Origin of the sequence: Microbulbifer sp. (assembly GCF_036563125.1) — a bacterium.
GTDB lineage: Bacteria > Pseudomonadota > Gammaproteobacteria > Pseudomonadales > Cellvibrionaceae > Microbulbifer.
In genome coordinates this window covers 1-57,671 of the sequence record NZ_DATCMV010000006.1, presented here as the reverse complement: position 1 = coordinate 57,671, position 57,671 = coordinate 1, and the positions used below count along the sequence as shown (strand labels likewise).

General features: G+C 59.0%; 46 protein-coding genes and 1 riboswitch (1 of these 47 running past the window's edge). Of the genes, 23 read left to right on the top strand and 23 right to left on the bottom strand.

Annotated features, from left to right (window positions below):
- From safD to VIL80_RS00385, 8 genes are all read left to right on the top strand, one after another.
- A protein-coding gene (safD, locus tag VIL80_RS00420) for a sulfoacetaldehyde dehydrogenase SafD (RefSeq protein WP_332034189.1) crosses the window boundary here: on the top strand, nucleotides 1-771 show its 3' portion. 597 nt of this gene lie to the left of the window's left edge; the window shows 771 of its 1,368 coding nt (coding positions 598-1,368); the start codon falls outside the window, past its left edge; the stop codon is at nucleotides 769-771.
- Nucleotides 772-1,001: 230 nt separating this feature from the next.
- A riboswitch (TPP riboswitch) is annotated at nucleotides 1,002-1,100 on the top strand.
- Between the two features lie 132 nt (nucleotides 1,101-1,232).
- Nucleotides 1,233-3,155 (top strand): phosphomethylpyrimidine synthase ThiC, encoded by a 1,923-nt coding sequence (gene thiC / locus VIL80_RS00415; protein WP_332034188.1) that lies wholly within the window; start codon nucleotides 1,233-1,235, stop codon nucleotides 3,153-3,155.
- Between the two features lie 186 nt (nucleotides 3,156-3,341).
- Nucleotides 3,342-4,421, top strand: coding sequence for a glycine oxidase ThiO (gene thiO / locus VIL80_RS00410; protein ID WP_332034187.1), 1,080 nt, complete (start codon nucleotides 3,342-3,344; stop codon nucleotides 4,419-4,421).
- A complete protein-coding gene (gene thiS / locus VIL80_RS00405) occupies nucleotides 4,421-4,624 on the top strand; it encodes a sulfur carrier protein ThiS (RefSeq protein ID WP_332034186.1) in 204 nt (67 codons plus the stop codon). The genes thiO and thiS overlap by 1 nt, the downstream gene beginning before the upstream one ends.
- 2 nt (nucleotides 4,625-4,626) lie before the next feature.
- Entirely contained in the window at nucleotides 4,627-5,436 is an 810-nt protein-coding gene (locus tag VIL80_RS00400; protein WP_332034185.1) for a thiazole synthase, read from the top strand.
- Nucleotides 5,433-6,992, top strand: a complete 1,560-nt coding sequence (gene thiE, locus VIL80_RS00395; protein WP_332034184.1) for a thiamine phosphate synthase — start codon at nucleotides 5,433-5,435, stop codon at nucleotides 6,990-6,992. Before VIL80_RS00400 ends, thiE begins: the two co-directional genes overlap by 4 nt.
- Before the next feature lie 22 nt (nucleotides 6,993-7,014).
- On the top strand, nucleotides 7,015-7,779 hold the full coding sequence (locus VIL80_RS00390) for a HesA/MoeB/ThiF family protein (protein ID WP_332034183.1): 765 nt from the start codon (nucleotides 7,015-7,017) through the stop codon (nucleotides 7,777-7,779).
- A gap of 54 nt (nucleotides 7,780-7,833) precedes the next feature.
- Nucleotides 7,834-8,265 (top strand): c-type cytochrome, encoded by a 432-nt coding sequence (locus VIL80_RS00385; RefSeq protein ID WP_332034182.1) that lies wholly within the window; start codon nucleotides 7,834-7,836, stop codon nucleotides 8,263-8,265.
- Between the two features lie 110 nt (nucleotides 8,266-8,375).
- Here VIL80_RS00385 and VIL80_RS00380 read toward each other — a convergent pair whose 3' ends face one another.
- From VIL80_RS00380 to purM, 8 genes are all read right to left on the bottom strand, one after another.
- The gene (locus VIL80_RS00380; RefSeq protein WP_332034181.1) at nucleotides 8,376-9,620 is read right to left on the bottom strand and encodes an alginate export family protein; all 1,245 of its coding nucleotides are present in this window, start codon (nucleotides 9,618-9,620) and stop codon (nucleotides 8,376-8,378) included.
- A gap of 21 nt (nucleotides 9,621-9,641) precedes the next feature.
- Nucleotides 9,642-10,448, bottom strand: coding sequence for an ABC transporter ATP-binding protein (locus tag VIL80_RS00375; protein WP_332034180.1), 807 nt, complete (start codon nucleotides 10,446-10,448; stop codon nucleotides 9,642-9,644).
- Between the two features lie 33 nt (nucleotides 10,449-10,481).
- Nucleotides 10,482-11,474: an ABC transporter permease gene (locus VIL80_RS00370; RefSeq protein WP_332034179.1), complete on the bottom strand. Its 993-nt coding sequence runs from the start codon at nucleotides 11,472-11,474 to the stop codon at nucleotides 10,482-10,484.
- A gap of 36 nt (nucleotides 11,475-11,510) precedes the next feature.
- Entirely contained in the window at nucleotides 11,511-12,893 is a 1,383-nt protein-coding gene (locus VIL80_RS00365; RefSeq protein WP_414684505.1) for a CmpA/NrtA family ABC transporter substrate-binding protein, read from the bottom strand.
- A gap of 650 nt (nucleotides 12,894-13,543) precedes the next feature.
- Nucleotides 13,544-15,022 carry an OmpP1/FadL family transporter gene (locus VIL80_RS00360; protein ID WP_332034178.1) on the bottom strand — a complete coding sequence of 493 codons (1,479 nt, stop codon included), beginning with the start codon at nucleotides 15,020-15,022 and terminating at the stop codon, nucleotides 13,544-13,546.
- Nucleotides 15,023-15,252: 230 nt separating this feature from the next.
- Entirely contained in the window at nucleotides 15,253-16,119 is an 867-nt protein-coding gene (locus VIL80_RS00355) for a DUF3108 domain-containing protein (RefSeq protein ID WP_332034204.1), read from the bottom strand.
- Entirely contained in the window at nucleotides 16,079-16,756 is a 678-nt protein-coding gene (gene purN / locus VIL80_RS00350; RefSeq protein ID WP_332034177.1) for a phosphoribosylglycinamide formyltransferase, read from the bottom strand. Before purN ends, VIL80_RS00355 begins: the two co-directional genes overlap by 41 nt.
- Before the next feature lie 6 nt (nucleotides 16,757-16,762).
- On the bottom strand, nucleotides 16,763-17,815 hold the full coding sequence (gene purM / locus VIL80_RS00345) for a phosphoribosylformylglycinamidine cyclo-ligase (protein WP_332034176.1): 1,053 nt from the start codon (nucleotides 17,813-17,815) through the stop codon (nucleotides 16,763-16,765).
- Nucleotides 17,816-18,033: 218 nt separating this feature from the next.
- Between purM and VIL80_RS00340 the strand changes: the two genes are divergently transcribed.
- The 3 genes from VIL80_RS00340 to sodC all read left to right on the top strand — a co-directional run bounded on the left by VIL80_RS00340 (nucleotide 18,034) and on the right by sodC (nucleotide 20,565).
- Complete coding sequence (locus tag VIL80_RS00340) at nucleotides 18,034-19,131, top strand: DUF2066 domain-containing protein (RefSeq protein WP_332034175.1); 1,098 nt, start codon at nucleotides 18,034-18,036, stop codon at nucleotides 19,129-19,131.
- A gap of 2 nt (nucleotides 19,132-19,133) precedes the next feature.
- On the top strand, nucleotides 19,134-19,886 hold the full coding sequence (hda, locus tag VIL80_RS00335; RefSeq protein WP_332034174.1) for a DnaA regulatory inactivator Hda: 753 nt from the start codon (nucleotides 19,134-19,136) through the stop codon (nucleotides 19,884-19,886).
- A 130-nt stretch (nucleotides 19,887-20,016) separates the two neighbouring features.
- Complete coding sequence (gene sodC, locus VIL80_RS00330) at nucleotides 20,017-20,565, top strand: superoxide dismutase [Cu-Zn] SodC (protein ID WP_332034173.1); 549 nt, start codon at nucleotides 20,017-20,019, stop codon at nucleotides 20,563-20,565.
- Here sodC and VIL80_RS00325 read toward each other — a convergent pair.
- The 4 genes from VIL80_RS00325 to VIL80_RS00310 all read right to left on the bottom strand — a co-directional run bounded on the left by VIL80_RS00325 (nucleotide 20,559) and on the right by VIL80_RS00310 (nucleotide 26,757).
- On the bottom strand, nucleotides 20,559-21,899 hold the full coding sequence (locus tag VIL80_RS00325) for a catalase family protein (protein ID WP_332034172.1): 1,341 nt from the start codon (nucleotides 21,897-21,899) through the stop codon (nucleotides 20,559-20,561). The two genes, sodC and VIL80_RS00325, sit on opposite strands and share 7 nt — an antisense overlap.
- Entirely contained in the window at nucleotides 21,889-23,943 is a 2,055-nt protein-coding gene (locus VIL80_RS00320; RefSeq protein WP_332034171.1) for a di-heme-cytochrome C peroxidase, read from the bottom strand. The genes VIL80_RS00325 and VIL80_RS00320 overlap by 11 nt, the downstream gene beginning before the upstream one ends.
- A gap of 136 nt (nucleotides 23,944-24,079) precedes the next feature.
- On the bottom strand, nucleotides 24,080-25,984 hold the full coding sequence (locus VIL80_RS00315) for a DUF885 domain-containing protein (RefSeq protein ID WP_332034170.1): 1,905 nt from the start codon (nucleotides 25,982-25,984) through the stop codon (nucleotides 24,080-24,082).
- Between the two features lie 191 nt (nucleotides 25,985-26,175).
- Nucleotides 26,176-26,757 carry a superoxide dismutase gene (locus VIL80_RS00310; protein WP_318953581.1) on the bottom strand — a complete coding sequence of 194 codons (582 nt, stop codon included), beginning with the start codon at nucleotides 26,755-26,757 and terminating at the stop codon, nucleotides 26,176-26,178.
- 330 nt (nucleotides 26,758-27,087) lie between these two features.
- On the opposite strand from VIL80_RS00310, the gene VIL80_RS00305 reads away from it, so the two are divergent.
- The 3 genes from VIL80_RS00305 to VIL80_RS00295 all read left to right on the top strand — a co-directional run bounded on the left by VIL80_RS00305 (nucleotide 27,088) and on the right by VIL80_RS00295 (nucleotide 32,251).
- Nucleotides 27,088-27,846 carry a hypothetical protein gene (locus VIL80_RS00305; RefSeq protein WP_332034169.1) on the top strand — a complete coding sequence of 253 codons (759 nt, stop codon included), beginning with the start codon at nucleotides 27,088-27,090 and terminating at the stop codon, nucleotides 27,844-27,846.
- A gap of 257 nt (nucleotides 27,847-28,103) precedes the next feature.
- Complete coding sequence (locus VIL80_RS00300; protein ID WP_332034168.1) at nucleotides 28,104-30,566, top strand: plasma-membrane proton-efflux P-type ATPase; 2,463 nt, start codon at nucleotides 28,104-28,106, stop codon at nucleotides 30,564-30,566.
- Between the two features lie 176 nt (nucleotides 30,567-30,742).
- Nucleotides 30,743-32,251 (top strand): fumarate hydratase, encoded by a 1,509-nt coding sequence (locus VIL80_RS00295; RefSeq protein ID WP_332034167.1) that lies wholly within the window; start codon nucleotides 30,743-30,745, stop codon nucleotides 32,249-32,251.
- Nucleotides 32,252-32,319: 68 nt separating this feature from the next.
- Here the strand turns inward: VIL80_RS00295 and VIL80_RS00290 are convergent, their stop codons facing one another.
- Complete coding sequence (locus tag VIL80_RS00290) at nucleotides 32,320-34,173, bottom strand: DUF885 domain-containing protein (RefSeq protein WP_332034166.1); 1,854 nt, start codon at nucleotides 34,171-34,173, stop codon at nucleotides 32,320-32,322.
- Between the two features lie 202 nt (nucleotides 34,174-34,375).
- Here VIL80_RS00290 and VIL80_RS00285 point away from each other — a divergent pair, with 202 nt between their 5' ends.
- Both VIL80_RS00285 and VIL80_RS00280 read left to right on the top strand, forming a co-directional pair.
- Nucleotides 34,376-34,720: a 4a-hydroxytetrahydrobiopterin dehydratase gene (locus VIL80_RS00285; protein WP_105103724.1), complete on the top strand. Its 345-nt coding sequence runs from the start codon at nucleotides 34,376-34,378 to the stop codon at nucleotides 34,718-34,720.
- Nucleotides 34,721-34,852: 132 nt separating this feature from the next.
- Nucleotides 34,853-35,083: a DUF1272 domain-containing protein gene (locus tag VIL80_RS00280; RefSeq protein ID WP_332034165.1), complete on the top strand. Its 231-nt coding sequence runs from the start codon at nucleotides 34,853-34,855 to the stop codon at nucleotides 35,081-35,083.
- A gap of 33 nt (nucleotides 35,084-35,116) precedes the next feature.
- On the opposite strand, the gene VIL80_RS00275 is transcribed toward VIL80_RS00280, so the two are convergent.
- The gene (locus VIL80_RS00275) at nucleotides 35,117-35,875 is read right to left on the bottom strand and encodes a TlyA family RNA methyltransferase (protein ID WP_332034164.1); all 759 of its coding nucleotides are present in this window, start codon (nucleotides 35,873-35,875) and stop codon (nucleotides 35,117-35,119) included.
- A 227-nt stretch (nucleotides 35,876-36,102) separates the two neighbouring features.
- On the opposite strand from VIL80_RS00275, the gene nhaA reads away from it, so the two are divergent.
- Entirely contained in the window at nucleotides 36,103-37,545 is a 1,443-nt protein-coding gene (gene nhaA / locus VIL80_RS00270; RefSeq protein ID WP_332034163.1) for a Na+/H+ antiporter NhaA, read from the top strand.
- Between the two features lie 36 nt (nucleotides 37,546-37,581).
- On the opposite strand, the gene VIL80_RS00265 is transcribed toward nhaA, so the two are convergent.
- From VIL80_RS00265 to cydP, 5 genes are read right to left on the bottom strand one after another with little or no spacing between them, the layout of a single operon-like run.
- Nucleotides 37,582-37,899 (bottom strand): cyd operon YbgE family protein, encoded by a 318-nt coding sequence (locus VIL80_RS00265; protein ID WP_332034162.1) that lies wholly within the window; start codon nucleotides 37,897-37,899, stop codon nucleotides 37,582-37,584.
- Nucleotides 37,877-37,996, bottom strand: coding sequence for a cytochrome bd-I oxidase subunit CydX (gene cydX, locus VIL80_RS00260; RefSeq protein ID WP_318953589.1), 120 nt, complete (start codon nucleotides 37,994-37,996; stop codon nucleotides 37,877-37,879). Before cydX ends, VIL80_RS00265 begins: the two co-directional genes overlap by 23 nt.
- An 11-nt stretch (nucleotides 37,997-38,007) precedes the next feature.
- A complete protein-coding gene (gene cydB, locus VIL80_RS00255) occupies nucleotides 38,008-39,141 on the bottom strand; it encodes a cytochrome d ubiquinol oxidase subunit II (protein WP_332034161.1) in 1,134 nt (377 codons plus the stop codon).
- A gap of 18 nt (nucleotides 39,142-39,159) precedes the next feature.
- Complete coding sequence (locus tag VIL80_RS00250) at nucleotides 39,160-40,734, bottom strand: cytochrome ubiquinol oxidase subunit I (RefSeq protein WP_332034160.1); 1,575 nt, start codon at nucleotides 40,732-40,734, stop codon at nucleotides 39,160-39,162.
- On the bottom strand, nucleotides 40,735-40,938 hold the full coding sequence (gene cydP, locus VIL80_RS00245; protein WP_332034159.1) for a cytochrome oxidase putative small subunit CydP: 204 nt from the start codon (nucleotides 40,936-40,938) through the stop codon (nucleotides 40,735-40,737). It lies immediately after the preceding gene.
- Nucleotides 40,939-41,183: 245 nt separating this feature from the next.
- Between cydP and VIL80_RS00240 the strand changes: the two genes are divergently transcribed.
- From VIL80_RS00240 to VIL80_RS00230, 3 genes are all read left to right on the top strand, one after another.
- Nucleotides 41,184-42,239, top strand: a complete 1,056-nt coding sequence (locus tag VIL80_RS00240; RefSeq protein WP_332034158.1) for an alpha/beta hydrolase fold domain-containing protein — start codon at nucleotides 41,184-41,186, stop codon at nucleotides 42,237-42,239.
- Nucleotides 42,240-42,314: 75 nt separating this feature from the next.
- Complete coding sequence (locus VIL80_RS00235; RefSeq protein WP_332034157.1) at nucleotides 42,315-43,370, top strand: peptidase M42; 1,056 nt, start codon at nucleotides 42,315-42,317, stop codon at nucleotides 43,368-43,370.
- Nucleotides 43,371-43,672: 302 nt separating this feature from the next.
- A complete protein-coding gene (locus VIL80_RS00230; protein WP_332034156.1) occupies nucleotides 43,673-45,100 on the top strand; it encodes an ATP-binding protein in 1,428 nt (475 codons plus the stop codon).
- A 92-nt stretch (nucleotides 45,101-45,192) separates the two neighbouring features.
- On the opposite strand, the gene VIL80_RS00225 is transcribed toward VIL80_RS00230, so the two are convergent.
- A complete protein-coding gene (locus tag VIL80_RS00225) occupies nucleotides 45,193-45,624 on the bottom strand; it encodes a hypothetical protein (RefSeq protein ID WP_332034155.1) in 432 nt (143 codons plus the stop codon).
- 209 nt (nucleotides 45,625-45,833) lie between these two features.
- Between VIL80_RS00225 and VIL80_RS00220 the strand changes: the two genes are divergently transcribed.
- Both VIL80_RS00220 and VIL80_RS00215 read left to right on the top strand, forming a co-directional pair.
- Nucleotides 45,834-48,197 carry a M1 family metallopeptidase gene (locus VIL80_RS00220; protein WP_332034154.1) on the top strand — a complete coding sequence of 788 codons (2,364 nt, stop codon included), beginning with the start codon at nucleotides 45,834-45,836 and terminating at the stop codon, nucleotides 48,195-48,197.
- 122 nt (nucleotides 48,198-48,319) lie between these two features.
- Nucleotides 48,320-48,817 carry a DUF6702 family protein gene (locus tag VIL80_RS00215; protein WP_332034153.1) on the top strand — a complete coding sequence of 166 codons (498 nt, stop codon included), beginning with the start codon at nucleotides 48,320-48,322 and terminating at the stop codon, nucleotides 48,815-48,817.
- 17 nt (nucleotides 48,818-48,834) lie between these two features.
- Here VIL80_RS00215 and dld read toward each other — a convergent pair whose 3' ends face one another.
- The 3 genes from dld to mltF form a co-directional block, all read right to left on the bottom strand.
- Nucleotides 48,835-50,565: a D-lactate dehydrogenase gene (dld, locus tag VIL80_RS00210; RefSeq protein ID WP_332034203.1), complete on the bottom strand. Its 1,731-nt coding sequence runs from the start codon at nucleotides 50,563-50,565 to the stop codon at nucleotides 48,835-48,837.
- Between the two features lie 38 nt (nucleotides 50,566-50,603).
- Nucleotides 50,604-51,113 carry a hypothetical protein gene (locus tag VIL80_RS00205; RefSeq protein ID WP_332034152.1) on the bottom strand — a complete coding sequence of 170 codons (510 nt, stop codon included), beginning with the start codon at nucleotides 51,111-51,113 and terminating at the stop codon, nucleotides 50,604-50,606.
- A gap of 149 nt (nucleotides 51,114-51,262) precedes the next feature.
- Nucleotides 51,263-52,741, bottom strand: a complete 1,479-nt coding sequence (gene mltF / locus VIL80_RS00200; RefSeq protein WP_332034151.1) for a membrane-bound lytic murein transglycosylase MltF — start codon at nucleotides 52,739-52,741, stop codon at nucleotides 51,263-51,265.
- Between the two features lie 556 nt (nucleotides 52,742-53,297).
- Between mltF and purL the strand changes: the two genes are divergently transcribed.
- On the top strand, nucleotides 53,298-57,176 hold the full coding sequence (purL, locus tag VIL80_RS00195; RefSeq protein WP_332034150.1) for a phosphoribosylformylglycinamidine synthase: 3,879 nt from the start codon (nucleotides 53,298-53,300) through the stop codon (nucleotides 57,174-57,176).
- Nucleotides 57,177-57,671: the final 495 nt, after the last annotated feature.

Here is a 57,671-nt window from a genome sequence, read left to right as displayed (position 1 = left end):
GTTGCCCACCCGCAAGTCCAGGCCATCAACTTCACCGGTGGCACCGCCGCGGCAAATGCCATCGCCGCCAATGCCGGCTACAAGAAAATGCTGTTCGAACTGGGCGGCAATGATCCATTGATCGTCATGCCTGACGCCGACCTCGACGCCGCCGTCACCGCCACCATCAACCAGCGCTTCGCCACCGCCGGTCAACGCTGCACCGCCGCAAAGCGCCTGTTTGTACACAGTGAAGTTTTCGATGCCTTTGCCGAAAAACTCGTTACCGCCACGGCAAAACTGAAAGTGGGTAACCCCGCCGAAGATGACACCTTTATCGGCCCGCTGATCCACACCAACGCCGCCAACGAAGTGGAAGGCCGCATCCAGTCAGCGGTAGCCGCCGGCGCCCGCGTACTGTTCGGACACCGTCGCGACGGCAACATCCTGTGGCCGACCATCCTCGCGAATGTCCCCGACTGCGCCGAGCTGGTAGCAGAGGAGACCTTTGGTCCGGTCGTTCCACTGCGCAAGTTTGACAGTGAACAGGAGCTGGTAGCAGTGATCAACAGCTCACCGTTTGGCCTGCAAGCCGGCGTATTTACCCAAAACCTGGCGTTGGCAAAACGCCTCTACAACCAACTGGATGTAGGCCTCCTCGCCGTCAATGACGGCCCCGGCTTCCGCGCCGAGCACTTCCCGTTTGGTGGTGTGAAGGAAAGCGGCGTGGGCAGGGAAGGGGTGAAGTATGCAATTCGTGAAATGAGTTTCCAGAAGACGCTGGTGATCTGATTATTTCGAAGCCGGCTTTCTGAATCGAAGGGTCTGACGCCGGGTATTGGTTCGCAAGACCTTCTGCGAGAGGGACCTCGCGGAAGAGCCCCCATGGATGGGTTCACGGCGTGTCTTGCGAACCAATACCCGGTGGCAGGCCCGCCACCTGCCCTTTTTTAGAACCACCCTAAGAACCACCCCAAAAAATACAAACTTGGCCATCCAGCCAAACTTCCCCTATACTCCGACCCAACTTGTCGGAGTGCCTTCGGGCTGAGATCGCTGTTGCGAGATCCGTTGAACCTGATCGGGGTAACCCCCGCGTAGGGAACAAGATCTGAATTCGCTATATTTTCGTGTGCAATTTTTTTGAACTAGTGTTCGAAAACTAATTTTAAAAATGTTGCCGCAAACGAAAACTGCTCTCTCCAACTGCACCCCCGGCAATCCATCCAAGGATCAAAACGCAAGGGGTCAGCATGTCTCAGGTCGCCGAACCAAAAACCAATACCCAAGAAAGGGTAACGAAATCCAGCCGCGCCGCGCAAAGAGAGAGCGCAAGGGAATTCCTCGACAACCTCACCGCCCAGCAGTTTCCCAACTCCCGCAAAGTCTATCTGCAAGGTGACAACCCCAGCGTAAACGTCGGCGTACGTGAAATCTGCCTGGGCCAAAGCCTCGTAGGCGGCGACGAACAAAACCCCGTATTCGAACCCAACGAACCCCTGCAGGTCTACGACACCGCAGGCCCATACTCCGACCCTGTGTACAAGCCCAGCGTCCGCGAAGGCCTGCCCAAGCTGCGCCAGGACTGGATTGCCGCCCGCGGCGACACCGAAGTACTCGACTCCCGCCAGGCTGCCTACAGCCAGCAGCGCATGGCTGATCAGGGTCTGGACCATATCCGCTTCGAAAATTTACCCGCCCCGCGCAAAGCCAGGGCCGGCCAAAACGTCACCCAGATGCACTACGCCCACCGCGGCATCATCACCCCGGAAATGGAATTCATCGCCATCCGCGAAAACATGGGCCGAGCCAAACTTGCAGAACAAATAAGCGAGGCAGATTTCCAGAAAGCCCGCGAAGGCATCTACATTCCGCCGCAAATTACCCCGGAGTTTGTGCGCCGCGAAGTTGCCGAAGGCCGCGCGATCATCCCGGCCAACATCAACCACACCGAACTTGAGCCGATGATCATCGGTCGCAACTTCCTGTGTAAAGTGAACGCCAATATCGGTAACTCCGCGATCACGTCGTCCATCGAAGAGGAAGTGGAAAAACTCGTGTGGTCGATCAAGTGGGGTGCGGATACCGTAATGGATCTATCCACCGGTCAGAACATCCACGAAACCCGCGAATGGATACTGCGCAACAGCCCAGTGCCTATCGGCACCGTACCCATTTACCAGGCGCTGGAAAAAGTTGACGGCATCGCCGAAGAACTCAACTGGAATGTGTTCCGCGATACCCTGATCGAACAGGCCGAGCAGGGCGTGGATTACTTCACCATTCACGCCGGTGTACTGCTGCGCTACGTACCCCTCACCGCCAAACGCGTCACCGGCATCGTATCCCGCGGCGGCTCCATCATGGCCAAATGGTGCCTCGCGCATCACAAGGAAAATTTCCTCTACACCCACTTCGAGGAAATATGTGAAATCCTCAAAGCCTACGACGTCAGCTTCTCACTGGGCGACGGCCTGCGCCCGGGTTGTATTGCCGACGCCAACGACGAAGCCCAGTTCGGCGAACTGCGCACCCTCGGCGAACTCACCGAAATCGCCTGGAAACACGATGTCCAGACCATGATCGAAGGCCCCGGCCACGTAGCGATACACAAAATCAGGGAGAACATGGTTGAGCAGCTGAAACACTGCCACGGCGCTCCCTTCTATACCTTAGGCCCACTCACCACCGATATCGCCCCCGGCTACGACCACATCACCTCAGGCATCGGTGCCGCCATGATTGGCAGTATGGGCTGCGCCATGCTGTGCTACGTCACCCCGAAGGAGCACTTGGGGCTGCCCAACAAAGAAGACGTAAAAGAAGGCCTCATGGCCTACAAAATCGCCGCCCACGCTGCCGATCTGGCGAAGGGCCACCCCAGGGCACAAATGCGCGACAACGCCCTCTCCAAAGCCCGCTTCGAATTCCGGTGGGAAGACCAGTTCAATCTCGGCCTCGACCCCGAACGTGCCCGCGCCTACCACGATGAAACCCTGCCAAAAGAATCGGGAAAAATCGCCCATTTCTGCTCCATGTGCGGCCCGAAATTCTGCTCCATGAAAATAACCCAGGATGTCAGGGAATTCGCAAAGCAGCAGGAGACAGATAAGGGCATGGAAGAAATGTCGATCAAATTTAAAGACATGGGCGCAGAGATCTATCACAAGGCGTAACCCAGAGCCGATAGAAAGCAATGATCTCAAAGTGAAGGTAGTGATGCGGGTAAGCCTTCGCCAGACCTTCTAAAACAGGGATGTTTTAGAAGAGCCCCCAGGGATGGGTTTACGGCGTGTCTGGCGAAGGCTTACCCGCAGGACTGCCGCCCGATACTTGCCGACAATGAACCCCGGAAAGAAAACGTGGCACAAACAGAATTAAATATCGGGATAGCTGGCGCTGGCTTGATGGGCCGCCTGCTCGCCTGGCGCCTGTCAGAAAAGGGCCATCACATAACACTTTTCGAAGCTGGATGTCTCGAAAAACCATTGGGTGCCTGCCACACCGCAGCCGGCATGATTGCCCCACTATCCGAACTGTTCCACTGCCCACTCCCCATCTACCAGCTGGGCATGCAAAGTCTGCAGTATTGGCCGCTTTGGGTCGAAGAGTTGCAGCAACTTACCGGTAGCGACGTCGACTACCGGCAGGCCGGCAGCCTGCTAATCGCCCATCCACAGGACAGAACCGAACTCCAGCAATTCCACCAGGAAATAAGGGCCAAACTGGGCGGCCAGAGTACCGAGCAGCTGCAATGGCTGGACAAAAACGCCCTGAAAAATATGGAACCGGATCTGGAACACTTCGACCAGGGACTCTTTCTCGCCAGCGAAGCAGACATCGACAATCGGAAACTACTTCCGGTGCTACTCTCCGCCTTGAAAAAAAACAAAGTCACCCTGCGGGAAAACATCAGTGTGGAATGCACACCCGGAAAAATCCACACAGACAATAAAACGGAATCCTTCGATCTCGTGATCGATGCCCGCGGCCTCGGCGCCAAGAATCAGATCCCGGGGCTGCGCGGTGTCCGCGGCGAAGTCATGGTTGTGGAAACGCCGGAAGTAAAATTAACCCGCCCCGTACGTCTGCTACACCCCAGATACCAACTGTACGCCGTCCCCAGGGCCAACAACCAGATTGTTATTGGCGCCACCGAAATCGAAAGCGAAGACATGAGCCCGATCTCCCTGCGCTCCACCATGGAACTGTCAAGTGCGCTGTATTCGATCCATCCGGCGTTTGCCGAAGCGCGCATACTGGAAACCCGCGTCAACTGCCGCCCGGCCACCATGGACAACCTGCCGGTGGTGAAGTCGGAGCAGGGCCTTATCCGAATCAACGGGTTGTTCCGTCACGGTTATCTGCTGGCGCCGGCGCTGGTCGCACAGGTGGAACAAAAAATTTATCAACCAATTTCACAAACGGAACAGGTGACCTGATGCAGATAGTGGTCAACGGTGAATCGCTATTCATTCAACACGAGCAGGAAAATATTGCCGGTTTACTTAAGCAGCTTGGATACAGCGGCGAAACCTTTGCGGTTGCCCTGAATGGCGACTTCATACCTCGCGCCGCCTACGCCGAAACCGTACTCGGCAGCGGAGACCATCTCGATGTTGTCGCTCCGGTCGTTGGAGGCTGAAGATGAAAGACACTCTTAAACTCTACGGCAAGGAATTCGACAGCCGCCTGCTGGTGGGCACCGCACTTTACCCGTCCCCTGCCATTATGCGCGAGGCGGTGGTGGCCTCCGGCTCCGAGATCATCACCCTTTCTCTGCGCCGCCAGAGCCCGGCGCAACAGCAGGGGAACATGATCTGGGACTACATCCGCGAATCCGGTTGCCAACTGTTGCCCAACACCGCCGGCTGCAAGACCCCGAAAGAAGTCATTGCGCTGGCGGAAATGAGCCGGGAAATATTCGGTACTGACTGGCTCAAGCTGGAAGTGATCGGTGATGATTACAACCTGCAGCCGGATCCATTCGGTCTGATCGAAGCCACGCGCGAGCTGGTCCAGCGCGGGTTCAAGGTGTTGCCGTACTGCACCGACGACCTGGTGGTGTGTCGCCGGCTGCTCGACGTGGGCTGCGAAGTGCTGATGCCCTGGGGTTCCCCGATCGGCACTGGCCGCGGCCTGATGAACAAATACAATCTGCAGACACTGCGCGAGCGGTTGCCGGATATCCCGCTGATTATCGACGCAGGGCTGGGTGCGCCGTCGCAAGCCTGTGAGGCGATGGAAATGGGGTTCGATGCTGTGCTGCTGAATACCGCCATTGCCAAGGCACAGGATCCGGTACGGATGGCGCAGGCCTTCAAGTGGGCGGTGGAATCCGGCCGCGCCGCGCGCAATGCGGGCCTGATGCTGAAACGCCAGACCGCGAGTCCCAGTACACCTACCCTCGACATGCCGTTCTGGCAACAGTCGTTCGCGCCGGGGGAAACTGCATGAGCGGATCCAATCAGCGTCCAATTGTATGGACCATCGCCGGCAGTGATTCCGGTAGCGGTGCCGGTATCCAGGCCGACCTGCTTACCCTGCACGACCTCGGTGTGCACGGCTGCAGCGCCATCACCGCCAATACCGCGCAGAACACCCTCGGCGTACCCGCCATCAATGCCGTGTCCGACGAGGTGTTGCAATCACAGCTGGATGCGCTGCTCGCTGACCTGAAACCGGCGGCGATCAAAATCGGCCTGCTCGCCAACGCGCGGCAGGTCCGGCTGGTGGCAGATTTCCTGCGCGGTCTTAATGCCCTGGGTGAACGTGTACCGGTGGTATACGACCCGGTGGCCGTTGCCACCAGTGGCGCGCAGCTGACGGAAGACAGTACCGGTGCGGCGGTATTGGATGAATTGCTGCCCCTGTGCGACCTGCTTACGCCCAATACTCTCGAACTGGCGTGGTTGGCGGGGGCAGGGGGCAATTGCGCTGGGATTGAAAGTGCAGAATCGATACTTGGCGCAGCGCGCAAGGTGCGTGGTGAACATGCCACCGCACTGTTGGTCACCGGCGGCCACCATGAAATTGAACCCGGCACCACCGCGGACTTGTTGTGCCGTGGCGGTGGTGAAGATGCCAGGGAAGACTGGCTGATCGGCAAACGGATCGACACCCGCAACACCCACGGCACTGGCTGCACCCTGTCTTCCGCCATTGCCGCATTGCTGGCGCTGGGGTATCCGCTGAACGATGCCTGTGTGGTGGCCAATGCCTATGTGCGCCGCGGACTGCGCCTGGGCGACAGCGAGCATATCGGTGCCGGCGCCGGGCCGGTGGGGCACTGTGGCTGGCCATCAACGCTGCAGGATTTTCCGGAGGTATTGCTGGCCGGGAGCGAACGCGCGCAACGGTTTGGCGTATTCGACCCGTCTGCCGCGGCCCACTTTGCCGCGGAGTTCACTCAGCCCGAGACCAATCGACTGGGGTTGTACCCGGTGGTGGATTCCGTGGAGTGGATCGAGACGCTCGCGCACGAGGGGGTGCGCACTTTGCAGCTGCGTATCAAGCAACCGGGCAGTGACCTGCGGGAACAGATCGAGCGCGCGGTGGCTATCGGCCGCCGCTACGACCTGCGCCTGTTTATCAATGACCACTGGCAACAGGCCATCGACTGCGGTGCCTATGGCGTGCACCTGGGGCAGCAAGATCTACAGCAGGCGGATCTGAAGGCCATACAACGTGCGGGGCTGAAGCTCGGAATCAGCACCCACGGCTTTTTCGAGCTGCTCTACGCCTGGCAGTTCCGCCCCAGCTACCTCGCGATCGGTGCCATCTACGCAACAAGTACCAAGGATATGAGTGGCCAAATACAGGGCCTGGAAAAGCTCGCGCGTATGACCGCGCTGTTTCCGGGGTACCCACTGGTGGCCATCGGCGGGATTAACCTGGCGCGCGCGGTCGACGTGGCCGCAACTGGGGTGGGCAGTATCGCGGTGGTAACAGCGATCACCGAGGCCCCCGACGCTCGCGAGGCTGTGGCACAATTGCGCGCAGTCATTGAATAGTTCGGATAACCGGAGCCTTGCCGTGTTGAATCGCAAACAGCTGCAGCGCTACAGCCGCCAGATCATGTTGCCGCAGATCGGTGAGGCCGGGCAGGAAAAACTGGGGGGCGCGCGGGTGCTGATCGTCGGTCTCGGTGGCCTCGGCAGTCCGGCGGCGCTGTATCTGGCGGCGGCAGGGATCGGCGAGCTGCATCTTGTAGATGGCGACAGGGTGGAGATCTCCAACCTGCAGCGTCAGGTCCTGTACAAAACCAATCACCGTGACAAGGACAAGGCGCAGGTGGCCGCCCAGCAACTCACCGCGGCCAATCCGGAAATACGCATACACGCCCACTGCGTTATGGCCGATGAGGCCTGGCTCTCGACACTGTTGAGCCAGCAATCCTTCGATCTGGTGCTCGACTGCACCGACAATCTCAATATTCGCCACACCATCAACCGCGTGTGCCGCGAGCGAAAAGTCCCCGTGGTTATGGCCTCGGTACGCGGCTTTTCCGGGCAGCTGGTGAGCTTTGACTTTCGCACAAATTCGAGCCCCTGTTATGCCTGCCTGTTTCCGCCAGCGGCCGAGCAGAGTGACCTGCCGGAAGCGGAGAACTGCTCCACGGTCGGAGTGATCGGCCCGGCGCTCGGGATGATGGGGAGTGCCCAGGCGCTGGAGGCCATCAAGCTTATCGTCGGCCTGCCGGTATCCAGCCTGAACAAATTGCAGTTGTTCGAAGCCGCAACACTCGAGTGGCGTGCTCTGGCCTTGCCGGCAAACAGCACTTGCCCGATTTGCCGATAAACAGTAAAAACAACCAGGCATTCACACAATAATCCCCGCAAAAAGGTCATTCCCTTGGCAGCACGTCTTTTATCCAAACATCCTCTGTCCCGATTTGTGTTACTCGCCGGTGTCGCCGGGGTACTGCTGGTGGGCTGCGCCGAAGGCAAGCGCCAGTCCGCGGACGAACCGGAAACTCCTGCACACGTTGCCGCGATGCAACAAGTGGAAACACAGCCGGCTACGGAACTGGATCAGATACATGTTTCCGAGCAACTGCTGGACACTTACCGCCAGACCTGTGCCAGCTGTCACGAGCAGGGGGTAATCGGTGCGCCGAAGACTGGCGATGCCGCGGCCTGGAGCCCGCGTATGGCACAGGGAATCGATGTTCTTATTGCGCACGCCCGGGATGGTTTCAAGGCAATGCCGCCAGCGGGACTGTGTTACAGCTGCTCCGATGAGGATTTCGCGCAACTGATCCGCTATATGTCCACGGAAAAATAACCGTGCGTTTCCCAGTGCATTCTGCGGGGCAAAAAAAAAAGACCCGGCCGTGTGGCCGGGTAAGTCTCAACGAGTGGGTTTGGGTAAGGTTGAACGTCTCCTGGGCGTAATCAGAACTGTGCTTCGGCGGTCAGCCACAATTTGTCGGTATCCACACTGAACTCGTCGGCGCTGTAGGCGCTGTATTTCATACTCAGGTTCACACCCGCCAGCTTGCCGGCGAGTAAAAATCCCGCTTCGCTGCCAAGTTTATCCATGCCGGATACACCGCTATCGTCTGAATTCAGCTGGTGATAATTGACCGCGAATTTCACTCCGCCGAGGCTGGTAGCCAGCGACAGGTACACATCCTCGATACCGCCGGCGATATTGCCGCTACCACCGCCGAGAAATTTATCCGTCCAGCCTTGGAACTTGTGCAGCGTGGCCAGTGGTGTGATGAATTGTCCATTGGCACCGTCCGCTCCCAGCAGCTCGTAACCGCCCGCCAGGGTAAATTGACCAATTTTGTAGCTCGCTTCCGCCAGCAGATAGTCCGCATCGTAATCCGCGGGGTTGTTTGCGGCCGACGATTGCGTGGCGTATTCCAGGGTGTAGCTCATGTCCGCTTGACTGCCGGCGAAGCGCAAGCCGTACGTGTCGGTGGAGAAAGCGGCGGCATCTTCATTGTCCAGCAGGTAGGCATACCCGCTCAGGGCGCCTGCCGAGAGACCCGTGTATTTGGCATTTAGCAGGTAGCTATCGTTGGTGTGGTCCCCCGCTGGACTGTCCTCACCAAAAATACGGTTCACATTGCGTATATGTGCGAGGAACAGGGTAGTGTCCGTGAAGCTCGTATTGCTGGCACTGAAGCCGTCGTAGGTCTGTTCGTTCTGGCGAAAACCAACACCGCCCACAAAGCGCTGGTTGTCCAGCAGAATGCGCTGACGCCCGTATTTGATCGTTGTGGCTCCAGTGGTGTAAGCGAGATAGGCCTGATTGACTTCGGTACCTTCCGGGTCGCTGACGCCGCCTTCGAATTCGGTGAGGTGGGTGACATCGTCCATTTCAAGCAGGGTACTGAAACCCTGGTAGCTGGCCGAGGAAAAGGTCAGGCGCGTCTGTAGGCTGGTAAGATCCACGTCGTCGCCGCCCGCGGTATCCACCATTTCTGTGCGTGCACGCAAGCCCAGGGTAACGTCGCCTTGGGCCAGTGCATCGGTAATACTGCTCACGACCGGAGCTTGCTGGGTTACAGTCTCCTGTGCTTGTGCCGGAATACACGCGGCGGCGAGGGTCGCTGCGCCGATAGCGCTTGCCAGAATCCGGTGTGTCGGTTGCGTTAGTGTCAGACGCGCAAATTTTTTTGTTTTCATGGGGTTGGTTCCTGTTTCTACTTAATTGAAAAATCGTTTGCTGTGGCGCTCGTGGAGGAATTTGAGCACCTGTGCTCGGTACTGGTTGTATTGCGGATCATCGGCGAGCGCCAAGCGATGGCGCGGGCGCTCCAGCGCAATCTCGAGAATTTCGCCGATGGTGGCGGCGGGGCCATTGGTCATCATCACGATGCGATCGGATAACAGCACCGCTTCATCCACATCGTGGGTGATCATGATCACCGTGTTGTTCAGCTCCGCCTGGATTTCCATCAGTGAATCCTGCATATGTGCGCGGGTCAGGGCATCCAGGGCGCCGAAGGGTTCATCCATCAGCAGCACCTTGGGCTGCATGGCCAGTGCGCGCGCGATACCGACGCGCTGTTTCATCCCGCCGGATATTTCCCCGGGGCGCTTGTGCATGGCGTGACTCATATGTACCAGTTCCAGGTTGTGTTCGATCCACGCACGCATCTCTGCCTTTGTTTTGGCCCTGGTTTTGCCGTTGCCAAACACCTGCTTTACCGCCAGTTCGACATTTTCGTAAGCGGTGAGCCATGGCAGCAGGGAATGATTCTGGAACACCACCGCGCGCTCCGGGCCGGGTTCGCTCACTTCCTTGCCACTCAGAATGACGCCGCCACGAGTGGCCTGGTACAGCCCGGCGACCACATTCAGCACGGTGGACTTGCCGCAGCCGGAGTGGCCAATCAGGGAAACAAACTCCCCCTGCTGAATTTTCAGGTCCACGTCGCGCAGGGCGGTAAAGGTGCCCTTGGGGGTGGGAAACTCCATATCGATATGGCTGATGTCCAGAAGTACGCTCATTGCTCCGCTCTCCAATTTGAATGTGTGGCTCGGTTACTGGTTGCTGCCCTTGTCCCAGGACACCAGCTGCTGCAGCATCAGCATGCCGCGGTCGAGAAGAAAGCCGATAAATCCGATGACCAGCACCGCGGCCATGATGCGGGCGAGGGAATCGGAACTGCCGTTCTGGAATTCATCCCACACGAATTTTCCAAGACCCGGATTCTGCGCCAGCATCTCTGCCGCGATCAGTACCATCCAGGCGACGCCGAGGGACAGGCGCATACCGGTAAAAATCATCGGCACCGAAGCGGGCAGTACGATTTTCTGTACGTGGCGCAGCGGAGGCAGACGCAACACCTTGCTTACGTTCACCAGATCCTGATCGATACCTGCCACGCCCACCGCGGTGTTGATCACCATCGGCCACAGACAGCAGAGCGTCACGGTGATCATGGAGTTGAGGAATGACTTGGCCACCAGCGGATCGGGGCTGGTGTAGAGTGCAGACACCACCATCGTCACCAGTGGTAGCCAGGCCAGTGGTGACACCGGTTTGAAAATCTGCACGATCGGATTGATCGCACTGTTCAGGGTTTTGCTGAGCCCGATGGCAATACCCAACGGAATCGCAATCGCTGCCGCCAGCAGGAAGCCGCTCATTACCGTGACCAGGCTGGTGCCAATCTGGTCGACGAACGTTTCCTTGCCGGTGTAGGCGCGGATTTTCGGCTCGTAACCGGGGTCCGCCGCAAGCCGCTCTGCATTGCGCACTTCCTGACGCTCGTAAAACGCGCGCTCCTTTTCCCGTGAACGCTGGTGTTCACCGTACAACGTATTGAACTGTTCCATCACCGCCGCAGGACCGGGAAATTTCCCCAGTGACGTATCGATATTCTGTGCGGTCACCGACCACAGCAGCAGGAAGGCGAGCATCCCCAGTAGTGGCAGCGCCACCAGGCGTAGGGCGCTACCGAGTAAATTGCTTTCCAGTTGCGGCAATCGGAAGCCATAAAACTTGCCCGTATTCACTGTCGTGCTGCTCATACCTGCTACCTCGGGGTTCATGTTGGTAAATTCCGGTTAAAGTTTCTGGCCGGACTTCAGGCCGATAGCGAACTTGTCGATGTACTCGTTGGGCTTGTGGCCGTTGTAGACGATGCCGTCGATAAAATGTGTCTGCGGATCGCGGAAGCCGTCTTCGCTGGCAAAGTCTGGGAACTGATCGGCACTGGCCAACTTGTCGGCAACCAGCGATTGGGCGGCGGCCTGGTAGATATCCGGTCGGTATACTTTCGCGGCGAGTTCCTTGTACCAATCGTCGGGTTTGTCTTCGGAAATCTGGCCCCAGCGGCGCATTTGCGTGAGGTACCAGATGGCGTCGGAGTAGTAGGGGTAGGTGGCGTTGTAGCGGAAGAACACGTTGAAATCCGGCACTTCGCGCTTGTCGCCTTTTTCGTATTCGAAGGTGCCGGTCATGCTGTTGGCGATCACATCGTAGTCCGCGCCCACATAGTTGGAACGGGACAGGATCTTCACCGCTTCCGGTCGGTTTTTATTGTTGTTTTCATCCAACCACATGGCAGCGCGGATCAGCGCGCGGGTGATGCGCACGGTGGTGTTCGGATACTTTTCCGCGAACTCGCGGGTGATACCGAAGACCTTTTCCGGGTTGTCTTTCCAGATCTCATAGTCGGTTACCACCGGTACGCCGATATCCTTGAACACCGCCTGCTGGTTCCAGGGTTCGCCGACGCAATAACCGTAGATGGTGCCGGCTTCCAGGGTTGCCGGCATTTGAGGCGGTGGGGTGACCGAAAGCAGCGCGTCCGCATCGATCTGACCAGAGATGTCACCCTTGTGCGGAGCGTAAAATCCCGGGTGGATGCCGCCGGCAGCGAGCCAGTAGCGCAGTTCGTAATTGTGGGTGGATACCGGGAATACCATCCCCATATTGAACGGCTTGCCGTCGGCCTTGTATTTTTCCACCACCGGCTTGAGTGCATCGGCCTTGATGGGATGGACCGGTTTGCCATCTGCCTGCTTGGGGATATTTGGCTTCATCTGTTCCCAGATGGCGTTGGAAACGGTAATCCCGTTGCCATTCAGGTCCATGGAAAAGGGGGTGATGATGTCAGCTTTGGTACCGAAGCCCATGGTGGCGGCGATGGGTTGTCCGGCCAGCATGTGTGCCCCATCGAGGCGACCGTCGATCACGCCATCCAATAAAACTTTCCAGTTGGCTTGGGCTTCGATGGTGACGTAGAGTCCCTCGTCTTCAAAAAAGCCCTTTTCGTAGGCGATGGCGATCGGCGCCATATCCGTGAGCTTGATAAAGCCGAAGGTCAGTTCCTCTTTTTCCGGATAGCCGAGGTCTGCGGCGTATGCTGACGACATGCCGGCGCCGAGTCCCGCAGCCAGGGCCAGTATTGCGGCGAGTTTTTTGAAGGGCGTTTTCCAGTACATGGGTGTCGTGCTCCTGCTCTCAAAGTGATTCAGAATTGGTCTGCGAAAATTTGGTGCAAAAAAAAAGCGCTCACCGATGCCCTGCAAACGGGGCAGGATCGGTGAGCGCCTCTGCTCAAGGGCAAACGCCTTGGCGTTGCCAGTCTGATTGTTATCCGGGCTTAAAGTGCGCCCGGTAGGTCAACGGAAATGAGTCGCGAAAGTTGCTGGGTCATTTCGGTGCGGAGATGTGTTTCCGCATTTATCAGTCGCTTTGCAGTCTCTGTGCCAACTTTTTACCGCGGGATCCTGATCGACCAGTCATTGAATTTGGCAGGGCGTTGTAGCTGCGTGGGAGGACGAGTGGGCGGATGCGGCAACTTGTTGATTTTTTGGCAGGTTTTCTTCGCTCGTCTTGTGGTACTTGAAGGGGCGGAGAGCCGCGGCAGAATTTTCCGGAGGTTTTGGTGCTGTGGAATTTGGTGACAGGAGGAGTTGTACAGCTGCGTTTTCTGTCGCAGTCACTGCATCCATTTCGGTGCGTTACCGAGAACGGAATGGTGCATGCGCGTTAAATAGGGTCGGCTGGATGGTATCCGGCAAAAACGAAAAAGGGCCGGGCGCAAGCGCCCGGCCCTTTTTATCGGGTCAGTCAGTGATCTGCGGCGTGATCAGAAACTGTAGTTCAGGGATGCACCCACCAGCCACGCTTCGAGGTTGGTGGTGCCACCGTTGAAATAGGTACCCAGTCCAACGGTGTCTGTCAGTGGCAGAGCCTGGAATTCCTGAATTGGCTCGTCGTCACCCCACAGGTACGCCAGACCGGCGTCAATGCTCAACTGGTTGTTGAACTTGAAGGTGCCGCCAAAGGTCACCCACTGACGGTCCGCATCGGGGATGGACAGGGAGCGCCAGGTAACCGGCAGGCCAAGTCCGCCTCCCAGGCCATAAGCTGCCGATTCTTCGATGCCGTCGTGGTTCAGACCGTCGCGCGCAGCACCTTCGTCATAGGCGTAACCTACACGCCAGGTGACTTCATCACAGGGGTAGTACTCCAGGCCCAGGCTGTAGCGCCAGCCGCTCTGGAAGTTTTCTTCCTTGATGTGCAGCGGGTTGTAGTCCGGGATCGGATTGCCGTTGACACGCTGGTCGGGGAAGTAGGCTTCCAGGCGCTGGAAGTCGTCCCAGTCGGTCCACAGAGCGCCGAAGGCAACACCCCAGTGCTCATCGAAGCGATGATAAATTCCGAATTCCGCGATATCCGGCAGATCCAGGGTGAGGTTGGCGCGCTCGTTGTGGAAAGTGCCAACGACATTGCCGGCGTTGTCGTAGGCGCGAAGCAGATCGGAATCCACATCCGCATCAATTTCCGGGTCCAACTCGGACTGGTAGGACAGAGCAATGCGAGTGCGGCCGTCGACGCTGCGCCACAGCGCACCAATGCTCCAGCCGTAATCCCAGTCGTCGCCATCGGCATCAAGAAGTTTCGCATTGGATACGGAAGTGCCCAGCACCTGTTCTGCAAGGGGGTCGAGCAAAAAATTATTCGGCACTTTGCTCTTCAGTGTCGCGTCCGCATACAGGAAGTTGACGGATACACCGATGCTGAATTGATTGTTGTAATCAAATGCCACAGAAGGGGCAATGTCGACACTAATCAGCTCGGTCTTGTCGGCAATATGGGTAACCGGCCAGTCGGAGTCGAAATCGGTCTCCAGCCCGTAGTCGGTATTGATCGCCAGGCCGAATGACCAGCAGTCATCGAAAGGTACTGCCAGATAGGCATTCGGAACCGCAGCGCTAGACGCGTAGTCATTCGCTTTAGCATATACAGAGCCCGCGAGCGTCGGACCGGTTGGTGTCAGCAGGTAGTAGTCAGTAGTGCCGGCGGCATCAATTTCCGGGTTTACGTAGGTTACACCGACGGAAAAGGCCATTTCGTTGAACAGTGCGGAGCCTGCCGGGTTGCGGGCCAGAATGGCGGCGTTGTCGCCAATGGCGTTTTCTGCCGCGAACGCGCGGCCGAGACCGGAGGTGCTGGATTCCTGGAGCCCAAAGCCTGCCGCCATGGCGCCGCTGGAAAAAATGCCGGTGGATACGGAGCAAATCGCCGCAGCCAGTGCGGCTCTGCGCAGAGTTTTGATCGTCATGAGGTCCCACTCAATTGCTGAAATTTATGCCGACGGGAGAAAAATGCCCGAATCTGGCTGAGAAGCATTTCCAGAAATGGTTTTCCTGAAGCAAACAAATTCCCAGTAGATAGATTCTAGCAGTGTGAATTTTACGCTCGTGGAGAATGCGGCGACTTTATAGTGGCGCTAAGCGGAAAAATCTACGCCTTGGCGTAGATTTTTGTAGAGATGTGAAAAGTTTTTTCGAATTATTTTTTTGCGAGGACTTCTTTTCCGTCGATGGATAATTTTGTCAGGGTGATTTGGTAGCTTTTGCCATTATCTTCTTTCTGCATAAGCTTTACCAAAGCGTAATTCCACTCCGGTGCAAACCAGATGTTGGTGACGCGTTCCGCATCTTGTCCCCGCACACGTTGCACCTTGATGGTTTCGATCAGACCCATTGATGTTTTAAGTTTTTCCCGGCCGGTGATTTCAAATTCGTATTCGCGAATTTTCTTGCCGTCCGCTACCTGGTATTTGAGTGGTGATTTGCCGTTGGCGATATCGATGGCTAACTGCAGCTGGTAGCTGATCTTGTCTTGAATATTATCCGGTGCGTTGTCGACGCTGAGTGATTTGTCGTACACATTGATGACACGGGTGGCGTTGTCTTCAAAACTGAGTGCGGTGTGGCGATCTTTGCCGAGGCCGGACTTCTGGTAATCGTAATGCTGCGGAACAAGCCGCAAGCCCTGCAGGCCGAAGCGGGAGTACTCCTCGATCTTTGCGAACATGGAGTGGGCGGAAAAATCCAGGCGCCAGCTGTTGGCATTGCCACTGAGTGTGCGCTCGGCCGTGACGCCAAAGCCGCTGAACTCTGCCTTGTAAGTGGCGGAGAAGGGGATAAGTACTTGAGGGGGAGGGGATGTGGCCGTGTCCGGCTGGGCAAAGCTGGGAGCGCTGGGGATCAGGGCAAAAACAAGTGCAAAAACAAATGCGGGAAAAGCGTTGAATGCAAGGTAACGGGACAAGATTTCACCTCCGGCCTGTAATTCTGTTTCCATAGTCCAGGCCGGAAGTGTAACCGACCCGTCAGTCGAGACGCTTGCCGCTGCGGGGCAGCAATTCCCCATCCAGCTCAACGCGGTCACCGACCATTTTGAGCCGCCCCTGAGCAAACCAGCTGGCGGCCAGCGGATAGATCCGATGTTCCTGCACCAGTACGCGATGTGCAAGGGCCTCGGCAGTATCGCCGGGCTCGATGGCAACCGCCGCCTGTACGATGGGGGGGCCGCCATCCAGCTCTTCGGTGACAAAGTGTACCGTGGCGCCGTGTTCGCTGTCGCCAGCGTCCAGTGCACGCTGATGGGTGTGCAGCCCCTGGTACTTTGGCAGCAGAGACGGGTGAATGTTCAACAGGCGTCCGCTGTAGTGGCGCACAAAGCCCGGAGTGAGGATGCGCATAAAGCCCGCCAGGATCACCAGGTCCGGGCGGTAGGCATCGATCACCTCGATCATGGCCTCATCGAAGCTTTCGCGGTCGGAGAAGTCCCGATGGCTCAGGACTTCGGTGGTGATGCCGGCATTCTTGGCACGGGTCAGGCCGAAGGCGTCTGCCTTGTTGCTGATCACCGCTTCCACGGTGTAGTCACAAGAGTCATCCGCGGCGGCGTCGAGAAACGCCTGCAGGTTGCTGCCGCTGCCGGAGATCAGGACTACGGCGCGGCACTTGCCAGGCAGGTTGGCAGCGAGTTCAGTGGCAGTCGACATGGAGGCTTAGAGTCCCGCCAGTTCGACGGCTTCACCGCTGTTGCCGGCTTCGATACTGCCGACAATAAAGGCCTCTTCACCCAGCTCTTGCAGCCTGGCCAGAGCCCTGTCTGCTTCCTCGGCAGGCACACAGATCACCATGCCCACACCGCAGTTGAAGGTGCGGTACATTTCGCGGCCTTCGATGTTGCCCGCTTCCTGCAACCAGCGGAATACCGGCGGCAGCTCCCAGCTCTTGGTGTCGATCACGGCACGGGTGTTTTCCGGCAGTACGCGCGGCAGGTTCTCCAGCAGGCCGCCACCGGTAATGTGGCACAGGGAGTTGACCTGGATTTCCTTGATCAGGGTCAGCAGGTTCTTTACGTAGATCCGGGTCGGGGCCATCAGGGACTCGGCCAGGGTCTTGCCTTCCAGGTCTTTCTGCAGGTCAGCACCACTGATTTCCAGCACCTTGCGGATCAGCGAGTAACCATTGGAGTGGGGACCGGAAGAGCGCAGGGCGATAAGCTTGTCGCCAGCCTTTACCTTGCTGCCGTCGATGATGCCGGACTTTTCCACCACGCCCACGCAGAAGCCTGCGAGGTCGTAGTCGTCGCCTTCATACATACCCGGCATTTCCGCAGTCTCACCGCCCACCAGGGCACAGCCGGAAAGTTCACAGCCTTTGCCGATACCGCCCACCACATCTGCGGCGATGTCGACGTTCAGCTTGCCGGTGGCATAGTAGTCGAGGAAAAACAGCGGCTCGGCGCCGGCGACCACCAGATCGTTGACACACATGGCCACCAGGTCGATACCGATGGTGTCGTGGATGCCCAGGTCCATGGCCAGACGCAGCTTGGTGCCCACGCCGTCAGTGCCGGAAACCAGTACCGGCTCTTTATAGCCGCTCGGCAGCTGGCAGAGGGCGCCAAAGCCACCCAGTCCGCCCATTACCTCCGGGCGCGAGGTGCGCTTGGCAACATGCTTGATGCGCTCAACCAGCGCGTTACCCGCGTCGATATCAACGCCGGCATCTTTATAGCTGAGGGAGGGAGAGTTGGGCTTGGAGTCGCTCATGGTTCAACCTGTAAGGGCCAGTTTCGAAGGGCGCGTATTCTAGTGGAAAAAGTACACATTGTGCGAACTGAAGGCTGGGAGAAATAGCCGACACTGATACAATAGCCGGTAATTGACTGCCGGGAGGTGACTCCCAATCCGCAGGTTCGCTGTGAATGGCCACCTGCAGGCCGTGCAGTCACACGCAAAAACATAAGAGGTAAGGGGACTGAGAACCGATGCCATTAACGACGAATTTCCGTATGGTGCTCTGTTTCTCGCTGTTACTGGCGGCAATGATGCTGGCATTGCCGTCTTCGGCCAGAGTTTTGCCCGATTTGTACGAAGTAAGTGAAGCGGTTGCCAGCCGCGGAACCTCCGACCGCGCCGATGCCACGGTGCGCGGCCTCGGACGGGTATTTGTGCGGGTGACCGGTGACCAGAATATTGTCAACGACCCGAAATTGGCGCCGGTGCTGGAGCAGGCACAGAAGTACGTGCAGAGCTATCGTTACGACAGTGACATCAATCAGCTCTTCCTGAACCTGACCTTCGACCCCAAGGCGGTGAATGATCTGGTACATCAGCTTCAGTTGCCCCTGTGGCCCAACAACCGTCCCGATACCCTGGTATGGATGGCGGTGGATACGCTGCAGTCTGGCCGCGATACCCTGCGCCAGGAAGATTATCCGGAGCTATTCGGCCTGCTCGACGGCCTTGCCCAGGAGCGCGGCCTGCCGCTGGACTTCCCGGTCATGGATCTCAATGACCAGCGCAATATGCCACTTGGCAGCCTGTGGGCGCAGGATGAAACTGCAGCCCAGCAGGCGGGTGTGCGCTACCGCCCGGATGCCACGCTGATGGGACGCGTGCTGCAGACCTCCGCCCAGCGCTGGCAGGCCAACTGGCTGCTGATTCACGGTGGCCGCAGCTATGCCTTCGATGCGGAAGGCAGCTCGCTGGAAGAAGTTGCCCTGCGCGGTGTGAACGAGGCCGCCAACCGCATGGCCGAGCGCTATGCCGTGCGCGCCGGTGGCTCCGGTGTTGCCAGCGCGGTGCTGGTAGAGATCGCCGGAGTCCGCAGCTTTGCGGATTACTCCGAGGCCACCAGTTATCTGCAGGGGCTGGCCCAGGTCAGCAGTGCCGATGTACTGGCGGTGAATGGCGATCGCCTGACCCTGTCTCTCACCAGCAGCATTCCGCTGGAAAACCTGCGTGATGTGCTGTCCCTCAACCGCAACCTGCAACCGGCGGGAGAAGATGGGCTGGTGGATCTCTCCGGTTATCGCGCCCCGCTGGGCAGCGCGCAAAACCCGCTTCGCTACAGCTGGCACTGATCGTGGGGCAGAGTAATCAAACCGGTGGCGTTCCACAGCAGCTCTCGCTGGGAGTTTCCCTGCGGGATGACGCCACTTTTGCCAATTTTTTCCAGTCCCGCGATGAAGGCGAAGGTCTGGAGGGCAGCAATCGCCAGATTGTCGGCCTGTTGCGGGCCTTCGCCAGTGGCGACAACCCCGAGCCGTGTATTTACATTTGGGGAGAGTCTGGCAGCGGGGTAACCCATCTGTTGCAGGCAGTGTGCCAGGGCGCGGAGAGTGCCCGGCGCGGCTTCCAGTATCTGCCGCTGGCGGATCTGATCGACAGCGACCCCGAGGGGATCGTTGAGGGGCTCGAGTTCCTCGACCTGGTGTGTATCGACGATCTGCACCTGATCGAGAAGCACCGCAACTGGCAGACGACGCTGTTCCACCTGTACAACCGTCTGCGCGATAGCGGCCGTCAGTTGCTGATCGGTTCGCGCAAATCGCCCCGCGGTCTGAAGCTTGAGCTGGCGGACCTGCAGTCGCGACTGCAGTGGGCCCTTATTTTCCAGCTGCACCCGCTGAGTGACGACGACAAACTGGCGGCACTGTGCCAGCGCAGCAAGCTGCGCGGCTTTGACTTGCCGGAAGATGTGGCGCACTACATTCTCCACCGGGCCCCGCGGGACACCCGCGCGCTGTTCGCCTGCCTGGAGCAGCTCGACCGCGCTTCGCTGCAGGCCCAGCGCAAAATCACCATTCCCTTCGTCAAACAAGTTCTGAACATCTAGGTTCTGAACTGTCTTGTAACAGGCCGGTGCAACCGCCCGGCCTTTTTGGCATTTGCTTCTACACTGTATTCGTTAGCGTGAATTAATACGCCGGCGGCCCGTGGTCGTCGCTGTGTAGTGGAGGAGACTCATGTTCCGAATTTCCATATTTGCCAAGCGCTGTCTGATCCACGCGGGGGTCGCCGCTGCCCTGATGGGGACTGCCGCATTTGCCAGTGCGGAAACCGTCGTTAGCGTATTGAAGCTCGACAGCAAAGGGGTCGGCACGTTGCTGGGCACCGTCACTGTCACCGAATCCAAGTACGGCTTGGTATTCACGCCCAATTTGAAGGGATTGCCCGACGGGGTACACGGCTTCCATCTGCATGAAAACGGCAGCTGCGAGCCGGCGGAAAAAGAGGGCAAGAAGGTGGCTGGGCTAGCAGCGGGCGGCCACTATGACCCGCACAAGACGGGCAAGCACGACACGCCCTGGGGGGATGGCCACCTGGGCGATCTGCCGGCTTTGTTTGTTGACTGCGACGGTATGGCAACCACGCCAGTACTGGCCCCACGTCTGAAAATGTCCGACCTCAAGGGGCGCGCGCTGATGATTCACGCCGGCGGTGACAACTATTCCGACCAACCGAACCCCCTGGGCGGGGGCGGTGCGCGCCTGGCCTGCGGGGTGATTCAGTAATGGTTTTCCGCTAGCACACTATTGTCCGCACCATAGCCCTCGCACTGGCTGCTCGCAGCTTTGCCGTCCACCGGCTTGAGGTGTGCATCAAAACACCGCGGCAGCGGCCAGGTAGGCTTGTAGACGTTCAGCCCCTGCTGCGGTGTACAGTCTGGTGTTTCTCCCGGCACACACCAGTCGGTAGGCTCCCGTTGCGGTGCGTCGTTACTGGTGTGGCGAAAGTCGGAAACCGTGTGATAGACCAGGCGTCGCGCCCGGTTGAGGCTGCCCAGTGGTTCCCATTCGCCTACCCCGCGCCAGGGGTTCATCGACAGGTTTTCACAAAATGCCCACTGTGCGTCACTGGTAATCGTCTGCGGCGGGATATGGATGCGCGCGACGGGAATCAGTGGCGAGTCCTTTTCCTCCCAGATCACGGTGGCGTCATCCAGCGGTGTATCCGCGCTGATATTGCGTGGCTGCACAAAAAAATCGAAACAGGCACTGGCGGATTGCAAGGTGTCAGATAGCTGTTCAGTGAGAAAATTCTCTGCGCTTTGATCGACCGTGATTGGGTAGTCGGCACCGGGGCATGGGCGGCTGGCGAATTTAAGCTCGGTGTCGCCGAGACGGTAGGGGAGAATGGAAAAGTACTGTTCCTGCAGCGGTGTATCGATCGTGGATGACACGGTCTGCACGGCGCGGATCATCTGCTTGAGGTGCAGTCGCGGCGGCCACAGGCCGAAAAACCAGCCGCGTTTGTCGAGCCGCGCCAGGTGCTGCATGTTCTCGGCATAGTCGTGGATATTGCGATTGAAGAAGGCTTGATTGTTGGCCATCAGGAAATCCTGGGTGGCGTTGTCACCCAGCTCCGGTGCAATCGGCGCGCCTTCCACGCCCATCAATTTCACCGCCATACCGCGCGCGTCTTTCTCCCCATCCGCCTGCACCAGCATGTCGCCGTTGGAAAAGCGTATCCAAGCCGGGTAGCTGCGCCCGGGTTCGGCAAAGACGCTGTGGCGGAATTGCGCGGGAATATCGCCGTTCACTTCAAATTCTGCGCGCACACAGCCAGTGGCCTTGGCGTGGGCGTCGCGACGGAACTCATCGCCGTAGCGCGGGCTGTTGAGTTTCTGTGCCGCGCGGGAGACGTCGCGCGCGGCCTGCATGGCGGAGGCGATGGACGCGCGCTCTTCACTGGAAATTTCCATGCCCAGTTGCCGGATGCTCGCGTCCAGTGCCCGCAGGGTATCTGAATTATTTTGCGGGTCAGCCCCGGCCACGCTGGCGCAGAGTGACAATCCCAGTCCCAATACCAGTGTCGGTGAAAACTGCCAGCGTGATTTACCGTTCATTGCGAGCTTCTCCCCGTGCCAGAACGTTCGCCGCAGCGGGGCGGAACCTGTCACATGCCAGCTCGCCAAGTGCGCTGGCGGGAGCGTCGGGATATTGGTTCCAGTTCTGCGGGTCGCCGCCGAGGGCATCGCTGAAGTCCGGATTGCCCATCACCTTGAGGTATTCGATCAGCGCCATGCGCTCTGCTTCACTTAGGCGCTTGCCGATACGGCCGGCAACATCCGCATCGGTAAACAGGTGACCGTGGTTGCTGTTGCCAGTTTGGGTGGTGTCGAACTCGAAATTGCCCGCAAGCATGTCGGTGACATAGCCGAGTTTTTGCGGGTTGTACTCACGGTGACCAATACCGAACCTGACGGGGCGCGCTTCCAGTGGCGATAGCAAATCGTAAATGCTGGGCACCGAGCCGTTGTGCAGGAATGGCGGTGTGGCCCAGACTCCGTGCAGTGGGCGCGCCTTGTACGCCGCTTTGTTGACGATACGGAAGGGCACATTGAGTCCGTCGTAATCGGCAATACCATTGCTGTCACTGGAAATACCACGGTTTTTATACAGCACCGGCACCAGCTCATTCAGCAGCAGCTGCAGGCCGTTGCCGGCGTTGACCAACCTGCTATCAGCGCCGCCTTCGGCATCCTGGGGCAACAGTGGACCCGGGTCGTAGGTGTGATCCATGTAATTTCGTGCGGCGGTGGGGTCCGTGCCGATCACCGAAATATCTATCCACGGAATGGACCACAGGGACTCGCGCCAGTCCTCCCGCATCGGGCGATTTTCCACGTCGTAGGAAACCTGCCCGGCCATATCCCACTGCCAGTTGATGCTGTGTTGGTTCGATGGGTTGTCTTGCGGGCCGCTGGCCAGTGGCCAGGCGTAGGGTTTCGATATATGCGGGCCGTGGCAGTGGGCGCACTGGTCTGCAAACAGTGCCTTGCCCTGGCGGGCGCGGGCGATGTCGATTTCCCCCAGTATGTCTTCCGGCCACTTCGGTGGCTTTAGTTTGCGCAATGTTGTCTCTATGCACTGCATGCCTTCCACGTCGATGGTGGACTGGCCGAATTCTCCCTCCGGCAGCAACCGGCCATCATCGTCCAGCAGTTTGACCGGCGCCATCACACCGAGGCTCTCGCCGACATTTCGGGCCATGGCCTGATTGGTAAAGCCGGTGTACTGCACCCAGTCGAAACGCCAGATATCCCACAGAAACGGATAGCTGACCGGCGCGTTGGCAGTTTTGTAGTTTTCCTCGATACCCAGGTTGTAGCCGAACACCACATTGCCAATACGACCGACGGCGTCGGTGCGGCCACGGCCCTCGGTGGTGGGGAAGAGCTTCGGCTGACCGGGTCCGCGGGAGAAATCCCACACTTCCCCCAGGTAACGTTTGAGGTCTTGCCGCAACTGCGCGCGCGCAGCGGCATCTTCCCCCGCGACACGGTCGGCGAAGCGCGCCCATTTTTTCGGGTTGACCAGGGTTTCAACGGCAGCAGCATTCAGAGTGACAATGAACTCCCCTGGCCCACTGGTGGACATGCCCTGGATGGCCTGGCCACCGTCCACCCGCAGCGCGGTGCCTTGGTAGTGCAGTTCGCCGGTGTGACAGAGGGCGCAGCCGAGGTCGAGACGTTCGCTGTTGTCCTCTGTGTTGAGGTGCTTGCCCATGCCCACCGGGTGCAGCCCCGTGCTGTTTTCCTGCGGCAGGTCTTCTCCGTCGACGATAAAGCCCCAGCCGCGCAGGTTTTCCGCGCTGGCCAGTTTCTCTTGGGAAAATGGCAGTTCCAGTGCGGAAAGCCACTGGTAGTGAAGGCCCTGAAGTTCCGTGCCCTGGGGCGTGGAATAGAAAAGTTCGCGATCTTCCCGGGTCCAGCCCTGGTCGAGATAGCGCACTTCGGTGATGTGTTCGCTGGTGATGTTAGGTGCGAAATATTGCCGGGCGATGGAGCAGCCGGTAAGCAGGGCACCGGTGGTGATGGCGACTACCACAACCCCGCGGCGAATGCGGCGAATAGCAATATTTCGCCGCGAAGACTTTTGAAAATCCATTTTGAGTCTTTCGTCGGTTAGCTAGTTTGTGGCGGGATTGTAAATGGCGGGGGCGAAAAAACAAAAGCCGGGCATGGATGGCAATGATGCGTTTCCATGCCCGGCCTGTGATCGTAATCAGGGAATGTCCGGAAAATCAGTTACCGCTTTTGGTTTCCGCGATCCAGTCATCCACCAGTTCTTCCAGTACATCCAGCGGCACAGCCCCATTCGCCAGTACCACATCGTGGAATTGGCGAATGTCGAATTTATCCCCCAATTCTTTTTTCGCATTTTCACGCAGCTCGACGATTTTCATCATGCCGATCTTGTAGGCGGTTGCCTGGCCGGGCATGACGATGTAGCGCTCAATAGCCTTTTGTACGTCGTCGGGCGGGTTCGGGGTGTTTTCCTTCAGCCAGTCGATGGCTTGCTCGCGGGTCCACTTTTTACTGTGAATGCCGGTGTCCACCACCAGGCGCCCTGCGCGCCACAGCTCCATGGCAAGGCGGCCGAAGTCGGAGTAGGGATCTTGATAGAAACCGATTTCCTTGGGAACGAGCTCGGTATACAGGCCCCAGCCTTCGGTGTAGGCGGTGTAGCCGCCGAACTTGCGGAAGTTCGGAACATTTTCCAGTTCCTGCATGATGGAGAGCTGCATATGGTGCCCTGGAATGCCCTCGTGGTAAGCGAGTGCTTCCATCTGGTAAGTGGGCATGCTGCTCATTTTGTACAGGTTGGCGTAGTAGATGCCGGGGCGCGAGCCGTCCGGAGCAGGGCGCTGGTAAAACGCCTTGCCGGCAGATTTTTCGCGGAAGGGCTCAACCGCCTTCACGATCAGGTCCGCTTTGGGCTTGGTGATGAACAGTTCATCCAGGCGACCCTTCATGGTATCGATGATCGCGGTGGCTTCCTTCAGGTAGCGCTGTTTACCCTCTTCGGTTTCCGGGTAGTAGAACTGCGGGTCGGTGCGCATGAATTCGAAGAATTCCTGCAGGCTGCCTTCAAACTTCACCTTTTTCATGATCTCGCGCATCTCCTCGTGAATGCGCGCTACTTCCTCGAGCCCCTTCTGGTGGATCTCGTCGGCGGTCATGTCGGTGGTGGTATAGACCTTCAGGCGGTGCTGATAGAACTTGTCGCCCTCGGGCAACTTCCACGCGCCGTCATCGCTGGTGGCTGTTTTCTCCAGCTCGGCCAGGTAAGCATTGAGGGTTTCGTAGGCCGGTTTCACATTTTCCAGCATGGCAGTTTTGGCTTTTTCCACCAGCGCGGCCTTTTCTTCGTCGCTGATGTTGAGCTTTTCCACCTTGCCTTTGAAATCGGCGTACAGCGTGCTGTCTTTGCCGTCGTCAAAAGGGGCGCCGGTGATCAGGTTTTTGCCGTCGCTGATTACATAAGGGAACACAAACTTGGGCACGATAACGCCGGCGTCCGCGCGTTCCTTCAGGTTTGCAATCAGCTGCTCGAAATGTTCCGGCAGTGCGTTGAGGCGAGAGATATAGGCCTCGGCATCGGAGGCGTCGTCGATGCGATGCTGGTTGATGAGCAGCGAGGCGGCACTGGTGTGGGTGGCGTACATCTGGTTGACCGGGTAGGTGTGCAGCCGCCACTGATAACCCTCGATATCCAGCTCCAGTTTACGGACGGCCAACTCCAGGGACAGACGGGTGGCGTCGTCCAGCTGGTCCGGGTCAATTTTTTTCAGTTCTTCCAGCTGACGTTTGTGGATCTCGTTGGTTTCCTTGGCGAAAGCCGGTGACAGGTCGTCCCACTTGTCATAGCCGTCCTTCATGCCGAGGAAGGTCTTGAACTCCGGGCTGCGCTTGAGGTGCGTCTGGAACTGGTCTTCGAAGAGCTGATTGGTGCTGGCGATGACTTCGGCGTTGCCGCTCTGATTGTTAACGCTGGGTTCCGCAGCATTTGTTGCCGCTGGCTCAGTTCCCGTTTGTGCAGCGGTGACCTGGGATTGTTGCTCGTCGGCATTGCGGGATTCGCGGTCGCAACCCGCCATGGCCAATGCGCTTATGGCGGCGGCCAGCAAAGTCATCTTCAGCTTCATTTTGTGCTCTCAGATTCTGTTTTAGTGGAATGTCTGCTTGGTAAAAGTGCAGTGTGTTGTAACCATAACCGCGAATTTATGCAAATTCTGTGTTCTGGCGCAGGGTGGCGGGTGCGGACAAGGGCTGGCAAAAAAAAAGCGGGCCGAAGCCCGCTTTTGGCTGCGCTCGAAAGCGCGGATCTGCTGGCAGATCAGGCGAAGTTCTGGTTCGCGAAGTCCCAGTTCACCAGTGCCCAGAAAGCTTCCATGTACTTCGGACGCGCATTGCGGTAGTCGATGTAGTAGGCGTGCTCCCATACGTCGCAGGTCAGCAGCGGGGTAACACTGCTGTCGGTCAGCGGGGTTTCGGCGTTGGAGGTGTTTACGATGGCTACGGAGCCGTCGGCTTTCTTCACCAGCCAGGTCCAGCCGGAACCGAAGTTGTTCACCGCGCTGTTGGTGAACTCTTCCTTGAACTTGTCGAAGGAACCGAACGCTGCATTGATCGCGTCAGCGACCGCACCGGTGGCCGCGCCGCCGCCATTCGGGCTCAGGCAGTTCCAGTAGAAGGTGTGGTTCCAGATCTGGGCGGCGTTATTGAATACACCACCGGAGGAGGACTTGATCACGTCTTCCAGGGATTTGTCGGCGTCCGGGGTGCCGTCCAGCAGGCCGTTCAGCTTGTCGACGTAGGTTTTGTGGTGCTTGCCGTAGTGGTACTCCAGGGTCTCCTGGGAGATGTGCGGCTGCAGCGCGTCCATAGCATAGGGGAGTTCGGGGAGAACGTGTGCCATGAGGTGTTCCTTCCTTTGTCTGGGACCTGTGCCGACCCAAGAACGGTGACAGGTCAGTTATTGGTGAAGCGCATTCTACACGCGCTTGGTTGCATAATTAAGCCATTGGACAGGCCAAAAGCCGTTGCGGGACAAGTTGCACGTGAAGTTGTAGACCATCTGTGCAGTTTTGGGCGCTGACGCACTGGTCATATGTCGTTTGGATTGCCAGTAGTGACCTATTCTGATAACTATGCCCGGTTACTTTTTCGTCAGTTTTTGGTATAACTGCCGCAGTTTTCAACCTAATTTCTCCGGCCCCAGGGCCGCAAGTCAACGCAGGACAACAGCATGCAACGCAGAGAGCCCACATTCGATGGCAGCAGCTCATCTTCTATGGACCCTCAGATTCCCAACGGGCCCATCGGTGGCCGGCGCTATAGCGCGCCGGAGCCGTCGGCACCGGAGCCTGTGCGCGAATCCACCTCTTCCGGTGGCGGCTCCTCTTTCCTGGCGGTGCTGGCGCTGTTGCTGGCGCTTGCGGGACTGGGTGCGGCGGGCTTCCTGTACAACCAGTGGCAGGTGACCCGCGCGCAGCTCGCCGACGCGGACGCACGCATCGTGCAGCTGGAGAAACGCTTCGAAATGTCCGGCGAAGAATCCGCGGCATCCGTGGAAGTACTGAACGCCAAGGTGAAGGAGAACGCCGCCGAGATCCGCAAGCTGTGGGGCGTATCCTACGACACCAACCGCAAGGACATCGCTGCCAACAAGGAAGCGAATGCCGCCCAGCAGAAGTCCATCGCAGCGCTGACCAGCAAGGTCAGCAGTGTTGAGTCCGGCCTGAAGAAGGTCGCGGCGCTGGAGAGCGAAATGGCGAAGCTGAAAGAGTCCACCGCCAGCGCTTCGAGCGCGACCAAGGACAAGGTGGCGAGCCTTGAGCGCCAGCTGTCTTCTGTACGTGCAGACCTGACCGCGCGCGTCGGTGCCAACGAAGAAGCGGTACAGTCCATCGACAGCTACCGTCGCAGTGTGAACAAGGATCTGGTACAGCTGCGCGACGCGATTCGCAGCCTGCAGTCGAGCGCTTCCACCGCCTCATCCAACTAATAACTGCCGGTACCGGGAGGGCGTCAGGCGACGCCCTCCGTTTTCTCTGCCCCCATCTCCCTCCTGCCTCTCGCTTCACTCCAGATAACGAGCAGCAATTCCCCGTATCCGTGGCTATGCTGATTTTCGTCATTCGGTCGCAATCTCCCGGCGACTGCTAACCCGGTAACCCTGCCACCGGCGGCTGCTCGAAAACCTCACGGGTGCTCGCGATACCGCAGTCCCGGCCACAATCGTGTGCGCGGAGAGGCGATGCTATGGCGGATTCCCGTCAAACCCACAATCCCGAAGAAGTGCTGCGCAAACTCGAAACCGACCGCAGCAGCGGGCTCACCGATGCGGTGGTGGCGAGTCGCCAGCAGCAGTTCGGTGCCAACGCGATCAGCGAAGAAGTCGAACCTGCCTGGAAGAAATTGCTGTCGTTCCTGTGGGGGCCAATACCCTGGATGATCGAGATTGCGGCGATTCTGTCCGCGGTCGTCCGTCACTGGGCGGACTTCTTCATCATTGCCGCCATGTTGGTGATCAACGCCGGGGTCGGTTTCTGGCAGGAGCACAAGGCGGATAACGCCATCGCCATGCTCAAGCGCCAGCTGGCGCTGAAGGCGCGGGTACTGCGCGGGGGTAAATGGCAGGACGTCGCGGCCGATCAGCTGGTGCCCGGCGATATTGTGCGGGTCAAACTCGGCGACATTTTGCCGGCGGACGTGGTGCTGATCGACGGGGAGTACCTGAGTGTCGACCAGTCCGCGTTAACCGGCGAGTCACTTCCGGTGGATCGCGCGGTGGGCGACGAGGCCTATTCCGGCTCTATCGCCCGGCAGGGCGAGATGACCGCGGTGGTGACCGCCATTGGCATGGATACGCTGTTCGGCAAGACGGCGGGGCTGGTCGAGCAGGCGGGGGTTACCTCGCACTTCCAGCGCGCGGTGCTGCGCATCGGTAACTTCCTGATCCTGGTTACCCTGGCACTGGTGTCGCTGATCCTGATCATCGCGCTGTTCCGCCACGACCCCTTGATCGACACACTACTGTTTGCACTGGTGCTGACCGTTGCGGCCATTCCGGTGGCATTGCCAGCGGTGCTGTCGGTCACCATGGCGGTGGGCGCCGAGCGGCTCGCGCGGATGAAGGCGATCGTGGCGCGCCTGGTGTCGATCGAAGAGATGGCCGGCATGGACGTACTCTTCTCCGACAAGACCGGTACCTTGACCCAGAACCGCCTGACACTGGGCGAGCCGGCTCTGTTCGGTGATCTCGACGCTGCCGAGCTGACCCGCATTGCGGCGCTGGCAAGCGACCGGGAATCCCCCGATGCCATCGACCAGGCAATACTCGACGGCGTTGCGGATGCCGGTACCCTGGACGGTTATGAGGTCCGGCATTTCCACCCCTTCGACCCCGTCGGCAAGCGCACCGAGGCGAGCGTCGCTGGTCCCGAAGGGGAGTTCAAGGTCAGCAAGGGTGCCCCGCAGGCGATCGCCAAATTGTGTGCAGTGGATACAGATCTGGATCAGCGGTTGACCAGGGCGGTGGACGAACAGGCCGGCCACGGCTTTCGCACCCTTGGTGTGGCGCGCACCGACAGCGCGGGGCGCTGGCACTACCTGGGACTGCTGGCGCTGTTCGACCCGCCGCGCGAGGATTCCGCGGCGACGATTGCCAGCGCGCGCGAGCGCGGTATCGACGTCAAGATGGTCACCGGTGACCACCTCGCGATCGCCCGTGAAATTGCCGCGAAGTTAAAACTCGGCGAGCGCATTTTGAAGGCCGACGACGTTTTCAAAGACGACAACCGTGAGATTGATAGCAGTGCCATCGCGCGTGCCGACGGTTTCGCCCAGGTCTTCCCCGAGCACAAGTTTCGGCTGGTACGCGCGGCCCAAAGCGAGGGACACATCGCGGGGATGACCGGCGATGGCGTCAACGACGCCCCGGCGCTGAAGCAGGCCGATGTCGGCATTGCCGTCAGTGGCGCCACCGAAGCGGCCCGCGCCGCCGCGGACCTGGTTCTGACTGCCCCGGGGCTGTCGGTGATCACCGCCGCGATCGAAGAGGCGCGGCGTATTTTCGAGCGCATGAACAGCTATGCGATTTACCGCATCGCCGAGACCATTCGGGTGCTGCTGTTCATGACGCTGTCGATCATCATTTTCAACTTCTATCCCGTCACCGCGGTGATGATCGTGATCATCGCGCTGCTCAATGATTTTCCGATCATGATGATCGCCTACGACAGGGCGCCGGTTGCCCCGCGGCCGGTGCGCTGGCAGATGCAGCGCGTGCTGGTGGTATCGGCGGTGCTTGGCATCCTCGGGGTCATCGCGAGCTTCGGCCTGTTCTGGTACGCGGAGGAGAAGCTTCGGCTGCCGCGAGAGACGATCCAGTCGCTGATCTTCCTCAAACTACTGGTGGCGGGCCACCTGACGATATTCGTGACTCGAAATTCCGGCGCACTCTGGCAGCGCCCGTGGCCGGACTGGAAGTTCTTCTCCGTCACCTTTGCCACCAAGATCATCGGTACCCTGGCGGCGGTTTACGGCTGGTTCGTCGAGCCAATCGGCTGGAAGTTCGCATTGGCGGTGTGGGGTTACGCGCTGGTGTGGCTGGTGATCAACAACCGCGCCAAGATCCTGACCTACCGCCTGCTCGCCCATCAGTCGCTTAGCCAGCGGCGCCACCTGGCGCGCGCGGAGGGAGGGGGGCGCGGGCATCGTTAACCCGGCTGTCAGCTGACTGCATATTCGCCTGTAACCTAACGCGAACAGCCGCCGGCGATGCCAGGTCTCTCTATCCTCGCCGGTGCGCAGCCACGTGGGCGCACAACACCCGCCAACGCCCGGCCAAATCGTGTAAAATCGCCCGCCTCGAGACGACACCATTCACGGAGCCGGTAATGACCATCATCCGCCAGGACGACCTGATCGACAGCGTGGCAGACGCGCTGCAGTTCATCTCTTACTACCATCCCCAGGACTTCATCAAGGCGCTGAACACCGCCTATGAGAAGGAGGCCAACCCGGCGGCGAAAGACGCCATGGCCCAGATCCTGATCAACTCCCGCATGTGCGCCCAGGGCCACCGCCCCATCTGTCAGGACACCGGTATCGTTACCGTGAAACTGAAAGTGGGTATGAATGTGCAGTGGGACGCCGATATGGGCGTCTCCGACATGGTCAACGAAGGTGTGCGCCGCGCCTACAACAACCCGGACAACGTGCTGCGCGCCTCGATCCTTGCGGACCCGGATGGCGCCCGCAAGAACACCGGTGACAACACCCCGGCGGTGATCCACTACGAAATCGTTCCCGGCGACACCGTAGATGTGTACGTGGCGGCCAAGGGCGGCGGCAGTGAAGCCAAGAGCAAATTCGCCATGCTGAACCCGTCCGACTCCGTGGTGGACTGGGTACTGGAGATGGTGCCGAAAATGGGTGCCGGCTGGTGTCCGCCCGGCATGCTGGGTATCGGCGTCGGCGGTACCGCCGAGAAAGCCATGCTGCTGGCAAAGGAATCCCTGCTGGACCCCATCGACATCCAGGAACTGCAGGAGCGCGGTGCGTCCAACCGTGCCGAAGAGCTGCGCCTGGAACTCTACGACAAGGTCAACAAGCTGGGCATTGGCGCCCAGGGCCTGGGTGGCCTCACCACTGTGCTGGATGTGAAGGTCAAGGACTACCCGACCCACGCCGCCAACAAGGCCGTGGCCATCATCCCCAACTGTGCCGCCACCCGCCACACCCACTTCACCCTCGACGGTTCCGGCCCTGCGCGCCAGACCCCGCCGAAGCTGGAAGACTGGCCGGAAATCACCCGCGAAGCCGGTGCCAACACCCGCCGCGTGAACCTGGATGAAGTGACCCGTGAAGATGTGCTGAGCTGGCAGCCGGGCGAAACCCTGCTGCTGAACGGCAAGATGCTGACCGGTCGCGATGCGGCGCACAAAAAGATGGTCGACATCCTGGCATCTGGCGAGAAATTGCCGGTAGACCTGACCGGCCGCTTTATCTATTACGTGGGCCCGGTTGATCCGGTGCGCGACGAAGTGGTTGGCCCGGCTGGCCCCACCACCGCGACCCGTATGGACAAGTTCACCCGCACCATGCTGGAAGAGACCGGTCTGCTGGGCATGATCGGCAAGGCCGAGCGCGGTCCCACTGCGATCGACGCAATCCGCGACAATAAAGCGGTTTACCTGATGGCCGTGGGCGGCGCCGCTTACCTGGTGGCCCAGGCGATCAAGGACGCCAAGGTCGTTGCATTCCCGGAGCTGGGTATGGAAGCCATCTACGAATTCGAGGTGGAAGACATGCCGGTAACCGTGGCGGTGGACAGCAACGGTGAATCCGTGCACAACACCGGCCCGCTGATCTGGAAGCACAAGATCGAAGAGGGCGCGGTGTAAGCCTGCCTGTTCGGTTTAATGCGAAAAAACGGCTGCCATTGGCAGCCGTTTTTTTATTTGCGCACTGTTCAGTTCTTCTTGCTGATTTCCGCCAGCATCAACTCGCGGATTACCGGCACCGGCGCGTTGCCGTAGCTGAGGAATTGCTCGTGAAACTGCTTCAGGTTGAACTGGTCCCCCATTAGCTGCTTGATCTCATCGCGCAGGGCCATGATGTCCATGTAGCCTGCGAAATAACTAGTGAGCTGTACCTGGCTCAGTGTGGCGCGGCGCCACTTGCCCACGGCCTCCGCTTGCTGCTGAAACCCCTGCTTCATCAGCAGTTCCAGAGCGTCACTTTCTTCCATGCCTTTTACCTGAACCGAGTAATCCAGGATGGTATTGACCACGGTGCGCAGGTTCCACTTGTAGTACATCATCCAAAGTTCCGGTGAAAAATCACCGTAGCCTGCCTCCAGCATCATGCGCTCCGCATAGACTGCCCAGCCTTCGATCATGGCGCCATTGCCGAGAATATTCTTGATCAGGCTCGGGGACTGGTTCGCGTACACCAGTTGCGTGTAGTGCCCGGGGATGGCCTCGTGAATGTTCAGGATCTGCATGAGATAGGTGTTGTACTCACGCAGAAAACTCTCTGCGCGATCATCCGGCATTTCCGCTACCGGCATCACGTTGTAGTAGGTATTGGCGCCCTTGTCGTAGGGGCCGGGGGCATTGATGGAGGCCACCGCAAAGCCCTGCATATAGGGCGGCGTGGTGCGTACCACCAGGGGTTTCTCCTCGTCCAGCGACAGCAGGTCTTTCTCTTTGACGAAGGCCACCAGCTGCGGAATCTGCTTTTCCACTTCGACCTTGAAGTTCTCCTTGGTGGCGTGGTGTTCGGAAAGTTTGTCCAGCACCTTGGATATCTTGACCAGGATATCCTTGGGGCGCGGTTGGTCGTTGAAGTATTTTGGCCAGAGTCTGTTTGCGAGTTCATCCATTTTCAGGTGCAGGCGATCTTTTTCGCGCAGCGCCCGCCGGTACAGTTCCTCACCACTCATGCCAATCTGTATGTCGTAGCGGAACTTCTCTTCATAGCGTTTCTCGCCGATGCGGAAATCGCTGAAACTGTCTGCGTTGTCCATCTGTGCCTGCAGGGTCTGTAGCAGCACAATGTACTCTTCAATGGCCTTGCGAGTGGCATCCAACCGAGCCTGGAACAGCTGTTTTTCCTTTTCGGATAAGCCACTGGCCGCCAGTTTTTTCTCAAGATCCTCCCCGAATACCGACTTCGCACCTTCATTCTGCTGGATCGCAAGAACCAGCTGTGGTGCGGCGGGATTGCGTAATGATTTTTCCGCGGCAACGTAATAGGCCGGCACATATTGCATGCGGTTACTGAAGGTGCGCAGGCGGTCATCCAGCGGTGCATAGTCCGTATTGAGGATCAGGGCAAAGCCGTGGGAAACGTTGTACTGGCTTGGGTCCCATTCAAAGGGCTTGAATTGGGTGAGATTCCAGATGGTCTCGTCGAGGAAATTATTGATCAGTGCCAGGTCGGTGCGCGCATTGACGTCGAGCTCGTCCTGCTTGAGTCGGGAAAATTGGTTGCGATATTCGCGGGCAAATCCGAGCACCTGCTGGCGGTAGTGCTTGTCGGGAACCTCAAGCATGTCCGCGACCTTGTAATAACCGTTGCTGATGGCCCAGGATGGAAACAGGTGCCACATGCGCTCGATCATCTGGTTGCTGAGGCTCTGCAGGGACTGCTCGGCGTTGCCGCGGGGGTCGGGGACCGCGCTGGTTTGCGAGGCTTCTGATGACAGTGTACTGACATCGGTGCCGCCATTTTCACCGCTTTCCTTGTTTGCTTGCCCACTTTTTTCGCCACAGGCGCAGAGCAGTGTGGCCAGGGTAAAGACGGTCATTAGTTGTTTCATGGGCAGCTCGAACTTATGGCGGAATCTGCTCAAAAACTAGCACAGACGACTTATAGTTATCGCTTGCTCCGGCAATTATTTTGTGTGAACCAGGTCGCCTTGTTTCACATTAGGGCGGCGGCTAAAGTGGCAATACTGGAAATTGTGGCCGAGTGCCGCGATTCACTTCGTTCAATTTTGTATTTTCACTGAGGAGTCAGGTATGACAGAACTCGCAGCACAGGCATGCGAAGCGTGCAGAGCGGATGCGCCGCTGGTATCCGATGAAGAACTGGCGCAACTGATCCGGGAAATTCCCGACTGGACGCCAGTTGTGCGCGATGGCGTGATGCAGCTCGAGCGGGTATTCAAATTCCGCAACTTCAAACAGGCGTTGGCATTTACTAACCGTGTAGGCGCCATAGCCGAAGAGGTTGGCCACCACCCGGCACTGCTGACAGAGTGGGGCAAGGTGACCGTAACCTGGTGGAGCCATGAGGCCGGCGGTCTGCACAAGAACGACTTCATCATGGCGGCCCGCACCGATAAGCAGCTTGACGTCGAGTAAGTACAGGAACGGATACCTTGCTTGCGCCGTATTCGTGCGGTTTACGAATGCGGTGCGCACTTCCGGAATTGGGCCGCGGTGCTCGGCTCAGCACGGAAAATTCAGTAACACAGCAAGCAAGTGGTAGACAAAATGCTGAAGATGAAAGCCAGCTGCGAACGTTGCAGTATGAAACTGGGCCTTTCCGACCAAGCCTTTATCTGTTCTTACGAATGTACTTTCTGTCCCGACTGCAGTGAAACACTGCGACACGTCTGCCCCAATTGTCAGGGCAATCTGGTGATGCGCCCACTGCGCCGTACTTCCCCGACGGAAGTGCCGAGAGCCAGATTCAAGGCCAAGCTGGAAACGATTCTTTCGTGAGCGGCATGCTTCGCTCGCTTCCCCGATACGTACCTAGGGCTTTTTCTGCGCCCAGAGTAAAAACTCGCGGTTGCCATCACCGCCGGTGATCGGGCTGTCAATGTAGCTTTTTACCTCCAGCCCCAGCGCCTCACACAGCGCGCTGATCTTTTCCTGTACTCCCTGATACAGCGCGGGATCGCGCACCAGGCCGCCCTTGCCGATGCCCTCGGGGCCCACTTCGAACTGGGGCTTGACCAGGCTCAACAGGTGGCCGCCGGTTTTCATCAGTGGCGGCAGTTGCGGCAGGATCAGGGTCTGGGAGATAAACGAAACGTCCATCACCACCGCGTCAAAGCCCTCATCGGCGAGCGGCGCCAGTTGTTCCGCCGCCAGGTAGCGCGCGTTGATGCCCTCGAACAGGTGCATACGCGGATTGTTGCGCAGGGATTCGGCCAGCTGGTCACGCCCAACGTCCACGCCGACCACCAGTTCGGCACCACGCTGTAACAGACAATCGCTGAAGCCGCCGGTGGAGCAGCCCACATCCAGCGCCCGCCAGCCGCTGGGGTCGAGGTGGGTATGGTCGAGAATTCCCGCCAGTTTCAGTCCCGCACGGGATACGTAGCGGTCTTCCGGCAGCGGTTCCACCGTGATTCGGGCATCTTCACTCACACTCTGGCTCGCCTTGGTGGCGGGGCGCGAGCGCGAACCCTCACACAGCATTACGCACCCGGCATCGATCAGTTTGCGGGCGTGGGTGCGGGAGCTCGCGAGGTTGCGCTCCACCAATAACAAGTCGAGACGGATCATGGACGGCACTATAGTTCTGGCAATCAGTTTTCAAAACCAAGTTTGAAACTGGCCGGTTGCGGAATTTGGGTCGGAAAGGGCGGCCATGCTACCTTCTGGTCCCGGTCCTGAGAAGCATTTGCAACAGTAGCGAAATGGTTTCATTGCCGATCGGAATAAATTGCCGGTGTGAGTCGAGCTTGCACCCGGCGCAACAGTTGATGAAAGGAAACGGGAGTTCAACGTACATGGCGAAAACGGTGCTGAGCAAGTTCAGGATACGCAAGGGCCGGGTATACGAAGCCCCACTGGAAAACGCGTTCGGCCGCCTCGTCACGCCATTCGAAGAGTTTATCCATCGCCAGAGCAGCAGTGGCCTGCTGTTGATGGCGTGCGCGGTGATCGCCCTGATCATCGCCAACTCCCCGTGGCAGGAAGCGTACAAGCACCTGCTGCACCTGCCGGTCAGTTACAACTTCGGCGACTGGTCGCTGTCCATGAGCTTTCACCACTGGATCAACGATGGGCTGATGGCCATCTTCTTCCTGCTGGTGGGGCTTGAGCTGAAGCGGGAGTTTCTTGTTGGCGAATTGTCGGAACTGAAGCATGCGGTGTTGCCGGTGTTGGCGGCAATTGGCGGCATGTTGGTGCCGGCACTGATTTTTTACGCGTTTAACGGCGGCACGCCCTCCGAGCGAGGCTGGGGGATCCCCATGGCCACGGATATCGCGTTTGCGGTGGGCTGTATTGCGATTCTCGGCAACCGGGTGCCGCGGGCGGTGGTGACATTTCTGGTGGCGCTGGCGATCGTGGATGACCTCGGAGCGATTCTGGTCATCGCGGTTTGGTATACGGAGAGTGTGAATACCCACGCACTGATCGCCGCCTGTGTGCTGGTGGGGGTGCTGTGGTTGCTGCAGTTTGTCGGGGTGCGCCGCTCCGCTGGTTATATTTTTGTCGGTATCTTGCTGTGGTATGCGCTGTACCGGACCGGTGTCCATGCGACGCTGGCGGGGGTGATTACCGCCATGGCGATTCCTGCGGGCCCGAAATACGATCCGGTGGCCTTCAGTACCTTCGTCAAAGACATTATCCGCAGCTTCGACCGCTGCTTCCGCCCCGGCGACAAGATCATTGCCAATGATGCGTTGCGTGCGCGGGTTACCGCCCTGGATAACGGCATTCATCTGGTGCAGTCGCCGCTCCAGCGTATGGAAACGCGCTTGCACACGCCGGTGGCCTTCATTGTGGTGCCGATATTTGCCCTCGCCAATGCGGGGATTCCCATCGACAGTTTCACCAGTTACTCCGCGGTGCTGAATCCACTGACCCTCGGCGTGATCTGTGGCCTCGTGTTCGGCAAGCTGATCGGCATTGTGGGTGCCACCTGGATCGGCTGGAAGCTCGGGTGGGGTGAACTTCCCAAGTCCGCAACGTTCCATCACATCATCGGCGTGGCACTGTTGGGCGGTATCGGCTTTACCATGTCGATCTTTATTTCCGAACTGGCGTTCGCCGGGGAAGCCAAAATGCTGATCCAGGCCAAGGCCGGTGTGCTGCTGGCGTCCGTCATTGCCGGGGTGGCCGGGTTCCTGGTGTTGCGGCGGGCGCCGATTGAGGAGTCCACCCAGAAGGGCGAGGCCGAGCACGAGGACGGCGCCGACGAGGGTGAGGGGCGCAAACTCCCGTGAAATTGCGTGGTATTCAACTGGCATACGGGAAAGGGTTCAGCCGGGCAACGCGAGCCATCCGATAACCAGTAGCGAAGCCCACGCCAGCAGGGCGCAACCGAGTTGCCAGTTGCGCGGTGTGTTGTGGAGTATGCCCGACCCGTAGACCACACCCGCGCACAGTCCCAGTAACAGCAGGCTTGTCGGTCCGGTCGCCGGCGCTTCACCGTTCTTATACAAAAACATCGGCCAGAAAGTGATGGCGAGGCTCACCAGCAGGCAGGTGACGAAGGTGATAATCCGCAGTGCTTTCATCGGTGCCACCGCATAGTTCACACCGGGCTTTGCCGGGTTACTCGTCAAACTCGGTTTCATTGCGGTCCATATTCTCGGTAACTTCCAGCCACAGCGCATTGACGATGGCAAAAAAGCAGGCCAGCAGCACACCGAGAATCCAGGTGAAATACCACATAAAAGCGTTCCTCAGTAGCTGCTGTGGGAGTTGTCTTCGATATATTCCCTGGTCACCCGACCGTACATTTTGCGGTAACACCACAGGGTGTAGAGCAGAATGATCGGCACAAAAATGACCGCGGCGGCGAACATCAATCCCAGTGTCAGATGGCTGGAAGTGGCATCCCAGAGCGTGAGGCTGATATCCGGATTGCGCGACGAAGGCATGACGAAGGGGAACAGGGCTACACCTGCGGTCAGGATGACGCAGGTCACCGCGAGGGCACTGGTGAGAAATACCAGCGCACTTTCGCCGCGGGAGAGCAGCCAGGTGGCTGCGGCCATCAGGATGCCCAGCAGCGGTATGGCCCACAGCAGCGGATAGGCCTGGTAGTTGGCCTGCCATCCGCTGTTGCCATACGCCACAGATTTCATCAGCGGGTTGATGTTGTCCCCCAGCGGTTTGATGTCGACGATGCGCATGCCGTCGATGCCGACAAGTAGCCAGATACCGGCGAATACAAACAATATGATCACTGCGAAGGCGGTGAGCTGCGTGACCTGTTGCGCGCGGGTGTGCAGCAGCCCCCGGGTCTTCAACTGCAGCCAGGCGCCGCCGTGCATCGCCAGCATGGCCACCGAGAGCAGGCCGCAGATCAGCGCAAACGGATGCAGCAGTTGCCAGAAGCTGCCGTGATAGCTGGGGCGCAGCAGGTCATCCAGTTCAAACGGAAGGCCCAGCATCAGGTTGCCGAACGCCACCCCGAAGATCAGTGGCGGCACCAGGCCGCCGATGGTCAGCCCCCAGTCCCACATATCGCGCCAGCGCGGGTCGTCGATCTTGGAGCGATAGTCGAACCCCACCGGGCGGAAGAACAGCGCGCACAGGGTAATGATCAGTGCGGTGTAGAGCCCGGAAAAGGCTGCCGCATACACCATCGGCCAGGCTGCGAAAATGGCGCCACCGGCGGTGACAAACCACACCTGGTTGCCCTCCCAGTGCGGCCCCACGGTGTTGATCATTACCCGGCGATCCATATCGGTCCTGCCGATGACCCGCAGCAGCATCCCCACGCCCATATCGAAGCCATCGGTGAGGGCAAAGCCGATCAGCAGTACCCCGATCAGTGCCCACCAGATCAGCTTCAGCGTTTCATAATCCATAGCGCGTCTCCTGTCCCATCAGGTCTGTGAGGGCGATTTCCCCGGTATCAGTTCGAAGTGATATCTGCCGGTGCCGAGGCTCGATGGCCCGAGTCGGGTGAAGCGCAGCATCAGATAGATTTCCACCACGGCCAGCGCCGTGTAAAACGCGATGATGGCGGTGAGGCTGCCGATGACCTCGCCGCGGCTGATGGATGACGCGGACAGGTAGGTGGGCAGCACCTCGGCGATGGACCAGGGTTGGCGACCATACTCCGCCACGATCCAGCCGCACTCCGCGGCGATCCACGGCAGCGGCAGCGACCAGAGGCAGGCGTAGAGCACCGCGTGATTGGCCGCACTGCGATGGCGCGCGGACTGGATAAACGCCGCGATGAAAACCAGCAGCATCAAAAATCCCGCGCCCACCATAATGCGGAAGCTCCAGAACATCGGCGCCACCCGGGGAATAGAGTGCTCCGCCGCCTGTCTGATCTGCTCGTCGGTGGCATCGGTGACATTTTCCGTATAGCGCTTCAGCAGCAACCCATAGCCGAGGTCGTGGCGCAGGTCGGAAAAGGCATTCTTGGTCTCCTGGCTGGTGTCACCGCCACGCAGTTGCTGCAGTAGCGAAAACGCCTGTATGCCGCGGCGGATACGCTGTTCGTTTTCCGGAATGATCCGGTCAAAGCCAATCACTTCCTCATCGATGGAACGGGTGGCGATGATGCCGAGTGCCCAGGGTATTTTTACTTCAAAGTGGTTTTTCTTCTGCTCCTGATCCGGAAGGGCAAACAGTGTGAATCCCGCCGGCGGCTTCTGGGTTTCCCACTCCGCTTCTACCGCCGCCAGTTTTACTTTCTGCACATCGCCCACGGTGTAACCGCTTTCGTCGCCGAGTACGATGACCGAGAGAATCGAGGCCAGCCCGAAGCTCGCGGCAATGGCAAAGGAGCGGCGCGCAAAGGGGATGTCGCGCTTTTTCAACAGGTAGTAGGAGGACACGCTCAAGACAAACATGGCGCCGGTGACATAGCCCGCGGCCACGGTGTGCACAAATTTGACCTGGGCCACCGGGTTGAACAGCACATCGCTGAAACTCGAGAGCTCCATGCGCATGGATTGGAAATTAAATTCAGCGCCGGTCGGATACTGCATCCAGCCGTTGGCGATCAGAATCCACAGGGCGGAGAGGTTGGAGCCTATGGCCACCAGCCAGGTGCACACCAGGTGCTGTACTTTCGTCAGGCGGTCCCAGCCGAAAAAGAACAGGCCGATAAACGTGGACTCAAGAAAAAATGCCATCAGCCCCTCGATGGCCAGCGGCACGCCGAATATGTCCCCTACATAGTGGGAGTAGTAACTCCAGTTGGTACCGAACTGGAATTCCATCGTCAGCCCGGTGGTCACCCCAAGGGCAAAGTTGATCCCGAACAGCTTGCCCCAGAATTTCGTCATGTCCCGGTAAATGGTTTTACCGGTCAGGACATAGCAGGACTCCATGATTGCCAGCAGGAACGAAAGCCCCAGGGTCAGTGGCACAAACAGAAAGTGGTACAGGGCGGTGAGGCCGAACTGCAGCCGGGACAGGTCGACAACGGTTTCATCGATCACTTAGCGCTCCTTGCCGATGATCTCTGGGGGTGAGGCGGGCTCGGTGGAATTGGCTTCCCGTGCTTCCTGCAGGAAATGCAGGTCCACCGGTGCCTGTTCCGCCTGCGGGCTGAAATACACGAACTTGATCGACATGATGATGGCGACCTTGATGACCAGAACGGTGCCCAGTTCAATCAGCAGGCGACGGTCAGACAGTGACATGGTGATTCCAACCCGGCGGCACAGGGGTGACAGGCGGAAATTGGCCGCGTACACAGGGTAGCAACCGCCGCTGCGGGGCAGGTGGGATGAGGGTTAAACCGGCGCGGAATTCACGTTGCGGGCGCGGTCTGGCGCGAAGTTACTCCTGTGTTAGTATCGGAAACCTTACTGTTTTGGTCAGTCCAGATTATGTTCTGACCGAAAATTGGCTAGTCACTCAATAATCAAAATCAGGAGTGCGTGCAATGGTGACGATGACCCTGACCCTGCAAAAACTGGAGCAGTCGCTGCTGAACCTGCGCGAGGCAAACGACTGGCGCGGTGTGCTGTGCTGGAGCCTGCTACCGGTACTGGCCCTGGTCACCGGTCTGGGTCTGGTGGCCGGCAAGGGCATATCTTCCGCAGAAATCCCGCTAGACAATTCCTTCAGCGTGGAATCGGCGTTTGCCAAAGAGCGCCAGAAGTATCCGGACATCGGCATTGCGCGGGTCGCACCGGCGGCGGGCGTTGCGGTACAGCGGGATCAGGTATACCGCCGAATCGGCGCACGCGCACTGCACCTGGACTTGTACCGCCCCGACAGTGCGGCGCCGCGTCCCGCGGTACTGCTGGTGCACGGCGGAGGCTGGAGGTCCGGCAATCGCACGCTGCAACAGCCCATGGCCACCTATTTAGCCAACCGCGGCTTTGTCACCGCCACGGTGGAGCATCGCCTGTCTCCGGAAGCCCGCTACCCGGCGGCGGTGCAGGACATCAAGGCCGCGGTGTGCTGGCTGCACCAGAACGCCGCGCGCCTGGGGGTGGATCGCGACCGCATCGCAATTCTCGGCGCCTCTTCCGGCGCGCAACTGGCAACTCTGGTTGGGGTGACCCCGGGATTGCCCGCGTTTCGTGAGGACCGCGACGCAAGCTGTGAATCCGTGGCCGCGATCGTCAATCTGGACGGGATTGTGAGCTTCATTACCCCCATGGCGCTGGAGCACGAAAACGACCCGCGCAAGAATCCATCCGCGGCCGGTGCCTGGTTTGGCGGTCGCTATGAGGAAGTGCCGGAATTGTGGCGCGAGGCCTCGCCGCTGGAATACGCCGGTGCCGGCTCGCCGCCCACCCTGTTCATCAACAGCAGTCGGCCGCGTTTTCACGCCGGAAGAGATGAATATATCGCCCGCCTGGCGGCGGTGAATGTCGATGCCGAAGTAATGACCCACGGCGATACGCCGCACCCCTTCTGGCTGTTCCAGCCGTGGTTTGAACCCACCGCGGAGCGGGTGGATAACTTTCTGCAGCGGGTGCTGAAATAACAGTCGCATCAGCCGCTTTTGGCTGGCTATACTCGCGCCGATTGACCGGGTAATGGGGCAGTGAGGTCCGCGGAAATGCAACAGCCAGAACAATTTATCGACCTGCTAAAACTGCTGGTGCGCAGCCCCAGTATTGTCGGCGCGGAGCACTCGTTTTTCCGTGTACTGCAGCGTGAGCTGGAGGAGAGGGGTGCCCACGTCACCTGGTATGAGGGGCTGCTGGTGGCCCAGGGGCAGCGCCCCCACAGCGCCAAGTTTTCCGCGCACATCGACCGCCACGGGCTGATCTGCACCGGGCCCAACGAATTCCAGTACGCCGCGTTTGTCTCCGGCCGCCGCTCCGACCTGCTCGGCAACTCCGTGTCGGAAAAACTGATGACGAAAATCGTCGATCGTTTCCAGGGAGTGGCCGTCACCGCCTACGAGCCCTGGTCCGGTTCCTATTTTGGCTCCGGTGTCATCCGCCGGGCCTATGTCTGTGGTTACCGCAACAACCTGATTTTCGAGGTGGCTGGACTCGAGCATGTGGTGGCGGGCACGCCGGTGGCGTTCACCGACCGCCTCAAAGTCTCTGACGGCATCCTCAGCGCCCAGCTCGACAACGTGCTCACCGCGGCGCACCTGGTACACCTGTATTCCCTCGGCTTTCAGGGCACGGCATTTTTTACCGCCCAGGAAGAGTCCGGCAGTAGCTGGCGCTACCTGCTGGAGTGGTTCCGCCGCTTCAATGGCGGTACCGAAAGGCTGATCGTGGTGGACACCAGTCCCTACCCGGACCGGGCCAGCGCGGATGCCCAGCAGGTGGTCCTGCGCCGAAGGGACGCGAACGCGGAATTCCATCCTGGCACCACCGCGCGCCTTGCCGACCTGTGTGATGCCCAGGGCATCAGCTACAGCTACAAGGACACCTATATCGAGGAGCAGAACCAGAAGGCGATTGCCGAAGGGCTGGAGCCGCAGTCACTGGGTAGTACCGAGCTGGGACGTATCGTTTCCGCATCGTCCGGGTTTGTACAGGGCACCACGCTGCAGATTCCCACCACCGGTTATCACACCATGCAGGAATCCGCCTCCATAGAGGCCAACAGCGCTTTCAGCGACCTGTTGTGCGCAATCGCCGCGGACGGTTAACCGGGTTCAGAACTGGTCACTTTTGTCGTTGTCGCGCTGTACATCAGGCTGACGTCAATCGATTGGCGCAAGGCCTGTGATGACATTCACATTCGGTGTGTGTGCAACGCTACAGGGCTTCAAAAAAGCCCATTTTTGTAATGATAGTGCCAGGTTGTGCGTGAGAAGATGTTGTGCTGGTCTCTGTTGGGCTGGCTGCTGTCAAAATAAAAATAGACATTTGGTGACAATGGGCGCGGTCCGGGTTGTGAGAAATTGTTGCCCGGGCTGCAAGTCTAGTGGTCCAAACTTCGGTAAGCGGCATGTCGATAGTAACCTTGACCGATATTGTTTCCGATCCACATTCGCGGCGAGACAAAAAAGATGTTCGCCAGATGCATGCCGGACTGATGGAAATTGACAGCGATCTGGTGATTTCCAAAGTTCACGACAAATTTATCGGGACAATTTTCGGTGACCCCAATATTCAGGGGAAGAAACTGCATTCGGTCCTGGGGCCCCAGTTGTCGCAGGAGCAGTATCGCGATGTTGTCTCGGTGCTGAAAACACTGGTTCTGAACCGGGATATTATTTCCAGCACCAACCAGAAAAATCCTTTCGATTGCCTGAAGCTGACCATCGACGGTCCGCAGGGGCGCCGCGTTACCAAATACATTCGTTGCGAATTCAGCAAGGACAAGAATTTTGACCAGACCGGGCGCTGGCAGATCGTTGTCGTTGATATCTCCAAGTCGGTCAGAATTTCCCGCCAGGTCCGCCGATCCAGCGAAAAGGCCGAGGTAAAAGTCAATACGATAATGACTCTGCTGAGATTCGAACGCGATCTGGTCAACGAATTTCTGGACGCGACCACCTCCTCACTGCGCAATATTATTGAAAATATTTCCTCCAGGTCCGATAAGGCGCAGCCGGTCAGGCACAGGATGGAAAAGGTTTACTGCATCGTTCATCAGATCAAGGGCGATGCGGCAATTCTCAATCTCAATGTCGTCAGCGACCAGGCACACAACCTGGAAAATTCCCTGTCGGACATGAATCAGAAAAAAGAGCTTTTTCAGCAGGATCTGCTCGACCTGATTCCCTCGGTCAGGGAAATGATTGCTTCGGTAAAGGAAATCAGACAGATCTTCGAGGAGATTGTCGAGGGTGGCTGGGGGCGAGAGCAGCGGCAGAATGACGACAGCATGATGCGCCGCCTGAAGTACCTGGTCGACCGCCTGGCCAAGGACAACAATAAAAAAGTTATTCTTGTGGACGACGGCTATGTGGATACTTCGATACCGCTGCATTTACGTCGCATAGTCAATACCGTGGTGACACAACTTGCGCGCAATGCCGTTGTGCACGGTATTGAGGACCGGGATGAACGCCTTGCGCAGAACAAGACCCCATACGGATGTCTGCATGTCAGCGTGCAGCACGTTCGCGGCAAGATTTCCATTTGCGTTCGCGATGACGGGCGCGGTCTGAATTTCGGCGCCATCAAACAGGCCGCGCTGAAAAGCCCGCTGTTCCGGGGGGCTGAAGTCGAGAAGTGGGGCGCGCTGCAGGTGCTGAATGCACTGTTTAAGCCCGGGTTTTCCACCGCGAAGCAATTGACCCAGCATGCGGGTCGGGGCGTGGGGCTGGACGTGATCAAGTCCACGGTGGAAAAACACAAGGGTACTGTCACGGTAAAAAGCATCGCCGGTTCCTTTACGGAATTCACCATGGTATTCCCGAGCACCTGAACCGGTGCGATGGGCTGGAGCCGCCGTCTCTGGGTAGTAGCGAGCTGGGACGTACGCCGCGGGCGGGTTAACGGGGCTCAGAATTCCTCGCTCTACTGATCGTTAATGCAGTGGCTGTTGCAGTAAGGTTTGTCCGAGCGAATCCGGCCGCTTTCGGGGTGTACGGTCAGCTGGCGCTTCTGCTCGCCGTGATAGGCCACTACCTGCCAGTAGCCGTGGCGAAACTGCATGCTGGAAATGGAGTGGAAACCCAGACCGCGCAAGCGCGCACGCACGGCACCGGCACTGAGGGCTATCTCCGAGGGTGTATTGCCGTCGAGGTCTGGCCCATACAGTTGCGGAGGAATCTGGCTCTGGGATGAGGGGCTGGAAAACTGGAAGTCCTGCGCGGTGAACGGACCAGGCTGCTGGGCACCTACAGTGGGAGGCAGTAACAGGCACAAGCCGGCGATCAGCAAACTGGTCGCTGTACGATACCGTCCCAGCTTTTTACGGCGCAGGTGCTCACGGATGGCAAACCGCATGGTTTTCCCCAAATTGCCGTTATCCGTGGATTGATAGGGTGATTCGGCCGCAACCCCAACGGGTATCTGCGCCCTGCCGGTAGATGCGGCGAAGTGAGCCGTTGGCAGGTTGGTTCCACCACCGTGGACTTGCAGGTCAGCACCAGCTGGCGAAAAGGCTGCTAGAATGGCGCGCTATTTATCATTCAATGTGAGAAATGGCGCCAAACATGACTCTCTCGACCGTATTCCGCCGCTTCGGCGCAGTTTTGCTGGGTTTTGCCGGCAGCACCGGGGCACTCGCCGCCGACCCTCTCAACGTTACCGGTGACAAGTTCCGCCAGCTGGAAGAACTGCTGCCGACCCCGAACATCTATCGCGCCGCATCCGGTGCCCCGGGTCACGCCTACTGGCAGCAGCAGGCGGATTACGACATCAAGGTCTCGCTGGACGACGACCGCCAGCGCATCACCGCGTCAGAAACCATCACCTACCAGAACAACTCCCCGGACACCCTGCGCTACCTGTGGCTGCAGCTGGACCAGAACCGCTTCAAGCCCGGTTCCGCGGGCAACCTGGCCGCGCCGGTGGATGTGGAATCCATTGCCCCGGACACCATTCCGTTCGGTAGCTTCCGTCGCGAAGTGGTCTCGGCTGAGTTCGACGGCGGCTACAAGATCACCAAGGTGGCGGATGCCAGCGGCCGCGACCTGCGCCATACCATCGTCGATACCGGTATGCGCATCGACCTGCCGCAGCCGCTCAAGCCCGGTGCCAAGGTCAGCTTCCGCGTGGACTGGGAGTACAACGTCATCGAGCAGAAGGCCCTCGGCGGCCGCTCCGGTTACGAATACTTCGAGCGCGACGACAACTACCTGTATGAAATCGCCCAGTGGTTCCCGCGCATGGCCGCCTACAACGACGTCAGCGGCTGGCAGAACAAGCAGTTCCTGGGCCGCGGCGAGTTCGCGCTGGAGTTCGGTGACTACCGAGTGGCCATCGACGTACCGGCGGACCACGTGGTCGCCTCCACCGGCGTGCTGCAAAATGCCGACGATGTACTCACCCGCGAGCAGCGCGCGCGCCTGAAAAAGGCCCGCACCGCCGACAAGCCGGTGATGATCATCACCAAAGACGAAGCGCTGAAAAACGAAAAGAGCCGTGCGAAGAACCGCAAGACCTGGGTGTTTGAAGCGGAAAATGTGCGCGATTTCTCGTGGGCGTCCTCGCGCAAGTTCCTGTGGGATGCGCAGGGCTACAAGAAGGGTGGCACCGACACCATGGCCATGTCCTTCTATCCGGAAGAAGGCACGCCGCTGTGGGACAAGTACTCCACCGCGTCGATCATCCACACCATGGATGTGTACAACCGCTATAGTTTTGACTATCCGTATCCGGTATCCATTTCCGTCAACGGTCCCGTTGGCGGCATGGAATACCCGATGATCACCTTCAACGGCCCGCGCCCGGAAATTGACGAGGAGGATCGCAGCAAGCGTACCTACTCCCGTCGCACCAAGTACGGCCTGATCTCGGTCATCATTCACGAGGTAGGCCACAACTACTACCCGATGATCATCAACTCCGACGAACGCCAGTGGACCTGGATGGACGAGGGCCTGAACACCTACGTGCAGTTCCTGGCGGAACAGGAGTGGGAGGAGAAGTACCCCTCACGCCGCGGCGATGCGCGCAAGATCATCGAGTACATGAAGAGCGAAAACCAGGTTCCGATCATGACCAACTCGGAATCCATCCTGCAGTTCGGCAACAACGCCTATGGCAAGCCGGCGACCGCACTGAACATCCTGCGTGAATCCATCATGGGCCGTGAGCTGTTCGATTTCGCCTTCCGTGAATACGCCGAGCGCTGGAAGTTCAAGCGCCCGATGCCGGCGGATTTCTTCCGTACCATGGAAGACGCCTCCGGTATGGATCTGGACTGGTTCTGGCGCGGCTGGTTCTACACCACCGACCACGTGGATATCAGTATCGACCAGGTGAAGCACTACACCGTTGGTACCAAGAACCCGGAAATCGAGAATCCCTGGAAGCGCAAGAAATTCCAGGAGGAGCCGGAAACCGTTACCGAGCGCCAGAATCGCGCGAACAAGATGACCCGCATCGTGGATGGCAAGCCGGAGCTGGCTGACTTCTACAACGAGCACGACGAGTTCGATGTTTCCAATGCGGACCGCAACAGCTATCGCGGTATGCTGGACGGCCTGGAAGACTGGGAAAAAGACCTGCTGAAGGTGGAGAGCAATGCCTACGTGCTGAGCTTCAGCAACGTTGGTGGCTTGGTAATGCCGCTGATCCTGCAGCTGGAGTACACCGACGGCAGCAGCGAAGAACTGCGTATTCCGGCGGAAATCTGGGCGCGCAACGCTCAGAAGACCTCAAAGATGCTGGTGCGTGGCAAAGACAAGGTACTGAAGTCCGTGGTGCTCGATCCGCACTGGGAAACCGCCGATATCGACGTGGAGAACAACTACTTCCCGCGCCGGATCATCAAATCCCGCCTTGAACTGTTCAAGGAAGAGGAGTCCCGCAACCTGATGAAGGACTGGGAAGTCGAGCTCAAGGAAGACTGATCGGTACTCTCCATTACCGGTGACTCTGATGCCGGGGCGGCTGTTCTTGCCGCCCTGGTCCCGTCTTACACTCCACCTATTCCCGGAACATTCCCTGTACATTGCTACTGAGGTTCACTGCAATGCATGTTGGCAAGTTGCGTATTATTTCTTTCTTTGCCGCGGTAATGACCCTGCTACTGGCATTCAACGCCGAGGCTCACCGCTACCATTTCGGTCTCACCGAATTGGAAGTCAATCCGCGCACCCAGTCGCTGGAAATAACCCACCGCTTTTTTGTTGCGGATATCGAACGTGCACTGCAGCTGAGTGCCAGCAAGGAAATGAAAGACGCTCAGGCGCAAATGGCGTCCTACATCAACGAGCGCTTCCAGATTCGCGCGGCCGACGGTGCGGTGATTGAGCCGAAGTGGGTTGGCATGGAATCCGATGTGCACGATGTCTGGGTCTATCAGGAAATTCCCCTGAGCCAGGTAGAGGGCAAAAAGCTGCAGGTGCAGCAATCCATGCTGATGGAGGTCGAGCGGGACCAGGTCAACACCATAAACCTGACCCGCGACGGCAATACCGAAAGCTTTACCCTGAAGCCGGGTGCCAGCAGGGTAGAGATTCAGTTCTGATCCGCTTGTGAATCTGTTCAGCCACAGGTGCAGCAGCGGCGTGTTTTCTCCGTCTTGCCGATACCGGGGTTGAACGAGTTGGTGGGGTCCAGCTGTTCGAAAAATTTCAGCTGGGCTTCTGGCGCCTGATACAGGTGGCCGACATTGTGCTCGGCGGGATAGCAGGCACCGCGCCGATCGAGCAGCTCCAGCATCGCCTTTTTTACCTGCTTTACGTCGGCACCCTTCTTCAGGATGTAATCCTGATGGAAAACGTTGCACAGGAAGTGCCCGTAATACAGCCGGTATTCCAGCTGATCCGCGATTTCTGCGGGTAGCTGTTCCTGCCAGTCCCGGTCGTTGCGCCGCAGGGCGATATCCAGTGGCAGCAACTCGCCCACTTCTTTGTTGTGTACCGCCTGGTAACGCATGGCCGCGCCCGCGGACACAAAACGGTGCAGCATGGCCTTGGTTGCTTCCGCGGGTGTGCAGGCAAAGAACTCGCCGCTGTTTTCCGCTTCACTGAAAAATGCCGTGAGCCAGTTGCGGGTCGGTTCAATGGCGTCGTCCGCCATTTTCACGATCAAGTGATGATCGAATTTTTTCCGGTAATTGAGCATGCGCTGCGGCAGATGTTGCGGAAGCAGTTTGCTGAACTGCTGCAGCAGGCGATCGCTCAGATAGCGGGGTAAAAAGCTTCGTTTGGCCAGCCACGCATCCACCCGGCCCTTGAGCGCAAAAAATTTCGGCATTCTGCGCGTGCCAAGCTTTTCAATAGTGTAAAAACTGTCCCTGCCGTATTCCGCCGCCAGGTCGAACATATCCTTGTGCAGGTATTCACCGAGCATCGGGATTTGCGGCAATTCGCTCAACAGGCCGCGGCGCAGTCGCGAGAATACCTGTGCATCGTTGCTGCCGATATAAAACGTCTGGGTGCGCTCGGGAACCGGGAAGGTGTCGAGGCGTACGGCGAACACCGCCACCTTGCCAGCACAGCCACTGGTTTCGAACAGCCGCCGCGGATCGGCATTGAAGCGCGCCGGTGTATCCGCATCGACATCGCGCAAGCGCGCAACATAGTCGCGGTCCGATGCGGTGCGCGGGCGGAGATCGTTGTCGGAATAGGGGAGTTGCCCCACGCGGATAAATGAACCGTGTTCGAGGTTGGTGAGGATCTCTTCCGGGGTTTCTCCCAGTTCGATACCCAGGTGATTGATCAGCTGCAGCTTGCCGTGCTCGTCCACCCGCGCAAACAGGGCCAGCTCGGTATAGGCCGGGCCGCGCTGGCACAGCGCGCCGCCGGAGTTGTTGGCGATGCCGCCGACAATCGATGCGCCCAGGCAGGACGAGCCGATTTCGGAGTGCGGTGCGCGTCGTATGGGCGAGAGCAGCTTCTCCAGGCGATGCAGGGTGGCGCCGGGCAGCGCTACCACCTGTTTGCCGCCATCCAGCAAATGAATGGTTTCCATTTGCAGGGTGTTGATAATCACCAGCGGGCGGTCGTAATCGGAGCCGCTCGGGGTAGAGCCCTCGGTGAGGCCGGTATTGGCCGCCTGCAGGATGACGATGGCTCCGGCATCGACGCAGGCCTGCAGTGCTCGCCACATGTGCAGCAGATGCTGGGGAAATATCACCGCGAGGGCATCGCCCTCACCGGAACGAAATCCTTTGCGGTAATGCTCGTTGCGCTTGGGATCTGAAACGACCCTATCGGCACCGAGCAACTGCTCGAGCTGCTGGAGCAGTTGCCGGCTGCCTTCGCTGTGTATCCTGTTCAGTCCCTGTTTTCCTTCATCAAATCCGTAGTTCAGTCATTTTTGCCGAGGCGTTGCTGCATCATAAAACACCACTCGTCACTTCCGCCATCGGGGCCGTGGGCGCCGTCGCCACCGGTGAGCATGTCCATCGCGTTGTACCACTCGTCAGTGCCCACTTCGGGAAGGCCATTGGGAAACCGCTCGGCGATGGCCTCACCCTGGTCATTCATCACTTGTTCGTTGACCCAGTTGAACCACTCCGGGGTACAGATCAGTTCGCCCTCTCCGTTCGGGTTTTCCCCTGTGTCGGCGGTGGAAGGCGGGGCGGCATCCTCTGTTGTACTGGCGTCGGGGGCAGAGCTGTCCGGTGCCGACTGGTCTGGCATGGCAGCATCGCCGCCGCCCTCGGGCTTGTTGATGATGACTTCTTCCATCACCTCGGTCTCTGTTTTCGGGGCATTGTCCGGATCATGGGTTTCGGTCTTGCGGCCGCAGCCGTAGATGGTGACAGAGGTGGCCAGAGTTGTGGCGACGGCGATGTAGAGTAACTTGCGAATCATGGTTTCTCCTCAACGGTTCGATTCGTGGGCGCGGTATCGGGCGACGATGTGAAGTAAGCATAGGTGGAATTTCGTGCCTTGCACGGGGTGCCCTGAAACAAAAAAGGCGGCCAATGGCCGCCCTTTTTGGGTTGTAACGGTGTCTGCGATCAAAGTGCCGACTGCGCGGCGGCGGTCTCCGAAGCTGGCAGCTCAGCCAGCGTTTCACCATTGTCATTGGCGGCGGCCGCGGCCAGGCGCTGCTCTTCGATACGGCTGGTCCAGGTCAGGAGCGTCTGGTAGTGACGGATGTTCTTCACATAAGTGACCGGTTCCCAGCCGCGGGCATAGCCGTGCTTCAGGGTGGTGTAGTACTGGCGCTTGGCCAACAGAGGCAGGTGTTCGCGCACGTCGGACCAGCGGTCCGGGCTGCCGCCCATGCGCTCGGTCAATACGCGCGCGTCTTCCAGGTGGCCGTAGCCGATGTTGTAGGCAGCCAGCGCCATCCAGGTGCGGTCCGGCTCGCGAATTCGCTCGGGGATCTTGTCGCGCACCTGCACGAAATAGCGTGCGCCACCCTCGATACTCTCGGTCGGGTCCAGGCGATTGACGCCCATCTCGCGCGCGGTGGCGCGGGTCAGCATCATCAGGCCGCGCACGCCGGTGGGGGACTTGGCGCTGGGGTTCCAGTGGGATTCCTGGTAGCTGAGTGCTGCCAGCAGCTCCCAATCCAGGTCGTATTCCTTCGCCACCCGCTGCATTTCGCCGCGCCACTGGGGCAGGCGCTCGCGCGTGAGTTGGGCAAAGGTCTGTGCGCCGCCGGCATTCATCTTGCTGACATGGCCGAAATACAGCTCGCGCAGCTCCGTAACCAGTCCGCTGGTGTTGGCCCGCAGCATGAAATTGCGCGCGGCCCGGTAAAGGGTGTCGTCATCCCCCTTGGGGAAGGCCCAGGAAACCGGCTGGAACTGGGTCAGGTTGAAGGCGATATGGGTATTGGGATAGAGGCCGCGGTGCACCGCGTAGGCGTTGGAATCCACCACCGCATAGGTGTACTTGCCCTCATTCACCATATCCACCAGCTCCATGGCGTCGACATCGGAGACTTCTTCCCAGGTCAGCTCGGGGTGGAATTCGGAGAGCTTGCGCAGTTGCTCCGCGTGGGCGCTGCCGGCAATCACGGCGATATTCTTGCCGGCCAGCTCAGCCACACTGCGGGGGCGGGTTTCACCCAGGCGATAGATGACCTGCTGGCGAATCTCAAAATAGGAGGGGGCGAAGCGCACCTGCTCGCGGCGTTCCGGAGTCACGGTGAGACCGGCGGCGGCCAGGTGGGCATCGGAGTCCGGGTTGTCCAGTTCGCGGAACAGGTGACCCAGATCGTGTACATCGCGGATTTCGAGGGTGACACCCAATTCGCGGGCGAACGCCTGCAGCATGCCGAATTCAAAACCGGTGTGATTGCCGTTGGCGTCTTCGTAGTAGGTGGTGGGTCCGTTCTGGGACAGGACCACCAGCTTGCCGGATGCCTTGACCTGCTCCAGCAGGCTCGGCGCCTTACTGGCCACCAAAAGAGAAGCGCAACAGGCCAGCGCCGCACACTTCAGCATGCGGCGGCTGTATCGCAACAGTCGGCTTTTCATGATCATAGGTTGTTCCCTCGAGTCCGTTCTTTGCTTTATTTTCGGCGTGTCCGACTCGAGGAAAGCTGGGTCGGAGGCGCCATTTCCAGCGGGCGGCGGCTCCATTGCCACCCGCGCGTAAAGCCTGTTTGTTTATATATTGCACAGGCTTGGGTCAAAAGCGCGGCAATTCTACCCCAAACCCCGTCGCGCTGACCAATCGGTTGATGGTCGCATCTGGACCTTTGTGACCGGTTGGCTTGTTTTGACGACTTAAGTGTAGTACTTGGCGCCGGCATAACAGGCCGTGAAGCGACATCGGGGGGGAAATGCCGCCAGAGATTGCGTGTTTGCCTTCTTCCCAGTGGTGTTGCCCACGCCCTTCATCTTTACTGCTCTAACACCTTGGCAGTTATGTGCCGGAGATGTGTCTACGGCAGTGTTGGAGCGGAGTAGCTTCGGGTACAATGCGCGCGCTCACGATACCCCTCGTTCCTGTGCGGCACTCTTTTAGAAGCTGATCCCGTAGCCGATTGCTTATGTCCACAGGCGCTCAATTCCAGACAAGAGGCTAACTCCCGCGATGCTAGTTCTGCGTGGTGCTCCCGCACTGTCGAAATTTCGCCATCAAAAACTTCTGACCCAACTCCGCGCCCTGCAGCCCGCCATTGCGGATGTCTACGCCGAGTTTGTCCATTTTGCCGACAGCAAAAAGCTCGCTAATAAAGAGCAGGCGCTGCTGGAGCGTCTGCTGCAGTACGGACCCACCGAAGAGAAGCATCAGCCCGAAGGCGAACTGCTGCTGGTCGTTCCGCGCCCGGGCACCATCTCGCCCTGGGCTTCCAAGGCCACCGATATTGCCCACAATGCGGGCCTGACCCAGATCCACCGCCTGGAGCGGGGGGTTGCCTACTACATTAGCGGGGTCAAATTAACCGAGGCTGAACGCAACCTGCTGGCGGCGGAACTGCACGACCGTATGGTCGAGAGTGTATTCACCGAGCTGGCGCAGGCCGAGCAGCTGTTCCAGGTGGAAAAGCCCCGCCCCATGGGCCGTGTGGACGTGCTGAACGGCGGCCGCCAGGCGCTGGAGCAGGCCAACGTAAACCTGGGCCTGGCCCTGGCAGAAGACGAGATCGATTACCTGCTCACCAGCTTCGAAGAGCTGGAGCGCAACCCCACCGATGTGGAACTGATGATGTTCGCGCAGGCGAACTCTGAGCACTGTCGCCACAAGATCTTCAACGCCAGCTGGACCATCGACGGCGAAGAGATGCCGAACTCCCTGTTTGGCATGATCAAGAACACCTACCGCCTGGGCGGCGAGAACGTGCTTTCCGCCTACGCGGACAACGCCGCGGTTGTGGTTGGCCACAACGCCGGCCGCTTCTACCCGGACCCCGAGACCAAGGAATACGGGTTCAGCCAGGAAGCCATCCATCTATTAATGAAGGTGGAAACCCACAACCACCCGACCGCAATCGCGCCGTTCTCCGGTGCCGGCACCGGTGCCGGTGGTGAGATTCGCGACGAGGGCGCCGTTGGCCGTGGCTCCAAGCCCAAGGTGGGCCTGACCGGCTTCACCGTTTCCAACCTGCAGATCCCGGGCCACCTGCAGCCGTGGGAAGTGAACTACGGCAAGCCCGAGCGCATCGTTACTGCGCTCGACATCATGATCGAAGGCCCCATCGGCGGCGCCGCGTTCAACAACGAATTCGGCCGCCCGAACATCTGCGGCTATTTCCGTACCTTTGAAGAAGACTTCGACGGCGAGCGTCGCGGTTACCACAAGCCGATCATGCTGGCGGGTGGCTACGGCAACATCCGTGAAGAACATATCGAGAAGCCGGAATTCCAGCCCGGCGCCAAGCTGATCGTACTCGGCGGCCCGGCGATGCTGATCGGCCTCGGTGGCGGTGCGGCTTCCAGTATGGCCAGTGGCACCAGCTCCGCGGACCTGGATTTCGCCTCCGTACAGCGCCAGAACCCGGAAATCGAGCGCCGCTGCCAGGAGGTCATCGACCAGTGCTGGCAGCTGGGCGACAAGAACCCGATCGCGTTTATCCATGACGTGGGTGCCGGCGGCCTCTCCAACGCCTTCCCGGAACTGGTGAAGGACGGTGGTACCGGCGGCAAGTTCGAACTGCGCAATGTGCCGTCCGACGAGCCGGGCATGAGCCCGCTGGAGATCTGGTGTAACGAATCCCAGGAACGCTACGTGATGGCGGTGATGCCGCAGGATCTGGAGCGTTTCCAGAAGATCTGTGAGCGCGAGCGCGCGCCCTTCGCGGTGGTGGGTGAGGCCACCAGCGAGAAGCACCTGACCCTGAACGACAAGCAGTTCGATGCCAAACCGGTAGACCTGCCCATGTCCGTGCTGTTCGGCAAGCCGCCGAAGATGCACCGCGTGGCGGAAAAGCGCGAGGCCAATACCTCCGCGTTCGACACCAGCAAGATCGACCTGAACGAAGCCGCCGAGCGCGTACTGCGCCTGCCGACCGTCGCCAGCAAGAACTTCCTGATCACCATTGGCGACCGCACCGTAACCGGCCAGGTCTCCCGCGATCAGATGGTCGGCCCCTGGCAGGTGCCGGTGGCGGACTGTGGTGTGACCACCGTGGCCTATGACAGCTACGCCGGTGAAGCCATGTCCATGGGCGAGCGCACTCCGGTTGCGCTGCTGGACGCGCCGGCTTCCGGACGCCTGGCAGTGGGTGAAGCCCTCACCAACATCGCCTGTGCGCCGATCAAGCAGCTGTCCGACATCAAACTCTCCGCCAACTGGATGTGTGCCGCGGGCCACCCGGGCGAAGAGGAAAAACTGTACCGCACCGTGGAAGCCATCGGCATGGACCTGTGCCCGGCGCTCGGCATCACCATCCCGGTGGGCAAGGACTCCATGTCCATGCGCACCGCGTGGAACGACGGCGGTGAAGACAAGGCCGTTACCGCGCCCCTGTCCCTGGTGATCTCCGCGTTCAGCCCGGTTACCGACGTGCGCAAAGTGGCGACCCCACAGCTGCGCCGCACCAAGAAAGGGGAATCCGAGCTGATGCTGGTGGACCTGGGTGCTGGCAAAAACCGTCTCGGCGGTTCCTGTCTGGCGCAGGTATACAACGAACTGGGCGACAAGCCCGCGGACCTGGACGACGCCAAGCGCCTCAAGGGCTTCTTCGAGGTGATGCAGGAACTGCTCGCCGAAGACAAAGTGATTGCCTACCACGACCGTGCCGACGGCGGCCTGTTCGCCACCCTCGCGGAAATGAGCTTTGCCGGTCGCGTCGGTATCGATGTAGAAATCTACGACCTGGGTGATGACGCCATCGCCGCGCTGTTCTCCGAAGAACTCGGTGCCGTGTTGCAGGTCCCTGCCGCAGACGCCGACATGCTGGCCATGCGCTTCGCCGCCGTGGGTGTTCCCGCCCACCAGATCGGTGGCCTGAACGACAAGGAACTGCTGCGCATCACCCGCAATGGCGAGGAAATCTTCAATCGTAGCCGTGCCGAACTGCAGCAGATCTGGAGTGAGACCAGCTACCGCATCCAGGCCCTGCGCGACAACGCCGACTGCGCCAAGCAGGAGTTCGATGCGCTGGCAAAAACCGCGCAGCAGGACCCGGGCCTGTCCGTCAAGCTGAGCTACGACATCAACGAAGACATCGCCGCGCCCTATATCAAGAAAGGTGTACGCCCGAAAGTCGCGATCCTGCGCGAGCAGGGCGTCAACAGCCAGGTGGAAATGGCCCACTCCTTCCACCGCGCGGGCTTCAATGCCATCGATGTTCACATGAGCGACATCCTCGCCGGACGTATCGAACTGGATCAGTTCAAAGGCCTGGTGGGCTGTGGTGGCTTCTCTTACGGTGACGTACTCGGCGCCGGTGAGGGCTGGGCGAAGACCATCCTGTTTAACGACCGCGCCCGCGACCAGTTCGAAGCGTTCTTCAATCGCAAGGACACCTTCGGCCTGGGTGTATGTAACGGCTGCCAGATGTTCTCCGTGATCAAGGAACTGATCCCCGGCGCCAGCCACTGGCCGCGCTTTGTGCGCAACCTGTCCGAACAGTATGAAGCGCGCTTTGCGCTGGTAGGCGTGGAAGATTCCCCGTCCGTGCTGTTCAAGGGCATGGCCGGTTCCTACATGCCGGTGGCAGTCGCCCACGGTGAAGGCCGTGTGGAGTTTGCCAGCCAGCAGGCGCTGGAAGCTTGTGAGAAATCCGGCACCATTGCCATGCGTTTCCTCAACAACAACCAGCAGATCACCGAGACTTACCCGTCCAACCCCAATGGCTCGGTCAACGGTATCACCTCGCTGTGTTCCGAGGACGGTCGCGTCACCATCATGATGCCGCACCCGGAGCGCGTCGCCCGTGCCGTCAGCAATAGCTGGCACCCGGATGAGTGGAAAGAGGACTCCGGCTGGATGCGCTTGTTCCGCAATGCGAGAGTGTTTGTGGATTAAGTCGAATCAGCTGCAGATCTGACAAAAAACCCGCTCAACAGAGCGGGTTTTTTTTATGTGTGATTTTCACTTCTATCCCACTCTTGGGTGCGGCTGTTTGTATATTGCCGGCACACAGCGGCTTTAGGCTAACTTTTATACATTTGATCAGGTGAAGAAAATTGCTCACTCCGCCCACTAACTTTGTGCGTATAAGTAAAAGTGGAAAATCTTTATTAAAATCAATTGGTTATTGAGTGGTGCCACTGGCGGGATAGTGGGCAGTATGATCATTTTGTCTGTTGCTGCAGATAAGGGCTATCCGCTACAGGCTTGACCGTATGGGCCTTTGGCGACATTCTGGCGTGAAAACATTAAAGAGATATGGGGCAGGGGGATATAGGCCTTGCTGCCCACTAATTAACTGTTATGTGCAAGTCAGAAAGAAACAATGAGTGCTGGTCTACCTCTTATAATTTTAAACATTCTCGCTCTGGCCATATTGTCTTTGTGGGT

What these genes read in the sequence shown, in the direction of transcription:
- purL (WP_332034150.1), top strand. Translation starts at nt 53,298, where the DNA reads ATGCTAGTTCTGCGTGGTGCTCCCGCACTGTCGAAATTTCGCCATCAA.
- VIL80_RS00400 (WP_332034185.1), top strand. Translation starts at nt 4,627, where the DNA reads ATGAAAGACACTCTTAAACTCTACGGCAAGGAATTCGACAGCCGCCTG.
- VIL80_RS00360 (WP_332034178.1), bottom strand. Translation starts at nt 15,022, where the DNA reads ATGACGATCAAAACTCTGCGCAGAGCCGCACTGGCTGCGGCGATTTGC.
- VIL80_RS00220 (WP_332034154.1), top strand. Translation starts at nt 45,834, where the DNA reads ATGACTCTCTCGACCGTATTCCGCCGCTTCGGCGCAGTTTTGCTGGGT.
- sodC (WP_332034173.1), top strand. Translation starts at nt 20,017, where the DNA reads ATGTTCCGAATTTCCATATTTGCCAAGCGCTGTCTGATCCACGCGGGG.
- VIL80_RS00265 (WP_332034162.1), bottom strand. Translation starts at nt 37,899, where the DNA reads ATGAAACCGAGTTTGACGAGTAACCCGGCAAAGCCCGGTGTGAACTAT.
- purM (WP_332034176.1), bottom strand. Translation starts at nt 17,815, where the DNA reads ATGAGCGACTCCAAGCCCAACTCTCCCTCCCTCAGCTATAAAGATGCC.
- VIL80_RS00275 (WP_332034164.1), bottom strand. Translation starts at nt 35,875, where the DNA reads ATGATCCGTCTCGACTTGTTATTGGTGGAGCGCAACCTCGCGAGCTCC.
- VIL80_RS00285 (WP_105103724.1), top strand. Translation starts at nt 34,376, where the DNA reads ATGACAGAACTCGCAGCACAGGCATGCGAAGCGTGCAGAGCGGATGCG.
- VIL80_RS00310 (WP_318953581.1), bottom strand. Translation starts at nt 26,757, where the DNA reads ATGGCACACGTTCTCCCCGAACTCCCCTATGCTATGGACGCGCTGCAG.
- thiC (WP_332034188.1), top strand. Translation starts at nt 1,233, where the DNA reads ATGTCTCAGGTCGCCGAACCAAAAACCAATACCCAAGAAAGGGTAACG.
- mltF (WP_332034151.1), bottom strand. Translation starts at nt 52,741, where the DNA reads ATGATCATGAAAAGCCGACTGTTGCGATACAGCCGCCGCATGCTGAAG.
- VIL80_RS00315 (WP_332034170.1), bottom strand. Translation starts at nt 25,984, where the DNA reads ATGAAGCTGAAGATGACTTTGCTGGCCGCCGCCATAAGCGCATTGGCC.
- VIL80_RS00215 (WP_332034153.1), top strand. Translation starts at nt 48,320, where the DNA reads ATGCATGTTGGCAAGTTGCGTATTATTTCTTTCTTTGCCGCGGTAATG.
- VIL80_RS00240 (WP_332034158.1), top strand. Translation starts at nt 41,184, where the DNA reads ATGGTGACGATGACCCTGACCCTGCAAAAACTGGAGCAGTCGCTGCTG.
- VIL80_RS00290 (WP_332034166.1), bottom strand. Translation starts at nt 34,173, where the DNA reads ATGAAACAACTAATGACCGTCTTTACCCTGGCCACACTGCTCTGCGCC.
- VIL80_RS00225 (WP_332034155.1), bottom strand. Translation starts at nt 45,624, where the DNA reads ATGCGGTTTGCCATCCGTGAGCACCTGCGCCGTAAAAAGCTGGGACGG.
- thiS (WP_332034186.1), top strand. Translation starts at nt 4,421, where the DNA reads ATGCAGATAGTGGTCAACGGTGAATCGCTATTCATTCAACACGAGCAG.
- VIL80_RS00380 (WP_332034181.1), bottom strand. Translation starts at nt 9,620, where the DNA reads ATGAAAACAAAAAAATTTGCGCGTCTGACACTAACGCAACCGACACAC.
- VIL80_RS00340 (WP_332034175.1), top strand. Translation starts at nt 18,034, where the DNA reads ATGCCATTAACGACGAATTTCCGTATGGTGCTCTGTTTCTCGCTGTTA.
- cydX (WP_318953589.1), bottom strand. Translation starts at nt 37,996, where the DNA reads ATGTGGTATTTCACCTGGATTCTCGGTGTGCTGCTGGCCTGCTTTTTT.
- VIL80_RS00300 (WP_332034168.1), top strand. Translation starts at nt 28,104, where the DNA reads ATGGCGGATTCCCGTCAAACCCACAATCCCGAAGAAGTGCTGCGCAAA.
- VIL80_RS00370 (WP_332034179.1), bottom strand. Translation starts at nt 11,474, where the DNA reads ATGAGCAGCACGACAGTGAATACGGGCAAGTTTTATGGCTTCCGATTG.
- VIL80_RS00365 (WP_414684505.1), bottom strand. Translation starts at nt 12,893, where the DNA reads ATGTACTGGAAAACGCCCTTCAAAAAACTCGCCGCAATACTGGCCCTG.
- cydP (WP_332034159.1), bottom strand. Translation starts at nt 40,938, where the DNA reads ATGTCACTGTCTGACCGTCGCCTGCTGATTGAACTGGGCACCGTTCTG.
- thiE (WP_332034184.1), top strand. Translation starts at nt 5,433, where the DNA reads ATGAGCGGATCCAATCAGCGTCCAATTGTATGGACCATCGCCGGCAGT.
- VIL80_RS00320 (WP_332034171.1), bottom strand. Translation starts at nt 23,943, where the DNA reads ATGGATTTTCAAAAGTCTTCGCGGCGAAATATTGCTATTCGCCGCATT.
- VIL80_RS00280 (WP_332034165.1), top strand. Translation starts at nt 34,853, where the DNA reads ATGCTGAAGATGAAAGCCAGCTGCGAACGTTGCAGTATGAAACTGGGC.
- VIL80_RS00325 (WP_332034172.1), bottom strand. Translation starts at nt 21,899, where the DNA reads ATGAACGGTAAATCACGCTGGCAGTTTTCACCGACACTGGTATTGGGA.
- purN (WP_332034177.1), bottom strand. Translation starts at nt 16,756, where the DNA reads ATGTCGACTGCCACTGAACTCGCTGCCAACCTGCCTGGCAAGTGCCGC.
- VIL80_RS00375 (WP_332034180.1), bottom strand. Translation starts at nt 10,448, where the DNA reads ATGAGCGTACTTCTGGACATCAGCCATATCGATATGGAGTTTCCCACC.
- VIL80_RS00355 (WP_332034204.1), bottom strand. Translation starts at nt 16,119, where the DNA reads ATGGGGAATTGCTGCCCCGCAGCGGCAAGCGTCTCGACTGACGGGTCG.
- cydB (WP_332034161.1), bottom strand. Translation starts at nt 39,141, where the DNA reads ATGGATTATGAAACGCTGAAGCTGATCTGGTGGGCACTGATCGGGGTA.
- VIL80_RS00205 (WP_332034152.1), bottom strand. Translation starts at nt 51,113, where the DNA reads ATGATTCGCAAGTTACTCTACATCGCCGTCGCCACAACTCTGGCCACC.
- VIL80_RS00235 (WP_332034157.1), top strand. Translation starts at nt 42,315, where the DNA reads ATGCAACAGCCAGAACAATTTATCGACCTGCTAAAACTGCTGGTGCGC.
- VIL80_RS00305 (WP_332034169.1), top strand. Translation starts at nt 27,088, where the DNA reads ATGCAACGCAGAGAGCCCACATTCGATGGCAGCAGCTCATCTTCTATG.
- nhaA (WP_332034163.1), top strand. Translation starts at nt 36,103, where the DNA reads ATGGCGAAAACGGTGCTGAGCAAGTTCAGGATACGCAAGGGCCGGGTA.
- VIL80_RS00295 (WP_332034167.1), top strand. Translation starts at nt 30,743, where the DNA reads ATGACCATCATCCGCCAGGACGACCTGATCGACAGCGTGGCAGACGCG.
- VIL80_RS00230 (WP_332034156.1), top strand. Translation starts at nt 43,673, where the DNA reads ATGTCGATAGTAACCTTGACCGATATTGTTTCCGATCCACATTCGCGG.